A 56,942-nucleotide genomic window follows, 5' to 3' on the forward strand; every position below is an offset into this window, starting at 1 on the left:
TGGGTAATGGCGAGAATCGCCGAGAACACCGTCACCACCACCAGCAACCCCAGTGCCGCCGTGGGGTCGAGCAATGGATGCAGACGCATCGCGGCAAATACCGTGAGGTACAACACCGCAATCCCGGTGCCTTGCAGCATCAAGGCGTAATTGCTGTTGCGCAATCGCAACCACCAGCCCAGAGCGAGCAAGCCCAAGGCCGTCGCCGCGACACCGGCGTAACGCAGCTCGACCGGCACCACCATGCCTTCAGTGGCATAGCGCAACAGGAAGGCCAGGCCGAGGAACAACAGCACCACGCCGACCCGCAGCACGGTATTGCCGCCGAACAACCAGTTGCGCGCGCCGCTGATGGCGCGCTCGATGAAGTTCGGACCGCGAGGCGCCGCCGGTTGCTGTGGTTCGCGGGCGACCGGCTCGGGTTTCCAGGCATCAGCGGGCAACGGACGACTGGCTTCGGCAGCGGCCGTTGTGATGGGTTCGAGTTCGGGCGGCAGCTCCCAGACCAGCTCCGGCGGTTTGGCAGGGGCTTGCTCGATAATGATTTCAGGGGATGGAACCGGTTCGCTGGCAATCGGTTCGCTGGTTTCAGGTGCCTTGACGCCCGACACCTCCAGCAACGTCAATCGTTGCTCGACCGCATTCAGCGCAACCCGGGCCTGATCGAGCAAGCGCCGCTGCTCGGCCGTTTGAGTACTCAAGCGGCCGATGCGAATGGCCTGGCCAATACCCAGGCCGAGCAAGCCGCCCAACAGCGCGTCGCTGAACGACTCGTCAAGCATCCAGCCCAGCAGCAGCCCAATCAGCATCAACATCCATTGCATGGTCGATATCCCTAAGCGGCCCCGCGGCGGGGCGAATCCGGGCGATACAGCGTCACGCTCAGTCTAGTGAGCAGACACCCGGAGTCCAGTGTGAGAGCAGATTGCATCTGCAGCACAAATCCAATGTGGGAGCGGGCTTGCTCGCGAAAGAGGCCTGACATTCGGCATTGATGTTGAATGTCAGGCCTCTTTCGCGAGCAAGCCCGCTCCCACAAGGGTCAAGTTGGTGCTTAGTATATCGATCAGGCCCAACAGACGTTGGGCCTTGCGCACATTTGTCGCTAAAAATTACTCCAACGCCTTCCAGATATCCGTGGCGTACTCACGAATGGTCCGGTCGGACGAGAACCAGCCCATCCGCGCGCTGCTCAATACCGCTGAGCGCCACCACTCTTTCGAGTCGTGCCAGTGGGCCTCGACCCGCATCTGCGCGTTCCAGTAAGCATCGAAATCGGCGCAGACCAGGAAGCGGTCGTAGTCCACCAGCGAATCGATCAGAGCGGTGTAACGGGACGGATCGTCTGGCGAGAACACCCCGCCGCGAATCGCTTGCAGCACGTCGTTGAGTCGATGGGAGGCGGCAATGTCCGGCGCCGCGCTGAATTCATGGTTGCGCTTGCGCGCTTCCACTTGCTCGGCGCTGAGACCGAAGATGAACATGTGCTCTGCGCCGATGCGCTCGCACATTTCCACGTTGGCGCCGTCCAGGGTGCCAATGGTCAGCGCGCCGTTGAGGCCGAATTTCATGTTGCTGGTGCCCGAAGCTTCAAAGCCTGCGGTGGAAATCTGCTCCGACAAATCCGCCGCCGGAATGATGCTTTCGGCCAGGCTCACGTTGTAGTTGGGCAGGAACACCACTTTGAGCAAACCACGCACAGTCGGGTCGTTGTTGACCACCCGGGCGATGTCGTTGGTCAGTTTGATGATCAGCTTGGCCTGGTGATAACTGGCCGCCGCCTTGCCGGCGAAGATTTTCACCCGTGGTACCCAGTCGATTTCCGGTTCGGCACGAATCGCCTGATACAGCGCGACGGTGTGCAGCAGGTTGAGCAACTGACGTTTGTATTCGTGGATCCGCTTGACCTGCACGTCGAACATCGCCGCCGGGTTGATCGCGATCCCCAGCCGCTCATGAATCAGGTACGCCAGGGCTTTCTTGCTGTGCAGCCGCTGTTCGGCGAACTGTTTGTGGAATGCAGTCTTCTCGGCAAACGGCTCCAGAGCCAGCAAACGCTCCTCGGGGTTGTCCAGCACACCCTGGCCGAGGGCATCGACCAGCATGGAGGTCAGCTCGGGGTTGGCCTGGTAGAGCCAGCGGCGGAAGGTAATGCCGTTGGTCTTGTTGTTGATCCGCTCCGGGTAGAGCTTGTGCAGTTCGGAGAACACCGTGCTGCGCATCAGTTGCGTGTGCAGACCGGACACACCATTGACGCTATGGGAGCCAAGGAATGCCAGGTTGCCCATACGCACACGACGCCCGTTGTCTTCCTCGATCAGCGACACCGCACGCAGCACGTCAAAATCGTGAATGCCCTTGGCCCGCAGCGAGTCGATGTGCTGGGCGTTGATCAAATAAATGATCTGCATGTGCCGTGGCAGCATCCGCTCCATCAAACCGACCGGCCAGGTCTCCAGCGCTTCCGGCAACAGCGTGTGGTTGGTGTACGACAGCGTGTCGACGGTGACCTGCCACGCCGCATCCCACGCCACGTCATAGACGTCGACCAACTGACGCATCAGCTCGGCCACGGCAATCGAGGGATGGGTGTCGTTCAGTTGAATGGCCGCGTGATCACCCAGGGTCAGCACCGAGGTGTGCATGTTGCGATGGCGACGCAGCAAATCCTGCAGGGACGCGGCGACGAAGAAGTATTCCTGGCGCAAACGCAGTTCCTGGCCGGCCTCGGTGCTGTCCGCCGGGTAGAGCACCCGGGAGATACTTTCGGCCCGGGCCACTTCAGCTACCGCGCCCAGGTGGTCGCCAGCGTTGAAGCGTTCCAGGTGCAACTCTTCCATGGCCCGGGCACGCCACAGTCGCAGCGTGTTGACACTCGCACCTTTCCAACCGACCACCGGGGTGTCATAGGCAATGGCCCGCACGGTTTCCGCCGGGGACCAGACTTGCCTGGACTTGCCGCTTTCATCGGTCACGGTTTCAACACTGCCGCCGAAGCCGATCGGGTAGGCGACCTCCGGCCGTTCGAACTCCCAGGGGTTGCCGAAATCCAGCCAGTGTTCGGTCTGCTCCTGCTGCCAACCATCGACGATGGCCTGGCGGAACAAACCGTGTTCGTAACGAATGCCGTAACCATGGCCGGCGATGCCCAGGGTCGACATGCTTTCCATGAAGCACGCCGCCAGACGCCCGAGGCCTCCGTTACCCAGTGCCGCATCGGGTTCCAGCAGACGGATGCGTTCCATGTCGACGCCAAGTTCGGTCATGGCCTCGCGGGCCACATCGAGCAGGCCGAGGTTGCTCAGGCTGTCGTAGAGCAAGCGGCCGATGAGGAATTCAAGGGAGAGGTAATAGACCCGTTTCTGGCCTTTGCGGTAAATCTGCCGGGTGTGGTCCATCCAGTGCTCGACCATGTGATCGCGCGCCGCCAGGGCAATGGCTTCGAACCAGTCGTGGTCGAAGGCGTGATCCGGGTCTTTGCCCACCGCGTAGGTGAGCTTGGTCAAGACGGCGTCGCGGAATGCGGCCACCTCTGCTTCGCGAACAAGTGGTTCTTGAGTCATCGATAGGACCTCGAGCGAGCGTGAAGTTGTCTGAGCCTAGTCGGTCTGACAGACCTTAGAGACTCTGGTTCGGCAGTTTTCCCTGTTAGTGCGAGATAGATCGACATTAGGTTATCGCGTGCCTGAAACGATGCAGGGGCCGTGCCGGACACAGTGCCTATTTTGCGACAAGCAAAAAAATCTGGCGAAAGGTTGTTCAAAAATCCACCAGTCCCGGTATGATCGCGCGCCCTGATGCACACGCTGGTAACAACCGATGATGAAGCCCAACCTGATTGCCGCCGCGGAGATCGATCGCCTCGATACCTGGGCCAAGTACTCTGCCCCGATGTGCGGCGCCTGCGTGTCCAGCTGCTGCACCTTGCCGGTCGAGGTCAAGATCAAGGATCTGATCCGTATCGGCATCGTCGACGAATTCGAGCGTGGCGACCCGCCGAAGAACATCGCCAAGCGTTTGCAAAAGGAAGGGATCGTCGAGCGCTATAACCAGAAGTCCGAGATCTTCACCCTCCAGCGCATGAGCAACAACGATTGCCTCTACCTGGATCGTAAAAGCCGTCTGTGCACTATTTATGATAAGCGCCCGGACACCTGCCGCAACCACCCGAAGATCGGACCGCGACCGGGGTATTGCGCGTACAAGCCCAAAGAAGTGGTGCGCGAGAACAATCCGCGGACGCTGGACAAGTTCTGATCCAGAATCCCGCTGTCTGACAAGTCCAATCGCGAGCAAGCTCGCTCCCACAGAGGATTTGTGGCGGACAATTAATCTATGTTCAACACCAATCCAATGTGGGAGCGAGCCTGCTCGCGATGAGGCCGGCACAAACCCCGCAAAAAACCCAGACAAAGAAAAACGCCCCCGACCTTGCGGTCGGGGGCGTTTTTTTAGCTGCTAACTAAGTCGAAACTCAGTTACCGCTTTTCTTGGCAGCGCGGGTACGCTCGCTTTCGCCCAGGATCTTCTTGCGAAGACGGATGGACTTAGGAGTGACTTCACACAGCTCGTCTTCCTGTACGAACTCCAGAGCTTGCTCCAGAGTGAACTTGACAGGCGGAACCAGAGCGATGGTTTCGTCTTTACCCGAAGCACGCATGTTGTCGAGCTTCTTGCCTTTAGTCGGGTTAACACCCAGGTCGTTGTCGCGGCTGTTCAGACCAACGATTTGACCTTCATAGATGTCCTGGCCGTGTTCTACGAACAGCTTGCCACGCGCCTGCAGGGTTTCCAGCGAGTAAGTCAGTGCCTTACCGGTCGCTACCGACACCAGTACACCGTTCTGACGGCCGGACATGTCGCCGGACTTCATCACGTCGTAACGGTCGAAGATCGAGGTCAGGATGCCGCCACCGGAAGTGAGGGTCAGGAACTCGTTACGGAAACCGATCAGGCCACGTGCCGGGATGTTGTACTCAAGGCGCACACGGCCCTTGCCATCCGGAACCATGTTGGTCAGGTCGCCTTTACGCAGGCCCATTTGCTCCATGATCGCGCCCTGGGATTCTTCCGGCAGGTCGATGGTCACGTTTTCGTACGGTTCGTGCTTGACGCCGTCAACCATGCGGATGATCACTTCCGGACGACCAACACCCATTTCGAAGCCTTCGCGACGCATGGTTTCGATCAGTACCGAGAGGTGCAGCTCACCACGGCCGGAGACTTTGAACTTGTCAGCCGAGTCGCCTTCTTCAACACGCAGAGCAACGTTGTACAGCAGCTCTTTGTCCAGACGTTCCTTGATGTTACGGCTGGTCACGAACTTGCCTTCTTTACCGCAGAAAGGCGAGTCGTTTACCTGGAAGGTCATGGAAACGGTTGGCTCGTCGACGGTCAACGGCTTCATCGCTTCAACGTTCAGTGGGTCGCACAGCGTGTCGGAGATGAACAGTTGCTCGAAGCCGCTGATGCAGACGATGTCGCCGGCAGCTGCTTCTTCAACGTCGATACGGTGCAGACCGTGGTGACCCATCAGCTTCAGGATACGACCGTTGCGTTTTTTGCCGTCGGCGTCGATAGCGACAACCGGAGTGTTCGGCTTGATGCGGCCACGAGCGATACGGCCAACACCGATAACACCCAGGAAGCTGTTGTAGTCCAGAGCGGAGATCTGCATCTGGAACGGACCGTCACGGTCAACAGCCGGAGCTGGAACGTTGTCGACGATCGACTGGTACAGCGGGGTCATGTCTTCAGCCATGTCGGTGTGGTCCAGACCGGCAATACCGTTCAGGGCCGAGGCGTAGACGACTTTGAAGTCCAGCTGTTCTTCGGTGGCACCCAGGTTGTCGAACAGGTCGAAGATCTGGTCCAGAACCCAGTCCGGACGCGCGCCTGGACGGTCAACCTTGTTGATCACCACGATTGGACGCAGGCCGGCTTCGAAAGCCTTCTTGGTCACGAAACGGGTTTGCGGCATAGGGCCGTCTTGAGCGTCAACCAGCAGCAGAACGGAGTCGACCATCGACATAACGCGTTCAACTTCGCCGCCGAAGTCGGCGTGGCCCGGGGTGTCCACGATGTTGATGTGGTAGCCGTTCCAGTTGATGGCGGTGTTTTTCGCCAGAATGGTAATACCGCGCTCTTTCTCCTGGTCGTTGGAGTCCATCACGCGCTCGTCGTTGAGCTCGTTGCGCTCCAGGGTGCCGGATTGACGCAAGAGTTTGTCTACCAGGGTGGTTTTACCATGGTCAACGTGAGCAATGATGGCGATGTTGCGTAGATTTTCGATCACTTGTGTATCTCGATCAGAGGATTCGGTGTGCTGACAAGTCTTGGCAGCGATTTACAGTAGAGTCAGGCCTTGCCGTTACAGCTTGACGGCAGAGTCGGGGGGCCGGTGACGCAGGCCACAGGCAAACAGCCCCGGGCTCTTAGCTCGGTCGATAAACGCGCACATTGGCATGCCCCTCACTGAGCAAATGGTGAGCATGCAGGCGACTCATCACGCCTTTGTCGCAATACAGCAGGTACTGGCGAGTAGGGTCCAGTTCCTTGAAACGAGCGTTCAGTGCATAAAACGGCATCGCTTGTACCTCGATGCCAGCAAGCACCAGCGGGTCGTCTTCGGCGGCATCCGGGTGACGGATGTCAATGATGATCTGGCCCGCCAGCGCTTCGCTGACTTCTTCAATCTGCAAGTCCTGGCCCAATTCGTCGATCACGCGATCGATCGGCACCAGCTTGGCGTTCTCGAGCGCACGCTCGAGCACCGCCATGTCGAATTCTTTCTCTTCATGCTCCACGCGCGGACGCTTGGCGTGGGTCTTGGGGTTCACCGAGATGACCCCGCAGTATTCCGGCATGTGCTTGGCAAAGTCGGCGGTGCCGATTTCGTTGGCCAGGTCGATGATGTCCTGCTTGTGACTGGCGATCAGCGGACGCAACACCAGCTTGTCGGTCACACAGTCGATCACGGACAGGTTCGGCAGTGTCTGGCTCGACACCTGGGAAATCGCTTCGCCGGTGACCAGCGCTTCGATGTCCAGCCGATCGGCAATACGGGAAGCAGCGCGCAACATCATACGCTTCAAAACCACACCCATATGACTGTTATCGACTTTCCCGAGAATTTCTCCCAGTACTTCCTCGAACGGCACACTGACAAATAACACGCGTTGGGAGCTGCCGTACTTCTTCCAGATGAAGTGCGCGACTTCCATCACGCCCAGTTCGTGGGCACGTCCGCCCAGATTGAAGAAGCAGAAATGGCTCATCAGCCCGCGGCGCATGATCTGGTAGGCGGCGACGGTGGAATCGAAGCCGCCGGACATCAGCACAAGTGTCTGCTCCAGGGCACCCAGCGGATAACCACCGATGCTGTTGTGCTGGCTGTGGATCACGAACAACCGTTTGTCGCGAATTTCGATGCGAACTTCGATTTCAGGCTCTTTCAGGGAGATTCCGGCGGCGCCGCACTGACGACGCAACTGGCTGCCGACGTATTTCTCCACGTCCATGGAGCTGAATTCGTGCTTGCCGGCGCGCTTGCAGCGCACCGAAAAAATCTTCCCGGCCAGCGCATCGCCGAAGTGCAGCTTGCACTTCTCGACGATGTCGTCGAAGTCGCCCAACGGGTATTCATCCACCTGCAGGAAATGCGCGATGCCCGGCATGCAGCTCAGGCGCTCGGTCATCTCCTTCAGGGCTTTCGGGTCGCTGACGCGGGTTTCCAGCTCGAGATTGTCCCACACACCGTTCACCACCACGGCCGGGTCCAGATCGCGGAGCACGGTGCGGATGTTTTTGGCCAACTGGCGGATGAAACGCATCCGTACCGGGCGGCTCTTGATGGTGATCTCGGGGAAGACTTTTACGATTAGTTTCATGAAAACAGCGCGCGCCGGGCCAGCCGAAAAAGGGGGGCGCGGATTATAGCGGAAATTGCTCAAGGTTTAACCAGTTAATGTGCAGAAGGTTTTGCGCGCACCAAAACAGGTCATTTACGGAGTTAGACGCTACATTACAGGGCGATATTTTGCGCTTTCTGGCGCCTTGCACCGTTATAAGCGCGATATAGGGGCAAAAAACCCATGGTGGGGCACTGGCATGCAATTTGCTCCCTTGTGAGGCAGGTTGCCATGGCAGAGTATTCGCGCCGGCATCACCCACATTCTAAGGGCATCCATTACTAAGCCCGAAGCCACCCGGAGGACACTATGTCGAAGTCGGTTCAACTCATCAAAGATCATGACGTCAAGTGGATTGATCTGCGCTTCACGGACACCAAAGGCACTCAGCACCACGTGACCATGCCGGCTCGCGATGCGCTGGATGAAGCTTTCTTCGAAGAAGGCAAAATGTTCGACGGTTCCTCCATCGCAGGCTGGAAAGGCATCGAAGCTTCCGACATGATCCTGATGCCGGACGACAGCACTGCCGTTCTCGACCCGTTCACCGAAGAGCCGACCCTGATCCTGGTTTGCGACGTGATCGAACCTTCGACCATGCAAGGCTACGACCGTGACCCACGTGCGATCGCCAAGCGTGCCGAGGAATACCTGAAGTCGACCGGTATTGGCGACACCGTATTTGTGGGCCCGGAGCCTGAGTTCTTCATCTTCGACGAAGTGAAGTTCAAGTCCGACATCTCCGGCTCGATGTTCAAAATCTACTCCGAACAAGGTTCGTGGATGTCCGACCAGGACGTGGAAGGCGGCAACAAAGGCCACCGTCCAGGCGTCAAAGGCGGCTACTTCCCTGTTCCGCCGTTCGATCACGACCACGAAATCCGTACCTCCATGTGCAACGCCATGGAAGAAATGGGCCTGACCATCGAAGTTCACCACCACGAAGTGGCGACTGCCGGTCAGAACGAAATCGGCGTGAAGTTCAACACTCTGGTTGCCAAGGCTGACGAAGTTCAGACCCTCAAGTACTGCGTACACAACGTTGCTGACGCCTACGGCCGCACCGCGACCTTCATGCCCAAGCCTCTGTACGGCGACAACGGCTCGGGTATGCACGTTCACCTGTCCATCGCCAAAGATGGCAAGAACACCTTCGCTGGCGAAGGCTATGCCGGCCTGTCCGACACCGCTCTGTACTTCATCGGCGGCATCATCAAGCACGGTAAGGCCCTGAACGGCTTCACCAACCCGTCGACCAACTCCTACAAGCGTCTGGTCCCAGGTTTCGAAGCGCCAGTGATGCTGGCCTACTCGGCTCGCAACCGTTCCGCTTCGATCCGTATTCCTTACGTGTCCAGCCCTCGCGCTCGCCGTATCGAAGCCCGCTTCCCGGATCCGGCAGCCAACCCGTACCTGGGCTTCGCTGCACTGCTGATGGCTGGCCTGGACGGCATCCAGAACAAGATCCACCCAGGCGACGCGGCTGACAAAAACCTGTACGACCTGCCGCCTGAAGAGGCGAAAGAGATCCCACAAGTTTGCGGCAGCCTGAAAGAAGCCCTGGAAGAGCTGGATAAAGGTCGTGCGTTCCTGACCAAAGGCGGCGTTTTCAGCGACGACTTCATCGACGCTTACATCGCCCTGAAAAGCGAAGAAGAAATCAAGGTTCGCACCTTCGTACACCCACTGGAATATGAGCTGTACTACAGCTGCTGATCCGGTAGCGCCGCGGTACGCGGCGTGACAAAAGAGAGGCCTCCTTCGGGAGGCCTTTTTTGTGGGCGAACGTCTGTCATCGGATACCCGGTTGCGTGCATCATGCCCTTCATCCGATAAAGCCGAGATCCCCCATGCGCCTACGCCCATGCCTTGCCTTGCTCACTGCCTTACTGACCAACAGCGCTTTTGCCGGCCCGGCACCTGCCGCCCTCGCCCCATTACTTGGCACCATCGAGGAGCGCCTGGCGATTGCCGATCAGGTCGCGTTGAGCAAATGGGACAGCGGCAAACCGGTCGAAGACCGTCAGCGCGAGCGCGAGGTAATTGCCGGTGCCGTCACCCTGGCACCTGCCTATAAATTGAGCAACGAAGCTGTCGAACAATTTTTCTCGGCGCAGATCGAGGCCAATAAACTGGTGCAGTACGCGCACCTGTCTGACTGGCATGCCCAAGGCAAGGCACCCGACGCCCCTCGCCCCGATCTCGTCGGGCAGATTCGCCCACAACTTGATCGGTTACAAAAACGCCTGCTGCAACAACTGGCCGACTTCAGCCCTTATCGCAACGACCCGCAGTGCCCCTCCTGGCTGGCCAAGGCCAACAAAACCGGCGCCCAAGTGTCGCTGCGCGAACTCGCCAAGGTGCGCGCCACCGCTGAGTTGTGCAGCACCAGCCGCTGAGCCGGCCTGCCGACATGCGCTGATGTGCTCTATGCTCAGCGCTTAGTCGCCATGAACGGAACAGGGCCGGACACTTGCCCAACGGCCAATGGAAGCCTGCAATGCGCTCATTGTTGTTATGCCTGCTCGTACTGATCGCCCTGCCCGCCGCCGCGCAGATCTATAAGTACACCGATGCCAACGGCAACACTGCCTACAGCAATCAACCGCCCGATGGCGTTAAAGCTCAACCGGTCGAATTGCCACCGCTCAACAGTGTCGAGCGTCAGTCGCCAAGCGAGCCGGTAGCGCCTGTACAAGCCAGTAGCCGCGACCAGCCCCACAGCGCCTATCAAGTGTTGGAGCTGACTGGCCTGCCCACCGAGGAAGCCTTGCGCGCCAACAACGGCACGTTCACCGTCAGCGTATTGATCAATCCGCGCCTGCAAGGCTCTCACCGATTGAGGCTGTTACTGGACGATCAACCCTACGGCCAGCCGAGCAACGTACCGATTCTGCAATTGGTGAACATCGACCGTGGCGAACACCGCTTTGCGGTTCAGGTGATCGATGGGCAAAACGTCGTACAGCAGAGCCCCACCGTGACTCTCACCGTACAACGGGTGCATAAGCCTTGAGGGCCTGGTTGTTGGCCGCGTGCCTGATCAGCCTGCCGGCAATAGCCGACGTCTTCACCTACATCGACGCCCAGGGCAATCGGGTCTTCACCGATCAACCGGGCACCCGTAACGCCAAGCGTGTGCCACTGGCAACGAGCAATCGAATGTCGGCCAACCCGAGCGGCGCGGCGCCCATGACCGCCGCGAAACAGAACCCGGCCAAACCACTATTTCATTACGACATGCTCCGTGTGCTGGTGCCGGAGCCGGATGCCACGATCCGTAGCAATGCCGGTGAACTGATCGCCAGCGTTACCAGCGAACCCGCCCTGCAACGGGGCCATCGTTACCGTTTGCTGCTGGACGGCCAGCCCACCGCCGAACCCGGCCCGAGCCCGGTGTTCGCCCTGAGCAACATCGACCGTGGCACCCATAACCTGTCGGTGGAAATCCTCGACGAACAGGGCCGTATCGTCGAACGCACGGCCAATCAACCGTTCCACATGCTACGCATTTCCCTGGCACAGAAACGCCAGGCCAAACCCTGCGTGCTCACCGACTACGGCCAACGGCCGGAATGCCCTCTCAAAGACAAACCCGAAGAAGAAAAGAGCTTCTTTTAACTTCATTCAGGTTCACGCACTATATTGGTGCAACTATCCGCGCCGCACTCATGCCTTCAACCCATTTTGGTTCGAAAGCACGTGCAAAAACTGGCAGAGCGCCACGCAAACGAGCGTAAAACGCCTATTTCAGGCTCTAAACGCTTCTTTTCGGAGCCTTGGTTTGGTTTTTGCATTTTCCTCGTATCAGCGCGTTATCCACGCGCATGCCCTGCTCCAAAAGAGGTCCTGATGACCATTAGCGACGCACTACACCGCTTGCTACTCGACAACCTGACCACCGCAACCATTTTGCTCGACGCCGAACTGCGCCTCGAGTACATGAACCCCGCGGCGGAGATGCTCTTAGCCATCAGCGGCCAGCGCAGCCATGGGCAGTTCATCAGTGAGTTGTTCACCGAATCCACAGAAGCGCTGAACTCCCTGCGCCAGGCGGTCGAGCAGGCGCATCCGTTCACCAAGCGCGAAGCGATGCTCACCGCCCTCACCGGCCAGACCCTGACCGTCGATTACGCGGTGACGCCGATCCTGAGCAATGGCGACACGATGCTGCTGCTGGAGGTTCACCCTCGCGACCGCTTGCTGCGAATCACCAAGGAAGAGGCGCAGCTGTCGAAGCAGGAAACCAGCAAGATGCTGGTGCGCGGCCTCGCTCACGAGATCAAGAACCCTCTCGGCGGGATTCGCGGCGCAGCTCAGTTGCTCGCCCGTGAATTGCCGGAAGAAAGCCTGCGCGATTACACCAACGTCATCATTGAAGAGGCCGACCGCCTGCGCAATCTGGTGGATCGCATGCTCGGCTCCAACAAACTGCCGTCGCTGGCCATGTGCAACGTCCACGAAGTGCTGGAGCGCGTCTGTCAGCTGGTGGAGGCCGAAAGCCAGGGCTGCATCACTTTGGTGCGCGACTACGACCCAAGCATTCCGGATGTCTTGATCGATCGCGAACAGATGATTCAAGCCGTGCTGAACATTGTGCGCAACGCGATGCAGGCCATCAGCAGCCAGAACGAGCTGCGCCTTGGCCGCATCAGCCTGCGCACCCGCGCCATGCGCCAGTTCACCATCGGCCATGTGCGCCATCGCCTGGTGACCAAGATCGAAATCATCGACAACGGCCCGGGGATCCCCGCCGAGCTGCAGGAAACCATCTTCTTCCCCATGGTCAGCGGCCGCCCGGACGGTACCGGGCTGGGCCTGGCCATTACCCAGAACATCATCAGCCAGCACCAGGGCCTGATCGAATGTGACAGCCATCCAGGCCACACCACGTTCTCGATCTTTCTGCCACTGGAACAAGGAGCCACATCGACATGAGCCGTAGTGAAACCGTGTGGATCGTCGATGACGACCGTTCTATCCGTTGGGTCCTGGAGAAAGCCTTGCAGCAGGAAGGCATGACCACGCAAAGCTTCGACAGCGCCGATGGCGTGATGAGCCGCCTGGCGCGCCAGCAGCCGGACGTGATCATCTCCGACATCCGCATGCCGGGTGCCAGCGGTCTGGACCTTCTGGCGCGGATTCGCGAACAACACCCACGGCTGCCGGTCATCATCATGACTGCCCACTCTGACCTGGATAGCGCTGTCGCGTCCTATCAGGGCGGCGCATTCGAATACCTGCCCAAGCCGTTCGATGTCGACGAGGCTGTGTCGCTGGTCAAGCGCGCCAACCAGCACGCTCAGGAACAGCAAGGCCTGGAAGTCGTCCCGACGCTGACCCGCACCCCGGAAATCATCGGCGAAGCGCCGGCGATGCAGGAAGTGTTTCGCGCTATCGGGCGTTTGAGTCACTCCAACATCACCGTGCTGATCAACGGCGAATCCGGTACCGGTAAAGAACTGGTAGCCCACGCCCTGCACCGCCACAGCCCACGGGCGGCGTCGCCGTTCATTGCGTTGAACATGGCAGCGATCCCCAAGGATCTGATGGAGTCCGAGCTGTTCGGCCATGAGAAAGGCGCGTTCACCGGCGCGGCCAACCTGCGTCGCGGGCGTTTTGAACAGGCCGACGGCGGCACGCTGTTCCTCGATGAAATCGGCGACATGCCGGCGGATACTCAGACGCGCTTGCTGCGGGTACTGGCGGACGGTGAGTTTTACCGCGTCGGCGGTCATACGCCGGTGAAAGTCGATGTGCGAATCATTGCCGCGACTCACCAGAACCTGGAAACCCTGGTCCACGCCGGAAAATTCCGTGAGGACTTGTTCCACCGCCTCAACGTGATCCGCATCCACATTCCACGGATGTCTGACCGTCGCGAAGACATCCCGACCCTGGCCAAGCACTTCCTCAGCCGCGCCGCGCAAGAACTGGCGGTGGAACCGAAGCTGCTGAAAAGCGAAACCGAGGAATACCTGAAAAACCTGCCGTGGCCGGGCAACGTGCGTCAGTTGGAGAACACCTGCCGCTGGATCACCGTAATGGCTTCGGGTCGCGAAGTGCACATCAGCGACCTGCCACCCGAGCTGCTGAGCCTGCCGCAGGATTCGGCACCGGTGACCAACTGGGAGCAAGCGCTACGTCAGTGGGCCGATCAGGCGTTGGCGCGCGGTCAGTCGAGCCTGCTCGACAGCGCCGTGCCGGCTTTCGAGCGGATCATGATCGAAACCGCCCTCAAACACACCGCCGGCCGCCGCCGCGACGCCGCCGTGTTGCTGGGCTGGGGCCGTAATACCTTGACGCGCAAGATCAAGGAATTGGGGATGAAGGTAGATGGTGGGGATGATGATGAGGGGGATGAGGGCTAAGCAGCCTTAAGTTCTTCGCTGATCGTTAGATCCAATCGCGAGCAGGCTCGCTCCCACAGGGTTCAATGGTGTTCACACATTGGTGAAACACTGAAAAACCACTGTGGGAGCGAGCCTGCTCGCGATGCTTTTGGGGGCCTTGTGCACCGCAGCAATGCACCATGAACCGCAATCGCGCACGACAACCGGTCCGAAACCCCGCCTTCATCTGCAAAGAGATCCATTTCGAAAAAACACAAAAGCCCCGAATTACGGGGCTTTCAGCGCTGCTCGACGGCTTTCTGTTGCAACTTGTTAAAAACTGGCACGCCCCCTGCAATAGTCCAATCAGTGATTCGATTCACTACCCAGTTTCGGGGACCTTGGTACAGGCAGGCCGGGGATTCCCCTCTTTACACCGGGCTCATACCGCAACAGCGACGAGCCCATCCCGTTTTGGGGTCCTTGGTACAGGCAGGCCGGGGATTCCCTCTTTACACCGGGCTCACGACGCAATGCGCGAGCCCTCCCGTTTCGGGAACCTTGGTACAGGCAGGCCGGGGATTCCCTCTTTTATTGCTCTCGGAGATGGATCTCCAGCCGCCAGCGGTCATCGACCTCGCTACCGGCCCACTCGCCCTGCAGTGGCCGGGCTGCCACTACCGTCAGCAACAACCCCCCATCACTCAAACGCACTCGCCAGTTCACGTCTCTGCCGTTGAGCTTGAGCTGACCTTTCTGCGCACGGCCCTCAGCCTCGAACAGCAGCGCCAGGCTACCGTCGACGAACTCGCCGTGGGCCTTGGGTTCGTTGTTGAACCACACCACCAGCCCGTCATTCGTGACCTCGACCTGCTGCAATTCGCTGGGGTCGGGGGTGGTCAGGCGACCGATCATCAGGCCCACCATCACCCCGACGATCGCCAACGAAGCCATCACCCGCGGGAATAGTTTCGAACGGGGGTCCGCTTGCGGCGTAGAATGCCCGTCATCTTTACCTTCGGAGCCGTGCATGTTTCACGTCATCCTTTTCCAACCAGAAATTCCGCCGAATACCGGCAACGTTATCAGGCTGTGCGCCAACAGTGGCTGCCACCTGCATTTGATCGAACCGCTGGGCTTCGAGATGGACGACAAGCGCCTGCGCCGGGCCGGCCTCGATTACCATGAGTATGCCACCCTGCAACGCCACGCAGACCTCGCCAGCTGTCTGGAAAGCCTCGGCCATCCTCGGCTGTTCGCCTTTACCACCAAGGGCTCGCGGCCATTTCACGAGGCCAGCTTCGCCGAAGGCGATGCGTTCCTGTTCGGCCCGGAAAGCCGTGGCTTGCCGGCCGAAGTGCTCGAGGCCCTGCCCGGCGAACAACGCCTGCGCCTGCCCATGCGCGAAGGTTGCCGCAGCCTGAACCTGTCCAACACCGTGGCCATCGCCGTGTACGAAGCCTGGCGTCAGCTCGGGTTCAAGTAATCTCGAGACCTGATCGTTCCCACGCTCTGCGTGGGAATGCAGCCCGTGACGCTCCGCGTCACTGGACGCGGAGCGTCCCTTGAGGCATTCCCACGCAGAGCGTGGGAACGATCACCCAAGAAAAAAGCGCCTGTTACGGCGCTTTTTTCGTTACTGCATCGAACACTTACTGAACAGTTGGAGTCTCGCCAGCCGCCTGCATGCGTTGCAGCTCTTGTGCGTACAGCGCGTCGAAGTTCACCGGGGCCAGCATCAGAGCCGGGAACGAACCGCGGGTGACCAGGCTGTCCAGGGTTTCGCGAGCGTACGGGAACAGGATGTTCGGGCAGAACGCGCCCAGGGTGTGGCTCATCGAAGCGTCATCCAGGTTCTTGATCAGGAAGATCCCGGCCTGTTGCACTTCAGCAATGAACGCCACTTCTTCACCGTTTTTCACGGTAACCGACAGGGTCAGCACGACTTCGTGGAAGTCGCCTTCCAGAGCCTTCTGGCGGGTGTTCAGATCCAGACCGACGCTCGGCTCCCACTGCTGGCGGAAGATCGCCGGGCTTTTCGGGGCCTCGAAGGACAAGTCACGTACGTAGATGCGCTGCAAGGAGAATTGCGGTGCGGTTTCTTCTTCGCTAGCTGCAGTGTTCTGTTGGTCAGTCATCTCAGATCCTTTCTGATCTCGGGTCTTGTAGGGTATGGCTATTTTCAAGTAAGGCAGTCAGGCCTTGAGCATGGCGTCGAGCTTACCGGCGCGCTCCAGGGCAAACAAATCATCACAGCCGCCAACGTGGGTGCTGCCGATCCAGATCTGCGGCACGGACGTACGCCCGGCCTTCTGAGCCATCGCGGCACGCACCTGCGGCTTGCCATCGACCTTGATCTCTTCGAAGGCTACGCCTTTGTTCTCGAGCAGGTACTTGGCTCGCGAGCAATAAGGGCAGTAATCGCTGGAATAGACGACGACGTTGTTCATGTCACTTCACCAGCGGCAGATTGTCGGCCTTCCAGCTGGAAATACCGCCGGACAGCTTGGCGGCGGTGAAACCGGATTTCATCAGTTCGCGGGCATGAGTGCCGGCAGTCTGGCCCATGGCGTCGACCAGGATAATGGTCTTGGCCTTGTGCTTTTCCAGTTCGCCGACGCGAGCGGTCAGTTTGTCCTGAGGAATGTTCAACGCGCCAACGATGTGACCGGCGGCAAAATCCTTGGTCGGACGAATGTCGACCACCACGCCTGCGTCCTTGTTGACCAGCCCGGTCAGTTCACCGGTGCTCAGGCTGCGGCCGCCGCCTTGCATCTGATAGGCCAATAGCAGGGCCGCCAGTACAACGAAGATACCCACGAGAATGTAGTGGTTGGTGGCGAATTGAATCAGGTGATCAACCATCGAAGGAGGTTCCAGGGCGTTAAAATGTCGGCCAGTATACACAGCCACTATGGTGGGCCAAACCCCGTCCGGCGGTGACGCGGTCGGAACTTCGCTTTAAACTGCCACTCCCTTTTCCATCGCCCTCTTTTTAACTCAGCCACGAGTGGAATCTATGACTACCACGCCTAAACCTTTGGTCCTGATGATTCTCGACGGCTTCGGTCACAGTGACAGCCAGGAATCCAACGCCATCTATGCGGCGAAGAAGCCCGTACTGGACCGCCTGTGGGCCACCGTGCCGAACGGCCTGATCTCGGGCAGCGGCATGGACGTCGGCTTGCCGGACGGCCAGATGGGTAACTCCGAAGTCGGCCACATGAACCTCGGCGCCGGCCGGGTGGTGTATCAGGACTTCACCCGCGTGACCAAAGCGATCCGCGACGGCGAGTTCTTCGAGAACCCGACCATCTGCGCCGCGGTGGATAAAGCCGTTGCTGCCGGCAAAGCCGTGCACTTCATGGGTTTGCTGTCCGATGGCGGCGTTCACAGCCACCAGGACCACCTGATCGCCATGGCTGAACTGGCCTACAAGCGCGGCGCCGAAAAAATCTACCTGCACGCCTTCCTCGACGGCCGCGACACGCCGCCGAAAAGCGCCCAGTCGTCGATCGAACTGCTGGACGCGACCTTCGAGGCCCTCGGCAAAGGCCGGATCGCCAGCATCATTGGCCGTTACTACGCCATGGACCGCGATAACCGTTGGGATCGCGTGTCCCAGGCCTACAACCTGATTGTCGATGGCGCTAGCGAATTCAACGCCGCCACTGCCCAGGAAGGCCTGCAAGCCGCGTACGAGCGTGGCGAGAGCGACGAATTCGTCAAAGCCACCAGCATCGGTGAGCCAGTCAAGGTCGAAGACGGCGACGCCGTGGTCTTCATGAACTTCCGCGCCGACCGGGCTCGCGAACTGACCCGCGTATTCGTCGAGGACGATTTCAAGGAATTCGAACGCGCTCGCCAGCCAAAACTGGCCGGCTTCGTCATGCTGACCCAATACGCCGCCAGCATCCCCGCGCCGTCGGCCTTCGCCGCGGGCAGCCTGGACAACGTGCTGGGCGATTACCTGGCGAAAAACGGCAAGACGCAGCTGCGCATCGCCGAAACCGAGAAATACGCCCACGTGACTTTCTTCTTCTCCGGCGGTCGCGAAGAACCGTTCCCGGGCGAAGAACGCATCCTGATCCCGTCGCCGAAAGTCGCCACCTATGACTTGCAGCCCGAGATGAGTGCCCCGGAAGTCACCGACCGCATCGTCGACGCCATTGCAAACCAGCGTTACGACGTGATTGTGGTCAACTACGCCAACGGCGACATGGTCGGCCACAGCGGTGTGTTCGAGGCAGCAGTCAAAGCGGTCGAGTGCCTGGACCTGTGCGTCGGCCGCATCGTCGATGCGCTGGAAAAAGTCGGCGGCGAAGCCCTGATTACCGCCGACCACGGCAATGTAGAGCAGATGTCCGACGCATCGACCGGCCAGGCCCACACCGCCCATACCACCGAGCCGGTGCCGTTCATCTATGTCGGCAAGCGTGACTTCAAGGTCCGCGACGGCGGCGTGCTGGCGGATGTCGCGCCGACCATGCTGATGTTGCTGGGGCTGGAAAAGCCTGTGGAAATGACCGGGACATCGATTCTGGTGTAATCCGCCTATTCAAACACCGCCAAACCCTATGGGAGCGAGCCTGCTCGCGATAGCAATCTGACAGCCAACATCTTTGTTGAATGTACTGATGCCATCGCGAGCAGGCTCGCTCCCACATTGGTTTGCGGTGTTTTTCAGTCCAGTTATCACACAGCCCCAATTGGGCATTTTTTTTGCTGCGCATGGCGGGCATACTAGGCCGTCCCTTTCCCTGGTGTCGCCCGCCTCTATGCTTCGCGTCCTGATAGCCCTTGCCCTGACTTGCCTGCTCCAACCGGCCTTTGCCGACGAGCGCACGCAAACCCAACAACAGTTGGACGCCACGCGTCAGGACATTGCCGAGCTGAAAAAACTGCTGGGCAAGCTCCAGGAAGAAAAGTCCGGGGTGCAGAAAGACCTCAAAGGCACCGAAACCGAGATGGGCAAGCTCGAGAAGCAGGTCGACGCGCTGCAAAAAGAGCTGAAGAAAAGCGAATCCGAGCTGCAGCGACTCGATGGTGAGAAAAAAAAACTCCAGAGCGCGCGCATTGAACAGCAACGACTGATCGCCATCCAGGCCCGCGCGGCCTATCAGAATGGCCGCCAGGAGTACCTGAAACTGCTGCTCAACCAGCAGAACCCGGAAAAATTCGCCCGCACCCTTACCTATTACGACTACCTGAGCCAGGCCCGCCTGGAGCAACTGAAGAATTTCAACGAAACCCTGCGCCAACTGGCCAATGTCGAAAAAGACATCGGCCTGCAGCAAGCGCAATTGCTGGTGCAGAAAAGCAGCCTCGACAGCCAGCGCGACGAACTCGACAAGGTCCGCAAAGAGCGTCAGCAAGTCCTGGCCAAGCTCAACGACGACGTAAAGGCTCGCGATCAGAAACTGGCGACCCGCGAGCAGGATCAGGCAGACCTGTCTAAAGTCCTTAAAACCATTGAAGAAACCCTGGCCCGTCAGGCCCGAGAGGCAGAAGAAGCGCGGCAAAAAGCGCTGATCGCCCAGCAGGAAGCCGAAAAAAAGCGGTTACGTGAGGCTCAGGCTGAAGCAGATGCCACCGACGCCCCACGCAAACCCGCCAAATCGACACCCGGCGTACTGGTTTCAAGTTCAGGCGAGACCTTTGGCGGCCCCTTCGCTTCCACCCGCGGCAGACTTCCGTGGCCGGTTGATGGTCGACTGCTGGCGCGCTTCGGTGAAACCCGTGGCGACGATGCCCGAACCAAGTGGGATGGCGTGATGATCAGCGCCTCCGCCGGCAGCCAGGTGCATGCCGTGCACGGCGGCCGGGTAGTGTTTGCCGACTGGCTGCGTGGCGCCGGGTTGCTGGTGATTCTCGACCACGGCAACGGTTTTTTGAGCCTTTACGGTCACAACCAGACGCTGCTCAAGTCTGCGGGTGACGTGGTAAAAGCCGGTGAGTCCATCTCCACTGTCGGTAACAGTGGCGGGCAGGACACACCAGCGCTGTATTTCGCTATTCGTCAGCAGGGTCACCCGAGTGATCCAGCGCAATGGTGTCGTGCGCAAGGATAAGTACGCCATCTACTTCAGGAGTTCGTTCGACATGCTGTATTTGTCCCGCCTTACCTCGCTGGCCCTGACGATTGCCCTGGTGATCGGCGCGCCGCTGGCGTTTGCTGCTCAACCGACCCCGGCGGTCGCACCTGCCGGCACCGCCGCGACCACCAAGGCGCCATTGCCGCTGGACGAGTTGCGCACCTTTGCCGAGGTCATGGACCGGATCAAGGCAGCCTATGTAGAGCCGGTGGACGACAAGACCCTGCTGGAAAACGCTATCAAAGGCATGCTCAGCAACCTCGACCCGCACTCCGCGTATCTGGGCCCGGAAGACTTCGCTGAATTGCAGGAAAGCACCAGCGGCGAATTCGGCGGCCTGGGCATCGAAGTCGGCGCCGAAGACGGTTTCATCAAAGTGGTTTCGCCCATCGATGACACCCCGGCCTCCAAGGCTGGCATTCAGGCCGGCGACTTCATCGTCAAGATCAACGGCCAGCCGACTCGCGGCCAGAGCATGACCGAAGCCGTGGACAAGATGCGCGGCAAGATCGGCCAGAAAATCACCCTGACCCTGGTGCGCGACGGCGGCGCGCCGTTCGACGTGACCCTGGTCCGCGCCATCATTCAGGTGAAGAGCGTGAAGAGCCAACTGCTGGAGTCCGGCTACGGCTACATCCGCATCACCCAGTTCCAGGTCAAGACCGGCGAAGAAGTCTCCAAGGCCCTGGCCAAGTTGCGCAAGGACAACGGCAAGAAGCTCAGCGGCATCGTTCTCGACCTGCGTAACAACCCAGGCGGCGTGCTGCAATCGGCAGTGGAAGTGGTCGACCACTTCATCACCAGAGGCCTGATCGTCTACACCAAGGGCCGCATCGCCAACTCCGAACTGCGCTTCTCCGCCACCGGCAAGGACGAAAGCGAAGCCGTGCCAATGGTCGTGCTGATCAACGGTGGCAGCGCCTCGGCCTCGGAAATTGTCGCCGGCGCCCTGCAGGATCAGAAACGCGCGGTCGTCATGGGCACCACCAGTTTCGGCAAAGGCTCGGTCCAGACCGTGTTGCCACTGAACAACGAGCGCGCACTGAAAATCACCACGGCGCTGTACTACACGCCGAATGGCCGCTCGATTCAGGCTCAAGGCATCGTCCCGGACATCGAAGTGCGCAAGGCCAAGATCACCAACGAGCAGGACGGCGAGTACTTCAAGGAAGCCGACCTGCAAGGTCACCTGGGCAATGGCAACGGCGGCGCCGACAAACCGACTGGTTCTGCTGGCAAAGCCAAAGCCATGCCGCAGGATGACGATTACCAGTTGGCCCAGGCCCTGAGCCTGCTCAAAGGACTGAGCATTACCCGCGGCCACTGAGATGCGCCTGCGGTTGCTCCTCGGTCTGTTGTGCAGCCTGGCGGGTGTTGCTCACGCGGCACCCGTCACGACAGCGACCACACCTCACAAGGCTTACCTGAGCCTGATCATCGATGACTTGGGGCAGAACCTGCCCCGGGATCGACGCGTACTGGCCCTGCCCGGCCCGGTCACCACGGCCATCATGCCGGATACGCCCCACGCCACCGAATTCGCCCGCGAAGCCCATCGTGCCGGCAAGACCGTCATCCTGCACATGCCCATGGACCCGGCCACCGGGCCGTTCGCCTGGCATCCCGAGTTGCCCATCGAAGAACTCGAAAAGCGCCTGAACGCGGCGTTCCAGGCTGTGCCGTATACCGCGGGCATCAACAACCACATGGGCAGCCGCATGACCGTTCAGCAACCGGCCATGGCCTGGCTGATGGCGGACTTGCAGCGGCGGCACAAGTTCTTTGTCGACAGTCGTACCAGCGCGCAAACCGTGGCAGCTGCCGAGGCGCAGAAAATTGGTCTGGCGAGCGTTTCGCGGGATGTGTTCCTGGATGACGAGCCCACTGAAACCGCGATCTTCGCTCAGCTACAAACGGCTATCAGCCTGGCGCGCAAGCAGGGCTCGGCGGTGATGATCGGCCACCCTTATCCACAAACCCTGGCGGTGCTTGAGCGTGAATTGCCCAGGCTCAAGGCTCAAGGCATTGACTGGATCGATATCAGACAAATGATCAGCGTGCGCGGCAATCGTGCAACGGCAGCGCACGGCAAGGATGGCCAGTACCGCCTCCCGCCCGCCCGGTAATTCCTCGTAGCCAATTCCCTTTCGCGATAACTATTTATACCTGCCGGTACACCGACCCGTGCCACGATAGCGCTCACCCTGAATTTCATCACCAAGGAATGGATATGAAATACCTCAGCTTCTTTTGCTTCGCAGGCCTGATTGGCCTGCTGGCTATTTCCACAGTGCAGGCCCGCGACCTGGGCGAAGGCGCCGTCAACGACTCCCCTTCAAGAGCCCTGCAAAACAGTGAGCATCTTTATGAAATCTGGAGCGGTGTGGGACGACTCAGTCTCCAATCGGGCGAGACCTGCAGCGCCGTTCTACTGAATACGCGAAACAGGCAAGGCCGAGCCACTGGCCCTGCTTACCTGCTCACCAGCGGGCATTGCGTGTTCTTTCAGTACGGTTCGGCGCGGACCAATCTGCCTTTGAACGCCAGCGTCACCTTCCACTACTTTCATGACATGCCACAGCGTAAGCGCCGATACGCCATCCGCACTGCCCGATGGAGCAGCCTGGTCGGAACCGATCTTGCAGTACTGGAGGTCGACGCAACATTGGCGTCGCTGATACAGGCCGGGGTCAACCCGCTCAAGCTGGCGTCCCATCAAACCAACGAAAGTCATGATGCGCTTAACATTAGCGCGCCGAACGGCTTTACCGAACAAGGGCTTCGATTGAGCGCCTGCGCTGAACAAACCGCCGGAACGTTCATCGATCATCCCGGGGTGTTCCCTTTGGCCATGAAAAACAGCTGCGACCTTCACGCTGGCGGCTCCGGTAGCCCGATGCTGAACCGCCGCACCAATGAAATCACCGGCATCGTCAGTAAAATCGCGGTCTCGCGCAATACACCAGCGCCGCCCGACTGTGAGCACTCGACGTCTTGCAAGGCCGCCCGTTTCAACTACAGCTACTCAGCCAACTTTCTGCACAAGTGCTTTATAGACGGTGTATTCACCAGCAATGGATCGGACTGTTCGTTGGAGCCAGTCGAGCTGACTGTCACAGAGCCCTGGAAGCTCAAGTCATACGTTCATAGAACGCAAAACGCGGATGGACAAATCGTATTGCCTACGTGGGACTTCAGGTTCTCCCTCGAGGCGCCCTTCTATCGCTACAAAACGGTCCATAACGCCAGGGACTGCAAGGCTCCAAACAATTACAGTACCGCCATCAGCACTGAAGGTGCTTACATCAATACTGAAGTCGGGCCACAAAGCGGCGCACATGCGCTCTGTATTATCGGTGTCGCCTCAGGGGAACAGCACCTGACAAGGGCGGAATTGAATAACGTATTTACAAGTGCCGTGTACTTGAGCGCGACACCGGACGCTACGCGTCAGACAACATTGAGGTAATTGCTACAAATAGCGCCCCATGATGTCGTCAACGACGCCTTCCTTGCGCAGTTGATCCAGCGCGGCTTGCAACTTGGCGACGGTTTCATCCGAAACGTCTTTATTCAACGCCAGGTACAACTCGGCGCTATTAAAGCGCAACACGGTCTTGAGCCCGTTCACGCCTTCCTGACGCGCCAGATAGCGACCTGCCGGGTCACCGGTGGCCCACAGGTCGATCTGGCCGTTAACCAGTTTTTTGGCGTTGTCCTGATCTCGCAGCACTACAATCGGTTTCAGCCCTTGCTTGGCCAGTGTCTCGGCAATTGCGTCGCCCTTGTAGGCACCAATCTTGTATTTGCGCGCCTGCGACAGCGACTCGAGGGTGATCTTGCTATCGGCCCTGGCCAGCATGATCCAGTCGTCTGGACCGATCGGACCGACCCACTTGAAGAGTTTCTCGCGGTCCGGCAACCGCGCCATCACGAACACGCCATAACCGGGGTTTTCCAGGGCGAGTTTGTAGATTCGCTCCCAAGGGAAGCGCAGCGTCAGGCTGTAAGTGATGTCGGCGCGCTTGAACATCTCGCGGACGATGTCCGCGGCAATGCCGTTGATGTTCTCGTCCTGAGCGAAGTTCTTGCCGTTTTTCGCCATGTTGTACGGCGGAAAATTTTCCGTCAGCAACACCAGGTCGGTGGCGGGACTTTCTTCGGCGCGGGCTCCATTGATGAGCAACAGAGAAGCGCTGGCGAGGACAAGAAGAAGACGTTTAAGCATGTCGGGCTACCGGAATCCGTGGCGTGCTCAAGAGTGCCTTGAGCACGCCATACTGTCCACTGGCCCGTACTGTTTAACGCATCACGATGCCGCGATGAGCCATGTAAGCCTTGGCTTCCTGCACGGTGTATTCGCCGAAGTGGAAAATACTCGCCGCCAGCACCGCGCTGGCGTGGCCTTCGAGAATGCCGTCGGCCAAGTGCTGCAAGTTGCCGACACCGCCGGAAGCAATCACCGGAATCCCCAGCGCATCACTGATGGCGCGGGTGACGCCCAGGTCGAAGCCGTTTTTCATGCCGTCCTGGTCCATGCTGGTCAGCAGGATTTCACCGGCACCGAGGCCTTCCATCTTCTTTGCCCATTCAACAGCGTCGAGACCGGTAGGCTTGCGACCGCCATGGGTGAAGATTTCCCAGCGCGGTGGTTCGCCCGGACCAGAGACCTTCTTCGCGTCGATGGCGACGACGATGCACTGCGAGCCAAAATGCTGAGCCGCTTCGCCGACGAATTCCGGATTGAACACCGCAGCGGTGTTGATCGAGACCTTGTCCGCACCGGCATTGAGCAAGTTGCGAATATCCTGCACGGTACGCACGCCACCGCCCACGGTCAGCGGAATGAATACCTGGCTGGCCATGCGTTCGACGGTATGCAGCGTGGTGTCGCGGCCGTCGACGCTGGCGGTGATGTCGAGAAAGGTAATTTCGTCGGCACCCTGCTCGTCGTAACGACGGGCGATTTCCACCGGGTCGCCGGCGTCGCGAATGTTCTCGAACTTGACGCCCTTGACCACCCGGCCGTTATCCACGTCCAGGCAAGGGATGATGCGTTTGGCCAGCGCCATGGTCAGTCCTCAGCCTTTGTACGAATCGCAGAAAGCTTGCGCTTGCGCAACATCGAGGGTGCCTTCGTAAATCGCCCGCCCGGTGATCGCGCCGATGATGCCTGGCGCCTTGGCGTCGAGCAGCGACTTGATGTCACCCAGATTGTGGATACCGCCGGAAGCGATCACCGGGATCTTCGTCGCAGCGGCCAGGGCGGCGGTGTACGAAACGTTGCAGCCCTGCATCATGCCGTCTTTGGCGATGTCGGTATAAACGATCGCGGACACGCCGTCAGCTTCGAATTGCCTGGCCAGGTCGATCACCTGAACGGTGCTGATTTCAGCCCAGCCGTCGGTGGCGACAAAACCGTCTTTGGCGTCCAGACCGACAATAACCTTGCCCGGAAACGCACGGCAGGCTTCAGCCACGAAGGCCGGATCTTTCACGGCTTTGGTGCCGATGATCACGTAGCTCACGCCCGCTTTTACGTAGTGTTCAATGGTTTCCAGCGAGCGGATACCGCCGCCGATCTGAATCGGCAGGTTCGGGTAGCGTTTGGCGATGGCGGTGACCACTTCGCCGTTGACCGGCTGGCCTTCGAAGGCACCGTTCAGGTCGACCAGATGCAGACGGCGGCAACCGCCCTCCACCCACTTGGCAGCCATGCTCACCGGGTCATCGGAGAACACCGTGGAATCTTCCATGCGGCCCTGGCGCAGACGAACACAGGCACCGTCTTTGAGATCGATAGCGGGAATAATCAGCATCTGGCAAACCTTCAAATTCGAGTGTTCAGCTTCGCTCGGAAATCAGTTTTTCTCGAGCGCCCACAAGTCGCTTTCGATGCTTTCGAACCTCTCTTTGAGGTGCGTCTGCACATCGAAAATCGCCCTGTTGTAATAATGCGGAGCAATTTCGCGGGTAAACAGCTCAAGGATTTCAGCCGCTTCGAACGAACCCAGGTCCAGTTCGAAGCGGTCTTCCATGAAGCGTTTGATCTTGTGATTGGCCTCGCTCTCCTGTTCGGGAGTGAGGGTCAGGATCGGCGGCTTGCCCTTCTTGACGGCCATTTACCAGCGACCATCCCACGCGGCGAAGTTCTGCAGCAATTGCAGGCCATGGGTGTGGCTCTTCTCCGGGTGGAACTGCACGGCGAAACGCGAACCGTCGGCCAGCGCGGCGGCGAAATCGACCCCGTAGTGACCACTACCCACCACCTGCCGCGCATTGCCGGCAGCGATGTAGTAGCTGTGCACGAAGTAGAAACGCGCCAGGTCCGGAATGTTGTGCCACAGCGGGTGAGCCACCGTCTGCTTCACTTCGTTCCAGCCCATGTGCGGCACTTTCAGGTGCTCGCCGTCTTCGTGCAGATCCTTGCCAAAGAACTTCACCTGGCCTGGAAACAGGCCGATGCAATCGACGCCGTCGTTTTCTTCGCTGCTGTCGAGCAAGGCTTGCATGCCCACGCAAATGCCGAGGAACGGACGGTCCTGGCTGACTTCACGCACCAGCGAGTCGAAGCCCAGGCGACGGATCTCCGCCATGCAATCGCGAATCGCGCCGACGCCGGGGAATACCACCCGGTCGGCTTCGCGAATCACATCGGCATCGCTTGTGATCAGCACCTTGCCGGCACCGACGTGCTCGAGGGCCTTGGCCACCGAGTGCAGGTTGCCCATGCCGTAATCGATAACCGCGACCGTCTGCATTACAGAACGCCTTTGGTCGACGGCATCTGACCGGCCATGCGGTCATCCAGCTCTACCGCCATGCGCAGTGCGCGGCCGAAAGCCTTGAACACGGTTTCGATCTGGTGGTGAGTGTTGGTGCCGCGCAGGTTGTCGATGTGCAGGCTGACGAGCGCGTGGTTGACGAAGCCCTGGAAGAATTCCTGGAACAGGTCAACGTCGAAGCCGCCAACGGTGGCACGGGTGTAGGGGACGTGCATCTGCAGGCCAGGACGGCCGGAGAAGTCAATCACCACACGCGACAGCGCTTCATCGAGCGGCACGTAGGCGTGGCCGTAGCGACGGATGCCTTTCTTGTCGCCGATTGCTTTGGCGAAGGCTTGACCCAGGGTGATACCGACGTCTTCCACCGTGTGGTGGTCGTCGATATGCAGGTCGCCCTTGCTGACAATATCCAGGTCGATCAGCCCGTGACGGGCGATCTGGTCCAGCATGTGCTCAAGAAAAGGTACGCCGATATCAAATCGGGCCTTTCCGGTGCCATCCAGGTTGATCGAGGCTTTGATCTGGGTTTCCAGAGTGTCGCGCTCGACAGACGCCATACGTTCGGCCATCACCAGCTCCGCAAAATCATTGGGGCGAAAAAGGCAGCCATTATAGGGGCGCGGGCGCTAAACAGAAACACGAGAGGTGATATCACTGACGGAGTGAACCCCTGCTGTTGGGGATATACATGTCAGTACAAGCGTGCGAATCAAATTCTGCGGTCGCGGAAAACAAATGTGGGAGCGAGCCTGCTCGCGATAGGGCCATCACATTCAACATCTATGTCGACTGTCAGACCGCTATCGCGAGCAGGCTCGCTCCCACAGGGATGATGCGTTTACTTAATGAAACAACACCGCTGTTTTCTGCAGGGTCACCCAAACACCCCACGCCAACGGAATACCCACCACCAGCCATGCCGCCACTGCCAAAGGCTTGGTGCCTGCATCCGCTTTCCACTCCAGCACGGTGCTGGCGTCAGCACCTTTGTCGTGGCCCAGCGCCTGTTCGGCAGCCAGTTCAGCGTCGGTCATGAAGTACTTGTCGGCCACCGGACGCACCAGCAGGTTGCAGATGAAACCCAGCACCAGCAGGCCCGCGAGGATGTACAAGGTGATGTCGTAAGCCGCTGCGCGTTCAACACCGATGCTCAGCTGATATTCTCGCAGGTAGGTCACCAACACCGGACCCAATACACCCGCCGCCGCCCAGGCCGTCAGCAGACGACCGTGGATCGCGCCGACCATTTGCGTACCGAACAGGTCCGCCAGATAAGCCGGCACCGTCGCAAAACCACCGCCGTACATCGACAGGATGATGCAGAACGCCGCCACGAACAGCGCAACGCTGCCCAAGTGACCGAGGTTCGGAATCAGCGCGTACAAGGCGAAACCCAGGGCGAAGAACACAAAGTAGGTATTTTTGCGGCCCAGGTAGTCCGAGAACGAAGCCCAGAAGAACCGGCCACCGATGTTGAACAGGCTCAGCAAACCGGTGAAGCCGGCAGCGATTGCAGCGATCGAAGCCAGTTGCGAAGCGTCCAATTGACCGAACTTCAGGTCGTTGCCGAGCAGTTTACCGGCGAACACTTCCTGCAACAGCGGCGAAGCCATGCCGAGGATGCCGATACCTGCCGAAACATTCAGGCACAGCACCAGCCACACCAGACGGAATTGCGGGGTCTTCCACGCCACATTCACATGGACGTGACGGTGAGTGATCATCGCGTTCGAGGCTTTTTTCGCCGGCGCCGTCCAGCCTTCAGGCTTCCAGCCGGTTGGCGGGACGCGGTAGGACAGCGCGCCACCGATCATGAACACGAAGTAGATCGCGGCCATCACCAGGAAGCTCTGCCATACGCCCACGCTGGTTGGCGAAGCGAAGTGGCCCATCAGTGCAGCAGCCAGCGGAGCACCGACCATCGCGCCACCACCGAAACCCATGATTGCCATGCCGGTTGCCATGCCGCGCTTGTCCGGGAACCACTTGATCAGGGTCGAGACCGGCGAGATGTAACCCAGGCCCAGGCCGATACCGCCAATGACCCCGGAGCCGATCCACATCAGCCAGATCTGGTGGGTATAAACCCCCAGCGCTGAAATCAACAGACCGCCACACCAGCACAGAGCCGATACAACACCGGCCTTGCGAGGACCTGCGTGCTCCAGCCAGCCGCCCCAGATCGCTGCCGAGCAGCCGAGGAAGATGAAGAACAGAGTGTAGATCCAGCCGAGCATCGAGATCGGCCAGTCGCATTGAGACGAAAATACCTGAGCGATAAAGCTCATGTCCGGCGCGCAAGTCACGGCTTTGGTGACACCCAGGGCTTTGGACAGCGGCAACCAGAACACCGAAAATCCGTAGGCCATGCCGATGCACAGGTGGATGGCCAGAGCGGCCGGTGGAACCAGCCAACGGTTAAAACCGGGCTTGGCGATGATGCGCTCCTTGGACAGGAACGCGGGCTGGCCGGCAAAGCCGTCCGCCGTGATGCTCGTAGTCATGGTGTATCCCCCAATTTTTAGTATGGTTCGCCAGCCGCTCTTCGCCCCCAGCCTTTATGCATGCAGGCATGACTGTTTTTTAGGTGAAGCTCCATTTTGGTGCGACATCACGTCGCAGTAAGGACGGACGAACGGGCAGAGGTTACCATTTGCACGTGACAGAAAAACCAAAGTGATATCACCTTTTTGTAAGTCGTCTGTTCTCGTACAACCGCAACAATTTGTTTTCACGCGATTACTTTCAAGGGAGACACCATGCCGATCATTGTCGAGCTGCTGAACCAGGCCACTTATCAGGATCAGCAAGATCTTCAGAAGATCTACCGCGACGCCCCGGACTGGCTGTTCGCGCCCTTCACAGGGGATACCGAGCTGATCGAAAGCTGCCTGCGGGACGGTTCGCTGATCGCCGGACGCTTCAACGATCGGTTGCTGGGCGCGGCACGTTTGCAACGGCACCACGACGTCTGGCATTTGTCCCAATTATGCGTACGAAAAATCACCCGTCGTCGTGGTGTTGCCGAGCGCCTGGTGAACGAAGCGCAAAAAATGGCGTCGCAATCGGGCGCGACGTTGCATCTGCTGGCTCCCGCCGGGCACCTGGAAGCCCAAGCGCTGGCGGCTAAGCTGAACGTGCCGCTGGATGTGCTCCCAACGTGATCGCTGACCGGTCAGCCACTTCGGAGCGCTATACTCCCCGGCTAAATTTCGAATTCGACTAATACAAGGACTCGCCCATGAAAGCGTTCGGCAAAATCCTGGGTCTGGTACTTCTCGGGCTGTTGCTGATCATTGTGGCGCTGGGCTTTGCCCTGACCCACCTCTTCGATCCCAACGACTATAAAGACGAGATTCGCCAGATTGCCCGCGACAAGGCCCACATCGAGCTGACGCTCAATGGCGATATCGGCTGGAGCCTGTTTCCGTGGCTGGGCCTGGAATTGCACGAAGCCAGTGTGGCGACCCTCGCCAAGCCCACCGAACCGTTCGCAGACTTGCAGATGCTCGGCCTGTCGGTTCGCGTGATTCCGCTGCTGCGCCGTGAAGTGCAGATGAGCGATGTACGCGTCGAAGGCCTTAACCTGCGCCTGAACCGTGACAAGGACGGCCACGGTAACTGGGAAGACATCGGCAAGGTTCCGGCACCTGCCACTGCGACGACCTCAGCCACGCCAGCCGCCACTACCGGCGAACCTGCGCCAACGACTACCGCACAGGCAGAAAAGCCGGCTCAGCCGATCCGCCTGGACATCGACAGCCTGACCGTCAACAACGCCCGCGTTGAATACAGTGACGAGAAAACCGGCAAGCAGTTCAGCGCCGAAAGTATCCAGCTGAGTACTGGCCCGGTACATGACTCGACCAACATCCCGATCAAACTCACCGCGTTCCTGGGCACCAACCAACCGGTTCTGCGGGTGCGGACCGAGCTGGCCGGCGAGTTGCGTTTCGAGCGCGCGCTGCAGCGCTACAAATTCGAAGACATGAAACTCTCCGGTGAAGTCTCCGGCGATCCGCTGCAGGGCAAAACCATGACCTTCGCCGCTCAAGGTCAGCTGCTGCTGGACAAGGCCGCCAACGTCGCCGAATGGACCGGCATCAAGATCTCCGCCAACCAGCTGCGCGCCTTGGGTGAACTGAAGGCCAACGACCTCGACAAGACTCCGCAAATCAGCGGTGGCCTGTCGATTGCCCAATTCGATCTGGCGAAATTCGTCGACAGCATCGGCCAGAAACTCCCGGCGATGGCCGAGGGCAGCCTGAGCAAAGTCGAGCTGTCCAGCCATGTCGCTGCCACGCCGACCAGTTTGTCGCTCGATAACATCAACCTGAAACTCGACGACAGCAACTTCAGCGGCCGTATCGCGGTTGAAGACTTTTCCAAGCAATCGCTGCGGGCAAACCTCAAGGCTGACACCTTCAATGTCGACCGTTACCTGCCGCCAAAATCCGCCGAAGCCAACAGCGCGACGCAGGTGCGCAAGGCCGAAGTGGCCAGCACCGAGGCCGATGCCCTGGCCGGCGCCGGCAGCACACCGCTGCCGCCATCACCGACCAAAGGCCCGTGGAGCACCGAACGCCTGTTGCCGGTTGAGCGCCTGAGCAAACTCGACGTGGACGTCGACCTGACCTTCGGCCAACTGACCCTCGACAAATTGCCGATCCAGAACGCAGTGCTGAAGGCTACTGGCCAGGACGGCCTGCTGACCCTGAAGAACCTGCGCGGCGATCTGTACGACGGCAACTTCGAAGCCAAGGGCACCCTGGACGTGCGCCAGCCAGTGCCGGCACTGAACATGCAGACACGCATCAGCAAAGTCCCCTTGGAAAAAATCCTCGAAAGTCAGGGGAAAAATCCACCGGTCAAAGGCCTGGTTACGCTCGACAGCGCCCTGACAGGCAGCGGCAATAGCCAGAGCGCGCTGGTCGACAGCCTCAACGGCAACGCCAGTTTCGTCATCAGTAACGGCGTGTTGCTCAATGCCAACCTCGAACAGCAACTGTGCAAGGGTATCGCCACCCTGAATCGCAAAACCCTCAGCGGCGAACCGCGGGGCAAGGACACACCGTTCGAGGAGCTCAAGGGCAACCTGACGTTCCGCAACGGCGTGGCCAGCAACCCGGACCTGAAAGTGCGCATCCCGGGCATGACCGTCAACGGCAACGGCGACATCGACCTGCGGGTGCTGGGCATGGATTACCGCGTCGGCATCATCGTCGAAGGCGACAAGAGCGATATGCCGGACCCGGCCTGCCAGGTCGGCGAGCGCTACGTCGGCATCGAGTGGCCGCTGCGCTGCCGTGGCCCGCTGGAACTGGGCGCCAAGGCTTGCCGCCTCGACAACGAACGCATGGGACAAGTCGCCAGCAAACTGGCCGGCGAGCGGATCAGCGAAAAAATCGACGAGAAGCTTGGCGATAAAGTCAGCCCGGAACTGAAAAACGCGCTCAAGGGGCTGTTCAAGCGATGAGAACCGAGCAGTTTTCAACGGCGGTGCTGGATTGGTACGACCGCCACGGTCGCCATGACTTACCGTGGCAACAGGGCATCACTCCCTACCGGGTGTGGGTCTCGGAAATCATGTTGCAGCAGACCCAGGTCAGCACTGTGCTGAACTACTTCGACCGCTTCATGGCCTCGCTGCCAACCGTCGAAGCCTTGGCCGCCGCGCCGGAAGACGAAGTGCTGCACTTGTGGACCGGCCTCGGTTACTACACCCGCGCGCGCAATTTGCAGAAGACCGCGAAGATTGTCGTCGCTGAATATGGCGGCGAGTTTCCCCGTGATGTGGAAAAGCTCACCGATCTGCCGGGTATTGGCCTGTCCACGGCCGGCGCGATTGCCAGCCTGAGCATGGGCATCCGCGCACCGATCCTCGACGGCAACGTCAAACGGGTGCTGGCGCGCTTTACCGCACAAGAGGGTTATCCAGGCGAGCCCAAGGTTGCCAAACAGCTGTGGGCCAACGCTGAGCGCTTTACACCGTACGATCGGGTCAACGCCTACACCCAGGCGATGATGGACCTGGGCGCCACGCTCTGCACCCGCAGCAAACCGAGCTGCCTGCTCTGCCCACTGGAAAAGGGCTGCGAAGCGCACATGCTCGGCCTGGAAACCCGCTACCCGGTCCCCAAGCCTCGCAAAGCCGTGCCACAGAAGCGCACGCTGATGCCGATGCTCGCCAATGGCGAAGGCGCGATTCTGCTTTACCGTCGCCCTTCCACGGGCCTGTGGGGCGGTCTCTGGAGCCTGCCGGAACTCGATGACCTCGACGACCTGCAACACCTGGCTTCGCAGCACTCGCTGGAACTGGGCAGCCAACAGGCGTTGCCGAGCCTGGTGCATACCTTCAGCCACTTTCAGTTATCCATCGAACCCTGGCTGGTCCAGGTCCAGGAGGCCGGCCATCACGTGGCCGAGGCCGACTGGCTCTGGTATAACCTCGCCACCCCGCCGCGCCTGGGCCTTGCCGCCCCGGTCAAAACCTTGCTCGAACGCGCGGCCGCCGTATTGAACGCAGGAGAGTCGTCATGACCCGCACCATCATGTGCCGCAAGTACAAAGAAGAATTGCCCGCCCTGGAGCGCGCTCCATTTCCGGGAGCAAAAGGTCAGGACATTTTTGACCACGTTTCGGCCAAGGCCTGGGCCGACTGGCAAAAACACCAGACCCTGCTGATCAACGAAAAACGCCTGAACATGATGAACGCCGAAGACCGCAAATATCTTCAGGGCGAGATGGACAAGTTCTTTTCCGGCGAGGAATACGCCAAGGCCGAAGGTTACGTTCCACCTGCTCAATAATTGATCAAAATCCGGGGTCGGCACGTAAGCGACGGTAATAATTAAATATTTTTTGAAAACTTGCTTGACGACCCCCTGAAAAACCCGTTTAATGCGCCCCGTTGCCCAGATAGCTCAGTCGGTAGAGCAGGGGATTGAAAATCCCCGTGTCGGCGGTTCGATTCCGTCTCTGGGCACCAAATACCGAAAACCCTGAATCGCAAGATTCAGGGTTTTTTTATGCCTGCGATTTGATCAGACATCGCGCGAGCCACCTCTCCTGACTAGTTTTCGCCGCCCCAGTGGAAAACCAGGTTGCGAGCAGCACCACTGCCTACATCCGCTGTATCACGCCGCACCTCACCCTTGTGCGTGGCGACGACAGTGTACTTGCCGGCAGGCAGCTGAACGTATACCAACGGCCCAGCCCCACTCAGTGTCAGCACTGTTTGCCCTGCGGCTTTCTGGATGACCACTTCCACATCCGGGATGTATTCATCCTGAGGCCCGGTGGAGAAGGTCATGTGCAGGTTGTAGCCCTTGGTTTGCTGAATGGCTTTAGCCTCGTCCTCTCCGATCCCACCGGACACGTAGGTAATCCCGTTTTGCTGTTGCTGCTGGACTTGCACGGCTGAGCTGTCGATCGGTTCAAGACTGGCGGCGTTAAGCACGGCTGGAAACATCAGTACGCCGACAGCGGCGATGGGCAGCATGAATGAATGGACGTACTTCATGGTGGCGACTCCCGGGTTGCACAGAACCCAATCGTTACTCCTTTTAGATTTGTTGCTCAATGCTCAAGTTTTAGATCGATTCGAACTTGGGTTCACTGCGAATCGGACTACACGATGTACTCCTCAAGCATGGGCAGCGGTCGGCCCGGTCCTGCAAGATGAATCCGATATTTCCTTCCGGTTTACCAGCAGCGCCCGGCATCGCCGACTAATGCTCTCTTGCCATCCTCTTGCACCTGTTTCCTTCAGCCGCGGAAGATGTCATGAACCCTCTCAAACCCGATAACACCCAAGATCCACAAATAACTTCACTGCTCGGCAATCTTGGCGAATTGACCCGTGAGGCACGTCAGAAGGTGCTGCGGGCGGTCGATACCGTTCAGGTGCAAACCTGCTGGCAGATCGGGCGGCATATTGTGGAGTTCGAGCAGGAAGGTGCTCGGCGGGCAGCTTATGGCAAGCAGCTGCTATCGACGCTGGCCAAAGTCCTTACTTCCGAATTTGGAAAAGGTTTTGATGAACGCAACCTGCGATACATGCGGGACTTTTATCAGACCTTTCCAATTTGGAACGCAGTGCGTTCCGAATTGAGCTGGACCCACTACCGCAGACTGCTGCGAGTCGACAACGAAAACGCTCGTCACTGGTACATGAACGAATCAGCTATCCAGAACTGGTCAAGCCGCGCCCTTGAGCGTCAGATCAACACCCTCTACTACGAACGCTTGCTGGCGAGTCGCGACCGGGCTGCCGTCAAGCAGGAAGCCGCCACCAACATCCAGCAAATGAACGCCAACCCTCGGGATTTCATCCGGGACCCCGTGCTACTGGAGTTTCTCGGCCTGCCCAATGCAGGCCTGGTTCAGGAAAGCGAACTCGAACAAGCGCTGATTGATCAGCTTCAGGGCTTCCTGCTCGAACTGGGCAAAGGCTTCGCCTTCATCGCTCGCCAGCAACGCATCAGTACCGAGAGCAAAGACTTCTACATCGATCTGGTGTTCTACAACTACCTGCTCAAATGCTTCGTCATCTTCGACCTCAAACGCGGCGTACTGACCCACCAGGATGTCGGCCAGATGGACATGTACGTGCGCATGTACGACGACCTCAAGCGCGGACCGGAGGATGGCCCCACCGTCGGCCTCATTCTCTGCGCGCAAAAAGATGAATCGGTGGTGCGCTATTCAGTGCTGCAAGGCAACGAACAACTGTTCGCCAGTACCTACAGACTGGTGCTGCCGAGCGAGGAGGAGCTTCGCACAGAGCTGGATCGGGAATGGGCGGTGCTTGAGGAGCGGTTACTCAAGCAGAGGCCTCGATAAGCACGGGTGGATTGTTCATGAACGGCGTGAAGACTATGGTGGTTGGCTAGTCGCAAAGGTTCAAAACCGATGAATTTGCAGGACATGCCCTCACTGGCCCCGACTCAACTTGAGTTGCCGTTACCCACCCGCACACCCGGTGAATCTTTCAAGGAGCCCGCCGCCGACGGCTTCCTCCTCGGCGGCTTCACCTGGCGGCATGTCCATCAAGACCCAACCCGTGCGGTGGTGATCATCAACGCCGCTACCTCAGTCCGCTGCCGGCATTACTCGCGCTTCGCCGATTACCTGTTCGCCAACGGCTTCGACGTGATCACTTATGACTACCGCGGCATCGGCGAGTCGCGCCCCGCATCGCTGAAAGGGCTTGAAGCCTCATGGTCCGACTGGGGTGCGCTGGATTTCGAGGCGATGCTGCAAAGGGCGCAACGCGAGTTTGCGGAACAACCCATCAATGTTGTCGGCCACAGCTTCGGCGGTTGCGCGGCCGGGCTGGGAGCCTCTGGGCATGTGATCCGACGCCTGGTGACGGTGGGCGCGCAGTTCGCTTACTGGCGAGACTATGCCCCCGCCCATCGTTGGCGGATGTTTGCCAAGTGGCACGTGGCGATGCCGTTGATGACCATGATTTACGGCTACTTCCCCGGCAAACGTCTGGGCTGGCTCGAAGACACGCCAGCAGGTGTCGTCCGCGACTGGAGCATGCCCGCCGCCCGATATGAGAAACGCCCCAGCGGTCGCGTCATCCACGCCAGAAGCGGCCAGCTGCCGTTCGGGAATGTCACTGCACAAATCCTGGCCATCAGCCTCAGCGACGATCCCTACGGCACGATTGCGGCCATCGAACGCCTGCTCGACTACTTCACCGGCAGTACAAACACCCACCTGCGAATCGCCCCCGAAGACATCAGCGAAGAAGAAGTCGGACATTTCGCCTTTTTTCGCAGCTCATACCAAGCCACACTATGGCCCATTGCATTGTCCTGGCTGCAGACCGGCGAGCTGGCCCCCGATACCCCCGGGCGGCGAGTGCCCCACGCAGTTGATTGATGCGCCCTCCCAACGAATTACGGAACGACGCCCATGGCCTCCGCCAACAAGCAGAACAAACGCGCCTCCCGCGCCAAAGCCAAGGCCAAGCAGAACCGCACCCAGCGGGCCGCCGCACCGGTCGAGCTGGACCCGAACGACGATCGCATCGACTTCGAATCGGTGGACCTGACCGAGCTGTTCAAAAAAATGATCGACGCCGAAAAAACCAGCCAGCAAGCGATGTGCGCAGCCTTCCTCGAAGACCCGCTGCTGGAACTGGTGTACGAGCAGGAAGGCGAAGAAGGCGCAATGGACTTCATCCTCGCAGCACTGATCGAATACCGCCAATGGTCCACCGAGACCGACGAAGCCGGCGCCCTGGCGTGGATCGAATCGCCGGCCTTCCAGGCTGATTACGTGGCGGCGTCCGACGCCATCGCGGCCCAAACCCAACAGAAAACCAACTGAGCTCCCATGGCATCCCTGAACAAGCAACAGAAACGCGCCAAACGCGCAAAGGCCAAAGCCAAGCAAATCAATATCCACGGCAGAAAACCCGCCGCACTGGACGATGATCTGGGCGAACCCGGCGAGCCGATCCCGGAATACACCCTGGCGATGTTCAGCAAAATGCGGGACGCCGAAGCCACCAGCCGCAACGACATGCTGCTGACCCTCCTGTCGAACCTTGCCGGGATCATCAGCGACCACCCAGAACTGCTGGACATGGAAAACGCCGACAACGAAGCCATGGCCGCCACGCACCTGGCCGCCGACATGCTGATCGACTACCGCATGTGGGCCGATGGCATGGACCGCGACGCCGCCCAGGCCTGGCTGACCGATCCGCAATTCATCACCGACTTTGGCGATGCGCTGGACAGCTATCGTCAGTCGCTGGATGCGCAGGAAGAAAAGGGCGAGTAAACACCCCCTTCAGAAACAAAAACGGCCGCTTGTCATCACTGACAGCGGCCGTTTTGCGTCACGCGGTATGAATCAGTTCAGCACCACCGCGCCCACTTTCTGCAGCTTGCGACGGCGAGCCACAAACAACCCGGCAGCCACCACCAACACACTCAGCAAGCCAGTTGCGAGAATTTCCACGCGATGGGCGTCCTGGAACAGCATGATGGTCAGGGCCGCGACGATGAATACGATCACCGCATAGGTCAGGCCCGGGAACAGCCACATGTTGAAGGCGATTTTTTCACCGCGAGCCATACGCTGTTTGCGCATACGCAGCTGCGAAATCGCGATCACCAGGTACACCAGCAACGCGATGGCGCCGGAGCTGGCCAGCAGGAATTCGAATACAGCGGCCGGGGCCACGTAGTTGGCGAACACTGCAAGGAACGCAGCTGCGGTCGACAGCATCACGGCCCAGTAAGGTGTGCCGCTGCTGTTGGTGCGCTGGGAAACAGCCGGCGCATCGCCGCGCTTGCCCAGCGAGAACATCATGCGCGAAGCGGTGTAGAGCGCCGAGTTCAAGCAGCTGGTTACCGCAACCAGAACCACGATATCGACGATCAGCTTGGCATTCGGGATGCCCATGCGCTCCAGCACAGTCTGGTAGGAACCGACGCTGGCAAGAATCGGGTCATTCCATGGCACCAAGGCCACAACGATGAAGATGGACACGAGGTAGAACAAGCCAATCCGCCAGATGACCGAGTTGGTAGCCTTGGAAATCTGCTGGCCAGGGTTCTTCGATTCCGCGGCCGCGATGGTCACGATCTCGGTGCCCATGAAGGAAAACATGGTGGTCAGGATGGCACCCAACACCGCGCCCATGCCGTTTGGCAGGAAGCCTTGAGTGTCAAACAGGTGCGACACGCCGCTGACCTGGCTGGTTGGCAGCAAGCCAAAGATCGCCAGAATGCCAAGACCGATAAAGCCGATGATCGCGACGACTTTGACCAGGGCGAACCAGAACTCGAACTCTCCATAGTTCTTCACGCTGAACAGGTTGGTCACCGTTAGCAGCAACGTGATGACCAAGGTGAAAGCCCAGATCGCCACATTCGGGAACCAGGCATGCAGAATGGTCGCGGCGGCGTTAGCCTCCAGCGGAATGACCAAAACCCAGAACCACCAGTAAAGCCAGCCGATGGTGAAACCGGCCCAGTGACCGATCGCGCGATCGGCGTACGTCGAGAAGGAGCCGGTGTCTGGCGATGCAACAGCCATCTCGCCGAGCATTCGCATGACCAGAACCACCAAAGCACCGGCGGCCGCGTAGGCCAACAGCACAGCCGGGCCTGCAGCAGCGATGGCATGGCCGGAGCCAACGAACAGCCCGGCGCCGATAACCCCGGCGATCGACAGCATGGTCACATGACGCGGTTTGAGCCCCTGTTCGAGGCCATTGGAGGAGCTTTGGCTACTACTCATTAAGACTACCTTTGCAAGGAAAGCGATGACGTCGACCCGGTCTGACATCCCTTCTCGTAAAAAGAATCCAACAGGGCGTTTCTTATTCTGCACGCAATAATTGCGCCAAAATGTTTCATGCGCCCGGAAAACGGGGCCTGCGCACTGATCGAGCAGCCTTCGCAAGTCATTGAGATTAATGGCATTTCGCCAGATCGTTACCCTGCCACCCACCTTAAGAACGAATCAGCACACCGGAAACACACCAAAAAATGCAGACACGCACAATAAAAGTGCAGATCTGGAACGTTTGGCCGGTTAGCGCTTCCAACACCCCGCCAAAGCTGGCAACATCGCGCCTTTTTTTACGCGACAGTCGCGCCAAAGCTTGTTCAAACGGCTGTTCGGTTGTTGATGGGGCGACAGTCTGCTGTACCGATGCGACAACCTGCCACAGGCCATCCGTTTACTGTCCTTAGCGCTGTTGGCTGCCATCCGAACGCTATGCTAGCTTGGCCGCCTCGCCAGGAAGGCCGCCAACAGCAGGAGCGCAACACACTATGAGGAACGCACATGGCCGAGGCCACGCCCGCGCTTGAAATCCGCAACTTGCACAAACGCTACGGACAGCTTGAGGTGCTCAAAGGCATCTCGTTGACCGCCCGCGACGGCGACGTGATCTCGATCCTGGGTTCCTCCGGTTCCGGCAAGTCCACGTTCCTGCGTTGCATCAACCTGTTGGAAAACCCGCATCAAGGTCAGATCCTGGTGGCCGGCGAAGAACTCAAGCTCAAAGCCGCCAAGAATGGCGAATTGGTCGCTGCCGACGGCAAGCAGATCAATCGTCTGCGCAGCGAGATCGGTTTTGTATTTCAAAACTTTAATCTCTGGCCGCACATGAGCGTGCTCGACAACATCATCGAAGCTCCGCGCCGCGTGCTCGGCCAGAGCAAGGCCGAAGCCATTGAAGTTGCCGAAGCCCTGCTGGCCAAGGTCGGCATCGCTGACAAGCGCCACGCCTATCCCGCGCAACTCTCCGGCGGCCAACAGCAGCGCGCGGCCATCGCCCGCACCCTGGCGATGCAGCCCAAGGTGATCCTGTTCGACGAGCCCACCTCCGCCCTTGACCCGGAAATGGTTCAGGAAGTACTTAATGTCATCCGCGCATTGGCCGAAGAAGGCCGCACCATGCTGCTCGTGACCCATGAAATGGGCTTCGCCCGTCAGGTTTCCAGCGAAGTGGTGTTCCTCCACCAGGGCTTGGTAGAAGAACAAGGATCGCCACAGCAGGTGTTCGAAAACCCGCTTTCGGCGCGCTGCAAACAATTCATGTCCAGCAACCGCTAACGGAGCTACCCACATGCAGAACTACAAAAAAATCTTCCTGGCCGCTGCCGTCACCCTGGCCTTCAGCGCCGGTGCCGCCGCCGAGACCTTGAAGATGGGCATCGAAGCGGCCTACCCGCCGTTCAACAACAAAGATGCCAGTGGCAATGTCGTCGGCTTCGACAAAGATATCGGCGATGCCCTGTGCGCCAAGATGAAAGTCGAGTGCAGCGTGGTTACGTCCGACTGGGACGGCATCATCCCGGCGCTGAACGCCAAGAAGTTCGACTTCCTGATCTCCTCGATGTCGATCACCGATGAGCGCAAGCAAGCGGTGGACTTCACCGCACCGTACTACTCCAACAAGCTGCAGTTCATCGCGCCGAAAAACGTCGACTTCAAAACCGACAAGGCTTCGTTGCAAGGCAAGGTGATCGGCGCCCAACGCGCGACCCTGGCCGGCACCTGGCTGGAAGACAACATGGAAGGCGTTGAAGTCAAACTCTACGACACCCAGGAAAACGCCTACCTGGACCTGACTTCAGGCCGTCTGGACGGCATCCTGGCCGACAAGTACGTCAACTATGAGTGGCTGAAAAGCGACGCCGGCCGGGCTTACGAATTCAAGGGCGACCCGGTGGAAGAAAGCGACAAGATCGGTATCGCCGTTCGCAAGAACGACCCTATCCGCGAGAAGCTGGACGCTGCGCTAAAAGAAATCGTCGCTGACGGCACCTACAAAAAGATCAACGACAAGTACTTCCCGTTCAGCATCTATTGATTCTGACCTGCCTGACCGGCGCCGTTCGCTGACGGCGCCAGTCCTTGGCATTGCCTGCCGCGATTTGAAAAGAAATCCATGATTATCGATCTCTACGGATTCGGCCCGGCGCTCGCCGCTGGTGCGCTGATGACTGTGAAACTGGCACTCTCGGCCTTGTGCCTGGGGCTGGTGCTCGGTCTGCTCGGCGCCTTGGCCAAGACTTCCCCGTACAAGCCGCTGCAATGGCTTGGCGGCACTTATTCAACGCTGGTTCGCGGTATCCCGGAATTGCTCTGGGTGCTGTTGATCTACTTCGGCACAGTCAACCTGATGCGCGCCCTGGGTGAGTTCTTCGGCAACCCCGACCTCGAACTCAACGCCTTCGCCGCCGGCGTGATTGCGCTGGGGCTGTGCTTCGGCGCCTACGCCACAGAAGTGTTTCGCGGTGCGATTCTGGCGATCCCCAAAGGTCATCGTGAAGCCGGCGTGGCCTTGGGTCTGTCGAAATTTCGCATCTTCACCCGGTTGATCATGCCGCAGATGTGGCGCATCGCCCTGCCCGGCTTGGGCAACCTGTTCATGATTCTGATGAAAGACACCGCGCTGGTGTCGGTCATCGGCCTGGAAGAAATCATGCGTCACGCGCAAATCGGCGTGACCGTGTCCAAGCAACCGTTCACCTTCTATATGGTGGCCGCCTTCATGTACCTGGGCCTGACCATTCTGGCCATGACCGGCATGCACTTTATGGAGCGACGCGCCGCTCGCGGCTTCGCAAGGAGCACCCAATGAACTGGGAAGTCATCATCAAGTGGCTGCCGAAACTGGCTCAGGGCGCGACACTGACCCTGGAGTTGGTAGCCATCGCCGTGATTGCCGGGTTGCTGCTGGCAATTCCGCTGGGCATCGCTCGCTCGTCGCGACTCTGGTACGTGCGAGCATTCCCCTACGGCTACATCTTCTTTTTCCGTGGCACGCCGTTGCTGGTTCAGCTGTTCCTGGTCTATTACGGCCTGGCGCAGTTCGACGCGGTGCGAAACAGCTCGATGTGGCCGTACCTGCGCGATCCGTTCTGGTGCGCCACCGCGACCATGACCCTGCACACCGCGGCCTACATCGCCGAGATCCTGCGCGGCGCGATCCAGGCGATTCCACCGGGCGAGATCGAAGCGGCCCGAGCGCTGGGCATGTCCAGGGCTAAAGCGCTGTTCTACATCATGCTGCCCCGTGCTGCGCGCATCGGCCTGCCGGCGTACAGCAACGAAGTGATCCTGATGCTCAAGGCCAGCGCCCTGGCCAGCACCGTGACCCTGCTGGAACTGACCGGCATGGCCCGCACCATCATTGCCCGCACCTACCTGCCGGTGGAGATTTTCTTCGCCGCGGGCATGTTCTATCTGTTGATGGCTTACGTGCTGGTACGCGGCTTCAAGCTGCTGGAGCGCTGGCTGCGCGTCGATGCCTGCCAAGGGCGTTGATTCCTGCGTGCTGACGGGCGAGGCCCTGCTCGCCCGTTTCACTGCGCTGGATGCTTTTCTGACCGAGCATCAGGCGCTGTGGAAACCCCGACCGTTTACTCATCTGCAATTGCCCTGGGAAGCGTCCTACCCGGAATTGGCTCAATGGCTACGCGGGCGGTCGCTGGAGGATGCGGAAAACAGTCATAACCAACCGTGTTTGCTCGATGCGCCGGAGCCGTTTGCTTCATTGGCGGCGATGTCTCTTGAGCTGAGCGCAGTGGCTGAATTGCCGGCTCATGCACTCGAAGCGGCGGGCCATCGGTTGAATGTCGATGTACCAGGGCGCAAATGGCAGCAAATTGAAGCGTTTTCCGCTTGTTTGCAGTTTGCTCACGCGCCGACACATTGGCTGGATTGGTGTTCGGGCAAAGGCCATTTGGGGCGACGCCTGCTGCAAGCCGGGCAACAACTGACCTGCCTGGAATACGACCCGGCGCTGGTCACCAGCGGCCAGGCACTCAGCCAGCGTCATCAGTTGCATGCACTGCATGTCGAGCAGGATGTACTCGCGCCCGGCGCAGCCTCTTTATTGAACGCCAATCACACGCCGGTCGCGCTGCACGCCTGCGGTGATCTGCATGTGCGGCTGATCCAGCTCGCCAGCGCCGTCGGTTGCAAACAACTGGCCATCGCACCGTGCTGCTACAACCGGATCAGTCTGAACACCTATCAGCCGCTTTCCGGTGCGGCTGAGCGCTCCGACCTACACCTTTCCCTCGATGATCTTGCGCTGCCAATGAGCGAAACCGTCACCGCCGGCGCTCGTGTCCGACGCCAGCGCGACACCTCCATGGCCCGGCGCCTGGCGTTCGACCTGCTGCAACGGCAACTGCGCGGCGTCGACGAATACCTGCCGACCCCTTCCCTGCCCAGCGCCTGGCTGGACAAACCTTTCGCCGATTACTGCCGCGATCTGGCCGCACTCAAAGACTTATCCACAGTCGGCACGCCAGATTGGGCCTCGCTGGAAGCCGCCGGGTGGCAGCGATTGGCCGAAGTACGCAATCTGGAGCTGCTGCGAGGCCTTTTCCGACGGCCGCTGGAGCTGTGGCTGGTACTTGATCGAGCACTTTTCCTCATTCAGCAGGGTTACACCGTTCGTCTCGGCACCTTCTGTGAAACTCCACTCACGCCGCGCAATTTCCTACTCCTTGCAGAACGTCCTTAAACAGCCACGACCTGTGGATAACTCTGTTGATGGAATTATCATGGATCCAATATCCACGCTGTTTTATGCCCTAAACACTGCTGGTCATTTTTTGTTCACACAAATAAAAAACCCGCAAAACAGGCATTTGCGGACAAATGAGAACGAGTCTACAAAATCGTAATGAACAGGTAGTCGCCCCTAGTCCATTGTGCATAAGCATTTCATCAAAACGACATAACCGCCGGATAGCGGACACCCATAGCGGAAAATTGCGCCTTCCAATACCCCTCGCTATACCGGAAACCCTCGTCACCGGTGCCGGCTACCAGTCCATCCTGTTCGACGGCATCAACACCTACTACCTCGCCGAAGAACACCTGGCCCTCAAACCCGCCTTCGACATCCCGCCGTGCAACCTGGACGACTTCCAGTTCTGCCGCGGCCACAACTTCAGCCACCCCATTACCGACGCCGAAAACCACCTCGCCGCCGCCCTGCAACGCGCCGAACACGCCGAAGCGCAACTGCGAGCCATGCAAAACAGCCGAGCCTGGCGCACCCTTCAGAAACCCAAGAAAGTACTGGTTCGCGCCTGACCAAACGTCTGCGCAAAAATAGTCTGAATTCAGGGGTTTACAGAACCAATCCAATCGCTATAATCGTCGCCCTAACACGCCGGTATAGCTCAGTTGGTAGAGCAACTGACTTGTAATCAGTAGGTCCCGGGTTCGACTCCTGGTGCCGGCACCATACAAGGTTCCAGAGAAGGCTTTCAAAATCTCTGAAACCCCCGAAAAACCCGCCTTCTGGCGGGTTTTTTCGTTTTGGCGTTCCATCGGTTTCCGTCAGAAACCGGTGGATTCCAACCGTTTTAAGGGTAGAGTTTGGGATACAGGTCACTTCGATAAAAGGGAGTACCCTTATGTCGCGCACCACAGCTCCGCTCTCCGACGCAGCTTGCCGCTTGGCAAAACCTACAGACCGCGCCTACAAGCTTTTCGACGGCGATGGCCTCTACCTCCTAGTCCAACCCAATGGCCGCAAAGGCTGGCGGCTCCGTTACCTCAAACCTGACGGACGGGAAGGACTGACCTCGTTCGGCAACTACCCCGTCATCGGCCTCGCCGATGCGCGCCGCAAGCGCTTGGAGGTCAAGCGAATGCTGGCGGATGGCATTGATCCCATAGAGACCAAGCACCAAGCCAAGGCGGAAGCCGTGATCAAAGGCAGAACCTTTGAAAGCGTTGCGCTGGACTGGCACACGGAAATGTCGGCCAAGTGGGCACCAGGCCACTCCAAGACTGTGATGAGCCGCCTCAAAACCCACGTATTCCCGCTGATTGGCGCACGCGCCATTGTTGATCTCGACACCCATGACCTTATGCAGCCCTTGGAAGCGATCAAGAAGCGCGGAACGATCGACGTTGCTTTAAGGGTACAAAACTACCTGCAGAGCATCATGCGCGAGGCAAAGCGCCTCCGGCTTATCACCATAAACCCTGCTTACGATCTCGAAGGCTCGATCAAAGCCCCGCGGGTGGTACATCGCCCCGCTCTACCCTTATCGCGACTGCCGGAACTGCAGGAGCGGATCGACACCTATAAAGGCCGGGCACTTACCCGTCTGACGGTGATGCTGTCGCTGCATGTGTTTGTCCGCTCCAGTGAGCTGCGCTTCGCCCGCTGGAGCGAGTTCGACCTTAAGCGCGGCACCTGGGAGATACCCGACACTCGGCCAGCGTTGGAGGGAGTACCCTTTTCCACAAGGGGTACGAAGATGGCAGGGGATATCCATTTAGTACCCTTATCGCCGCAAGCCGTGGAGCTACTCGAAAAAATCCATGCACTCACAGGTAAATTCGCATTGGTCTTCGCAGGTGATGCCAAACCCTGGAAGCCCATGTCCGAAAATACTGTGAACAACGCGCTTCGGACGATGGGATACGACACCAAAACCGATATCTGCGGGCATGGGTTTCGTTCGATGGCCTGCAGCGCACTGATCGAGTCAGGATTGTGGTCGGAGACCGCCATTGAACGGCAGATGAGCCACAAGGAGCGCAACAACGTCCGCGCCGCTTACATCCACAAGGCCGAGTTCATCGAGGAGCGCAGGCTGATCATGAACTGGTGGAGCCGGTACCTGGAGGCCAACCGGCAGGAGCATGTCACTCCACACGAATTCGCGAACCAGACCGGAGCGAACGTCACTCGCCTAAAAGCAAAACGTGGCGCAACTGAGTAAGCACTCGGTCTTCATATTTGAGTGATCAGCTTGTTCACGCGGGTCCATCCAAACAGGGCTGCAAAGCCGCCCTGTTTGGATGGACCTCACTTAAAAAATCTAAAGCCCGCGCAACTGTCTGTGGAAAACCACTGATTTCCACCGGTGGATAATTTCATCCACAGCCGCAGAACTCCCGAAAATTCGAGTCTTGCCCCGAATTATCCACAGGCGTAGAAAAGATCTGGCAAAGCGCTGTCGTTGACAGCACCCCAGGTAGCCAGAACCTTTAAGGCTACGCCACACCGTGGTGGTTCTCCCAAAGTGCGATTAGCGTCCGGCGGCTCGCACGGTCACAGCGATGTGATGGATGCCTACTTTTATCAGTGTGCCCACTGCGGCAACTCATTCCCTTTCATAGCTGCGCTGCAGCAACCTATCCGCTTGGCCATTTCCTTGCGCCAACCTGCGCCCGTCTCTTTCTTCCGGAAAGAGACGGGCGCTCCTACCGCTGCTGCAGCCCAACTCGTACAGGGCTTTGCGGCATTCCCCCTCGTGACAATCGGCGTGACAAACACCGAAGTCACTAGCAACAGCGATGCAGATGATGGTGCCGCAGCCGACGGAATGGACTGCACCTGACTGACAGTCAGGCATGCCCCGGTCATCGCATCACTGCCTTCACCCGACTCAGGATCTCGCGGCGTTGGTTTCGTCAGCCGATGCAGCCCCCACCCGCCCACTTCCTCGGAAATGTTCAGGAGGCCAGATCATGAGATGCCCAAGCTCCCGGTCGTAAAGAGCCGCCAGTCCCGCGCTAGTGGACAACCCTCACAGGTCGCAGGGGCCTTGATCCCTGATAACACTCAACATTCTTGGCGGGATGACGTGAGGAAAAAGCTTCAACGTTTGGACTTCAAGAGGAGTTTGATCATGGCGTTGGTAGGTAAACGAGATGGGCGGAATTTTGGCTATGGGCGGCAGCTAAGTTATGCCGGGCCGCAGGCATTGCGAGATCTATTTGGCGGCGGGCATTACGGCACGGTCAAAGCACACAGTGATCGCTGGCAGGCGTTTGTGCGATGGTGCCGATCAGAGGATGGACCTGGATTCAACGATGCTCGACAGATAGATCGGCAGACGCTGATGAACTACGCCAGCCATCTCCGAAACCAAGTTGAACTTGGCGCGCTCGCCATCGCGACCGCGCAAAACCGATTGTCTAGCGTCAACCGAACACTAGAAGCGCTTCGCGGTGATCAGGTTGTGAGGGTTCCGAGTCCAAGCAAAGCGCTAGGCGAACGTCGCACCAGTGTTCGCACCAAAATACCTCAAGGCCAAGACCGCGATCAGGTAAAGCAAATCGTGACCGTTCTTTGCAAAGCAGGACAGCTACGCGCGGCAGCTATAACCAAGCTGGCTAGAGCTACTGGTATGCGGTTGCGTGAGGCGATTTTGGCGGACATACCACGCCTGACACGTGAAGCTAGACATATTGGTAGAATCAACATCCAGGACGGAACAAAAGGTGGGCGCTCAGGTGCATCGGCCCCACGCTGGGTCGCGGTAGATGATTCCATCCTCAACGCACTCACCTTTGCCCAAAGTGTTTCGCCTCAAGGCAGCAAAAACCTTTTATTTCCCGATGAAAATTACCGAGACTTTCTGCAGGGTTGTGTTCGACCCGCCCGAAAACTTCTTAAATATCATGGTTTGAAAGGCTTCCACGAATTACGCGCGGCTTATGCATGCGAACGCTACAAGCAAATTACGCTTCGTCCAGCTCCAATTAATTCCGAAAATAGCTTTCATCTGGACAAAAACCAGGATCGTGAAGCTCGAAAAATAATCAGTTACGAACTTGGCCACAGCCGTACGGATGTAGTTTCGTCATATATTGGAGGCGCAGCATGAACGCCCCATATAATATGGAAATATTCCTCGCCGGGGTTCTAAAGGGGTCACAAGCCACACGCAAACGGCACATAAGCCAAGCAAAAATAATTCAAATCGCAATATCCACACGCTGGCATAAAAACAATCCATGGACATGGAAGCTAAAACATCTGGATTGGTTTATTGACACACAATTAAAAAGCAAAGCGACCTCAACAGCTTATTACTACCAATTAACAATAAACTTAATTATTAAAAGACGCAAACAACCCCCGACTCCAGCCCGGAATAAAGAACAACACACACCTCCAAATATTCGAACAAAGACAGAATTCGAAACATAAGATAATCCAATCGACAACTTCAAAACTTAAAATGCATGCAATACTTTTAATCAAGCAACAAAGCAAAAATTACAATTGTCTGCAATGCCAACAAAATGTATAATCCCCGCAAGGTTGCGTTTATAGAATTCAGAGGCAATACATTGGGCACATTACATTCAGTCTTGGCCATAGAGGAGGGTCTAAATTCTTCAATATCTACGTCCGGGGAAGCGCCGCTAGACTCTTCAGGGATCTATATGTCCCTAAAAGACGATTTCCAACTAACCGGGACTCCTCTCGAAGTAGATTTTAGGTCTCTCGTCGATTGGGTAAAGCTGGGCGATCAGTTTACACATCAAATACATCCATACCCAGCGAAGCTAATCCCGCATATCGCTAACTTTTTTATTCGGTCGTCTGTTTTTTTTCAGCAAGAAAAAGTGGTATTAGATCCATTCTGCGGTTCTGGAACCGTTGCATTGGAGGCTTCGCTAGCAGGATGTTTACCTTATGTAGCAGATGCAAATCCACTTGCATTGCTCATCACAAAAGTCAAAACTAAAAACTACGACAGCGCATATTTGACAGACGTCATGCAGCAAATCGCGCGCAAGTGCAAACGATATAAGTCCGCACCTGAAATCGCCATAGTAAATAGCCATCTCTGGTATTCTTCAGAGAGAAAGAAAGCGCTAGAGTTAATACTACGGGCCGTAATGGATATCGAAGAAGTCGAAATTAGAGACTTTTTTAGAATTTGCTTCTCGGTAACTGCTAGACGTTTTAGTAATGCTGATCCAGCCATTTCAGTACCGGTACGTTTGAAAACTAGGCCAACATTTAGCGATGTGACGAACGCTAGAATAAACTCTCGACTTACTTGGATAGAAGAAGCGTCGCCTCTGGGAGAGTTTGTAAAAGTATCGCTTTCAAACATTGACCGTGTAACCGCGGCAAATTATGCGCTTCCAAGTCGACAATCAGCACAGATAATAAGTAACGACGCGAGAAATCTCTCTAGCAATGACTTCCTGCAAAACAGCAGTTCCCAGGTCCCGCTTATAGTCACATCGCCACCCTATGGTAGCGCGCAAAAATATATCCGCGCGTCAAGTATTTCATTGAATTGGCTTGGTTTTGTCGAGCCAGCAAAGCTTACTACATTGGAAGATAAATCCATCGGTCGAGAGCACGCGCCTGCTATCAGAAAAAAGTTGTACGAGGGTGAACTTCCGGACACATTCGAGGATCTTTTGATAAAGATCAACGCTCGAAATGAACTACGTTCATTTATTACTCGGCAATATCTTTTCGAAATGAAGCAGGCTCTGACAGAGATGGCAAGAGTCACCCAAAAAGGTGGACATATCGTCCTAGTAACTGGAAACAACCAAGTATGTGAAGAGGTCCTGAGGAATGATGAGTTCACAATCCAAACCCTATCTTCCTTGGGATTAAAATTAGAGCTAAGCTTAATCGATCATATAAAATCTCGCGGATTGATGACAAAGCGAAATAAAACCGCATCTGTCATCTCAAGAGAAAGTGTTCTGGTCTTCTCAAAGTGAGAGCCTTTCAATCATGGAAAAGATTTTACTAGAGTCAAAAATTCGCACCTTAATCAATCACGCTTGGGATAGCGAGGTGACCTGGGCTGAAATCGAAGCTTGGCTCAATAATTTTGATGGAAGCTTTCTCGAAAAATCAGAGGAACAGCTTTACGCGATCTTTGCAATCTCCAGATATATGTACTTTGGAAAACGGCTAGTGAGGGAAATGTTAAAGTCTCTTTACCGAGACCACTTTTACTCTCCTATGCGGCAAAGAATTCGCCGAAATTTTAACGGCACGCTTGATCACCGGATTATTGATAATGCTTACACACTCGAGTTGAATAGCACTCGATTCATCGGTGTAGGCAATCCGTCAGAGAGCGGCGCTCATTTGCTTTATTACTTCAGACAAGTCAATTACTTATCCAAAGACTTATTTGTAGATCTTGCTGCCGCTTTAACTTATCAAGTGAGCCGAGACAGAAGCGAGATTCTCTATGATATACGCGAAAAGAAAATAACCCGCCTCGTCTTTTTTGATGACATCGTTGGGTCTGGGACACAAGCTAGCGAATATCTAACGCCGTATCTCAGTGGTATAAAAGCCACTAACCCATCGATCGACATACGATTTATGTCGCTGTTCGCTACTTCTGCAGGTTTATCCAAGTTAAATGAGTCGAAGCTATTTGATGGAAAAGCGATGTGTCTTTTCGAGCTCGACGACTCGTTTAAGGCTTTCGACGCCGACTCGCGCTATTTTTCGACAAGTCCTCCCTGGTTTGATAGACAAAAAATGTTCGACCTTACTGAAGATTATGGAAAAAAACTGTGGCCGAATCATCCGTTCGGTTATAAAAATGGGCAGTTATTAATAAGTTTCTCACACAATACACCTGATAACGTTCCACCGATATTCTGGGCAGTAAGTGGACAAATACCATGGGCACCTGCATTCGTGCGCTACCATAAACAGTAACGTTAAGGGCGGACTCAAATGGCCACAGAAAATCCTTTTACTCTGGCTCGTGCGTCAGACTTCACTGACAAGCAGATAAATTCCCTTTGGACGGAGTTGGGCACACCTGAGATAATTAATACCATTATCGAGCCCAAGTCTAGAGTTTCCAAGTTCATACTCGGTGGGAAAGGCACGGGGAAAACTCATCTTTTAAGATACTATTCCTACCCCGTGATTCGATTGCGCTCACCGAATGAGAGCGGAATATCGATATTAAAAAGACAGAAATTTCTTGCAGTATTCTTAAGAGCAACAGGTGTTGATGCTACCAGATTTGAAGCTAGCTCTGGCATCTCTATAAACTGGCAGCAACTCTTCGGCGTATATTTAGAACTAAGACTCGCAGAGGGTGTTCTAGAGGCTCTGTGCGATATAAAGCTGACATCCACAGCGTCAGAGTTCAATGACGATTTATTTCTCAACGAAATAAAATCAACTCTATTCGGAACCGGACTTGACGAATGCCGAACTATTCACGAGTTTCGCAACTGGGTAATATTGCAGCGCCGAAATATTGACGAAGCGGTAAATAATGCGGCGTTTAGTGGGAATCTTGAACTGAGGGCGCCCTTTTCTATCGGCTCTCTCTGCCTTCCTATAAGTAAGGCAATGCACAAATGGCACCCCCAGCTTGCGGAAATACCTTTATTATACTTGATAGATGAAATAGAGAATTTTTCACTTCACCAACAACAAGTAGTAAACTCACTCATTCGGTATGGTGAATCTCTAGCGACCTTTCGAGTAACAGGCCGGCGATACGCAATCAAGACGTTAAAGACTCTGGCCGATGGCGAGGAAAATCGCGAAGGCGCTGAGTTCAAGACGACCTTTCTTGACGATATTCTGTTAAGTGAAGATATAAAATTTCAGGACTTCGCAAAAAGATTTGTAATCAAGAGACTACAATCTGCCAACATTGCGTTGAAACCAAATTCGTCTACTACAACTGGACAAGTATTTAATCCAGCGCTTTGTTTCGAGGATATTCCGAATAGCAATTTTTATGCGGAGGTCATCGAAAAGCTAAAATCACCCTCACCAGAGCGTTCATTCGTACACTCATTCGTTTCTGCACTCTACAACGCTACCAGCGACAAGCCAGGGGCTCAACAAAGCGCCGAACAAATAGCCGAGTTACTAACTCAAGACTTCCCCTTAATAATACAAAAGCTAAATGTATTGTTATTTATGAAGAAATGTAAGAAAGGTGCCCAGCCGCTAGCTTTAGCTGAAAGTATTCAAGCTGACGCTCGCTCATATATAAACCCTGAAACTCGGTCAAAGAATTATTACTCGAATGCATATGGCCATTATGCTTCCGATCTATTTGCTCAAATCTGTAAAGAGGCGCCCTCTGGTAGAGGAGTGTTGTACGCGGGATTTGAAAACTTCGTAAAAATGTCTTCAGGCAATCCTAGAAACCTGCTAATTATTCTAGGCAAAGCGTATGACATAGCTACATTCCGGGGCGTGGACTTTGTATCCGGCCAGAAACTATCTTTGGAACTGCAAACCGAGGCTGCGTCCGATTCCGCCCGTTTCATGTATGAGTCAGACACCAATTTTGGTCAAGACTCAGATATAGCTTTAGCGGCAATTAGTCGCTTAGCTTCTATTCTTCGAACCGCACGTTTTTCGATAAATATACCTGAAGTTTCGCCTCTTGCTTTTAGCTTCTCAGACGATGACTTAACAGCTAGAGCAAAAAAAGTACTGCAAAACGCGTTGAACTACTCGCTTGTTTTTGAGATGACGGATGGGCGTCCAGATAGAAACAGCCAGAAGCTTAATCGAAAAATTCAGCTTAATCCTCTCCTATCTCCTAAATGGTCGCTCCCCATTTCGAGAAGAGGAGATATAAGCCTAAATAAAGAACTTCTTTCGGCGGTTTTTGATGCCCAAGGCTCTGAGGACTTTGACATACTCTTAAAACGCCTAGAGCAAAAGTGGAATACTATTTCCAAAGCAGCCGTGGATGACACTCCTCAGGGAGCTTTATTCTAAATGATTGACTATTCACTATTTTACAGGCGTCCGATTCGTACCGATAGAATCCCGGAAGAACTTCAAAAATTCGACATATTTGTTTCTGCATACAATTCGAGCTATCGAGTTGGAAAGGTCTTCGCTGAAGTGCGGTCAGAGAAAAAAATCTGGCTGATACATCCAGAGTATCAGTACCTACCGTTGGAGTATCCAGACGAAAATCCAAAGGTGTGCCCTGATGATCATAATGAAATTGCTCAAGTAAATGCAATTCTAGAGGAAATCGGTGACGTCACGGATAAGCAGATTTGTATCGATACTACGGGGTTCATGCGCCATGTATTGATATTTTTAACTGCAAAACTGGCCTTTATGGGTGTGAAAGAATTCACAGCCCTATACTCCGAGCCTATGTACTATACCAAACAAGAGGACACATCTTTTAGCACGGCCACCACTGGAGTGCCCCGTCCGGTGAGAGGAATGTATGGAAACAAAAGTGGTCAAGATCACTTAATAATTAACGTAGGGTATGATCACAAGTTAATTGGTGAAGTTGCCGACAACAAAGAAGGGGCGGTAATTTATCCAATTTTTTCATTTCCGTCTCTTAGCCCGGATATGTATCAACAAAGTGCACTGAGAGCATCGGATGGCGGTGGTTCAGCGCTCGATAGTGCTTGGATAAACAATCGTCATTTCGCCCCCGCAAATGATCCGTTCACAACAGCTGGTATCATTTCGAAAATCGTAAATGGCATTGACAGCAATGTTGCAGAAGCGAACATATACTTATCACCTCTCTCAACAAAAATCCAAACTCTAGGATTTTCCCTTTATTGGCTTTATGAAGGGAGACCTCGTCAAGGTGTGACGTTGCTGTTGCCCGAGTGCATAACTTACAGCAGGGAAACTAGCAGTGGATTAAAGCGCTTATGGACTTACACCATCGAGTTTTAGTTAATATTTCACATTGTTCCGCGCTTAGCCTGAGCCTATGAATTCCATTTAGGGACAATGGTTCAGGATACTTTTAGAGATAGAGAGTAAGGTCAATATTTTTTAACGCCATGATTTTTCTGACATATTTTTTCAGATTCGACTCCTGGTGCCGCACCATACAAAACGAAGCCCTCGCAGGAATGCGAGGGCTTTGTTGTTTCTGGGGCTTTGATTTTTTGCAGCAAGAGCGGTAATCAGTCGAACGCCGTCGACACCGAAAGGTGCTCCCAGTCGTCGATTTCCGCCTGAAGTTGCGCATTCTTTTCGTGCACCAGCCTTACCGCATCCTTGCCTAGCAATAGATGAACCGGCGGCTTTTCGGCGGCGACCAGGGTCAACAATGCCTGCGCCGCCTTGTGCGGATCACCAGCCTGCTTGCCACTCTTCTCTTTACGCCCCTTGCGGAGCGGATCGAACACCGGGTCATAGTCACTCAAAGTGCGACCGGAACGGATCATCGAGCGCCCCGCCCATTCGGTACAGAACGACCCAGGTGCCATAGCGGTCACGTGGATACCCAGACTTTCTACTTCTTTAGCCAGCGCTTCGCTGACACCTTCCAGGGCGAATTTACTGCTGCTGTAGTAGGCGATTCCCGGCAAGGTGATGAAGCCGGCCATGGAGGTGATGTTGATGATGTGCCCACTGCGCCGCTCACGCATACCGGGCAGAACCGCTTTGATCATGGCCACCGCGCCAAACACATTGACATCGAACTGGCGCTGCATTTCAGTCAGTGGCGATTCCTCGAGAATGCCTTCATGACCATAGCCAGCGTTATTCACCAACACGTCGATCCGGCCCACCTCGCGCAGGACATCGGCTACCAGCGGCTCGATTGCCGGGTAATCGGTGACGTCGAGCACGAACGCTTTGGCTCGATGGGCGTCCAGTGCCTCGAACGCGGCACACTCGGATTCGCGCCGCACCGTACCCACCACCGTATGCCCTGCCGCCAATGCGGCTTGCGAAAACGCCAGGCCGAAACCTGAACTGACACCGGTGATCAGAAAAACCTTGTGTACTTGAGTGCTCATAGTGCGCGCTCCAATGACAGCGCCGTCGGCATTGATCGACGGCGCTGTGGACGGCTCTTAGTGACCCGCACTCTGCCCACCATCGACATGCAAGATCTCGCCGGTGACAAAGTTGGCGCTGTCCAGATAGACGACGGCCTGCGCAATATCGCCGATCTCACCCATGTGCCCAACCGGATGCAGATTCCCCAGTGCTTCGTGAGTTTCCTCACCATGCATCGGCGTTTTGATGATGCCTGGGCTGACCGCGTTCACCCGAATCCCGCGCTTGGCGTACTCAATGGCCAGGGATTTGGTCGCCGCGTTCAAACCACCCTTGGTCAACGACGCCAGTACCGACGGTACCCCGTCGATGGCGTGGTCCGTCAGGCTGGTGGTGATGTTGACGACGTGGCCGCTACCTTGTTTTTCCATCTCGGTGATCGCGAGTTGGGTGATGTAGAAGAAGCCATTCAGGTTCACCGACAGCACAGCGGCGTAGTCTTCTTGGGTGTAGGCGGTGAACGGTTTGGCGACGAAGATTCCGGCGTTGTTGACCAGGGTGTCGATGCGGCCGAAACGTGCGATCGCTTCACGGACGACTCGCTGGGCGATCGCCGGGTCGCCGATGTCGCCGGCAACGGTGAGGATGTCCGGATCGGTGGATGGCTGGATCGAACGCGAAGTGGCGACTACCCGGTAATCGAGATCACGGAAAGCCTTGACCATGCCTGCGCCGAGACCTTGGGAGGCGCCAGTAATAACGATGACTTTTTTCGAATTGCTCATGATGAACCTCAACTGATAAATGATGGTTTGAAAAGGTGATTAATCAGGCTTCAACAGGCGCCTGCGCCATTTGTCTCAACATCTGTTCGTAGTACTCGACCGATTGCGAACCGGACACCAGGTGACGACCGTTGAGCACCATGGCCGGAACCGAATTGATGCCGCGCTCGCGATAAAACGCCTCAAGCTCACGCACTTCCCTGGCAAATGCTCCGGACACCAACACCTCACGCGCGCTCGCTGCATCCAACCCCACTTCCGCCGACAGTCGAACCAGCGTCTCGCGATCGTTCGGGTTCTGGCCGTCGGTGAAATAAGCACGCAGCAAGGCTTTCTAAAGTGCGACCTGCCGCCCTTCCTGCAATGCCCACAACAGCAACCGGTGAGCATCGAAGGTGTTATGGAAGTGGCTGCGCTTCTCCAGATCGAACTTGAACCCGATGGCCTCGCCTTGAGCGATTTGCATCGCTTTGCCGGCGGCAACTTCCTCGGCGCTGCGCCCGTATTTGCGCATCAAGTGCTCGATCGCGTTCTCGCCTTCCACCGGCATATCCGGGTTCAGCTCGAAAGGCTTGAAGGTCAGCTCGACCGAGACTTCACCCGCCACGTTCTCGATCGCTTGCTCCAGCGCCGTCGCGCCCAAGGCGCACCATGGGCACACCACGTCGGAGATGAAATCGATGGTGACGGACGCGGTCATGACTGCCCCTGCTCCTCAGCCAGTTGTTTTCGGTACTGGGTAGTGGTGATCCCGGCATAGCCCCAGTTATCGGTATCGACTTCTTCGATCACGATGTGTGTCAGGTCCGGGCGTTTGTTGAGGACGCGTTCCAGGGTTTCAGTGATTTCAGCGATCACCTGAGCTTTCTGCTCTGAGGTAACGCCATCGCGGGTAATGCGTACGCTGACAAAAGGCATGATGAGTCTCCAGTGACCTTCTCATCGGAATGATGGGGAGGCGTTGGAGAGGAATGTATGAGGTTGGGTCAGGGGGAT

At 57.3% G+C, this 56,942-nt stretch carries 53 protein-coding genes, 2 tRNA genes and 2 pseudogenes (1 of these 57 running past the window's edge); 36 read left to right on the forward strand and 21 right to left on the reverse strand.

The window, feature by feature from the left end; all coding sequences use genetic code 11:
* Positions 1-824 carry the beginning of a DUF2339 domain-containing protein gene (locus tag QMK51_RS26590; RefSeq protein ID WP_320392525.1) on the reverse strand. 2,764 nt of this gene lie to the left of the window's left edge, so only the first 824 of its 3,588 coding nucleotides appear in the window; the start codon lies at positions 822-824; its stop codon lies off the left edge, out of view.
* A 288-nt stretch (positions 825-1,112) separates the two neighbouring features.
* The gene (locus QMK51_RS26595) at positions 1,113-3,563 is read right to left on the reverse strand and encodes a glycogen/starch/alpha-glucan phosphorylase (protein ID WP_258697979.1); all 2,451 of its coding nucleotides are present in this window, start codon (positions 3,561-3,563) and stop codon (positions 1,113-1,115) included.
* A 256-nt stretch (positions 3,564-3,819) separates the two neighbouring features.
* Between QMK51_RS26595 and QMK51_RS26600 the strand changes: the two genes are divergently transcribed.
* Positions 3,820-4,257 (forward strand): YkgJ family cysteine cluster protein, encoded by a 438-nt coding sequence (locus QMK51_RS26600; RefSeq protein ID WP_258697980.1) that lies wholly within the window; start codon positions 3,820-3,822, stop codon positions 4,255-4,257.
* Positions 4,258-4,474: 217 nt separating this feature from the next.
* Here QMK51_RS26600 and typA read toward each other — a convergent pair whose 3' ends face one another.
* On the reverse strand, positions 4,475-6,295 hold the full coding sequence (gene typA / locus QMK51_RS26605; RefSeq protein WP_258697981.1) for a translational GTPase TypA: 1,821 nt from the start codon (positions 6,293-6,295) through the stop codon (positions 4,475-4,477).
* Between the two features lie 139 nt (positions 6,296-6,434).
* Positions 6,435-7,889 (reverse strand): tRNA uracil 4-sulfurtransferase ThiI, encoded by a 1,455-nt coding sequence (gene thiI / locus QMK51_RS26610; RefSeq protein ID WP_258697982.1) that lies wholly within the window; start codon positions 7,887-7,889, stop codon positions 6,435-6,437.
* Positions 7,890-8,219: 330 nt separating this feature from the next.
* Here thiI and glnA point away from each other — a divergent pair, with 330 nt between their 5' ends.
* The 6 genes from glnA (at position 8,220) to ntrC (ending at position 14,281) form a co-directional block, all read left to right on the forward strand.
* Positions 8,220-9,626 carry a glutamate--ammonia ligase gene (glnA, locus tag QMK51_RS26615; protein WP_258697983.1) on the forward strand — a complete coding sequence of 469 codons (1,407 nt, stop codon included), beginning with the start codon at positions 8,220-8,222 and terminating at the stop codon, positions 9,624-9,626.
* A 134-nt stretch (positions 9,627-9,760) separates the two neighbouring features.
* Positions 9,761-10,309 (forward strand): chorismate mutase, encoded by a 549-nt coding sequence (locus QMK51_RS26620; RefSeq protein WP_320392526.1) that lies wholly within the window; start codon positions 9,761-9,763, stop codon positions 10,307-10,309.
* A 101-nt stretch (positions 10,310-10,410) separates the two neighbouring features.
* Positions 10,411-10,926 (forward strand): DUF4124 domain-containing protein, encoded by a 516-nt coding sequence (locus QMK51_RS26625; RefSeq protein WP_258697985.1) that lies wholly within the window; start codon positions 10,411-10,413, stop codon positions 10,924-10,926.
* Complete coding sequence (locus QMK51_RS26630; RefSeq protein WP_320392527.1) at positions 10,923-11,531, forward strand: DUF4124 domain-containing protein; 609 nt, start codon at positions 10,923-10,925, stop codon at positions 11,529-11,531. The genes QMK51_RS26625 and QMK51_RS26630 overlap by 4 nt, the downstream gene beginning before the upstream one ends.
* Before the next feature lie 231 nt (positions 11,532-11,762).
* Positions 11,763-12,848: a nitrogen regulation protein NR(II) gene (glnL, locus tag QMK51_RS26635; RefSeq protein ID WP_018929201.1), complete on the forward strand. Its 1,086-nt coding sequence runs from the start codon at positions 11,763-11,765 to the stop codon at positions 12,846-12,848.
* The gene (gene ntrC, locus QMK51_RS26640) at positions 12,845-14,281 is read left to right on the forward strand and encodes a nitrogen regulation protein NR(I) (protein ID WP_258697987.1); all 1,437 of its coding nucleotides are present in this window, start codon (positions 12,845-12,847) and stop codon (positions 14,279-14,281) included. The genes glnL and ntrC overlap by 4 nt, the downstream gene beginning before the upstream one ends.
* A 552-nt stretch (positions 14,282-14,833) precedes the next feature.
* Here the strand turns inward: ntrC and QMK51_RS26645 are convergent.
* Positions 14,834-15,274 carry a hypothetical protein gene (locus QMK51_RS26645; RefSeq protein ID WP_320392528.1) on the reverse strand — a complete coding sequence of 147 codons (441 nt, stop codon included), beginning with the start codon at positions 15,272-15,274 and terminating at the stop codon, positions 14,834-14,836.
* Here QMK51_RS26645 and trmL point away from each other — a divergent pair.
* A complete protein-coding gene (gene trmL, locus QMK51_RS26650) occupies positions 15,273-15,728 on the forward strand; it encodes a tRNA (uridine(34)/cytosine(34)/5-carboxymethylaminomethyluridine(34)-2'-O)-methyltransferase TrmL (protein ID WP_258697989.1) in 456 nt (151 codons plus the stop codon). The two genes, QMK51_RS26645 and trmL, sit on opposite strands and share 2 nt — an antisense overlap.
* Before the next feature lie 166 nt (positions 15,729-15,894).
* Here trmL and secB read toward each other — a convergent pair whose 3' ends face one another.
* Genes secB through QMK51_RS26665 form a run of 3 tightly spaced genes read right to left on the reverse strand, consistent with a single transcriptional unit; the run spans position 15,895 to position 17,107 of the window.
* Entirely contained in the window at positions 15,895-16,380 is a 486-nt protein-coding gene (gene secB, locus QMK51_RS26655; RefSeq protein ID WP_007897410.1) for a protein-export chaperone SecB, read from the reverse strand.
* 57 nt (positions 16,381-16,437) lie between these two features.
* Entirely contained in the window at positions 16,438-16,692 is a 255-nt protein-coding gene (gene grxC, locus QMK51_RS26660) for a glutaredoxin 3 (protein WP_007939440.1), read from the reverse strand.
* Position 16,693: 1 nt separating this feature from the next.
* The gene (locus QMK51_RS26665; protein WP_223488518.1) at positions 16,694-17,107 is read right to left on the reverse strand and encodes a rhodanese-like domain-containing protein; all 414 of its coding nucleotides are present in this window, start codon (positions 17,105-17,107) and stop codon (positions 16,694-16,696) included.
* 154 nt (positions 17,108-17,261) lie between these two features.
* Between QMK51_RS26665 and gpmI the strand changes: the two genes are divergently transcribed.
* The 5 genes from gpmI (at position 17,262) to QMK51_RS26690 (ending at position 23,806) form a co-directional block, all read left to right on the forward strand.
* Positions 17,262-18,791 carry a 2,3-bisphosphoglycerate-independent phosphoglycerate mutase gene (gpmI, locus tag QMK51_RS26670; protein ID WP_320392529.1) on the forward strand — a complete coding sequence of 510 codons (1,530 nt, stop codon included), beginning with the start codon at positions 17,262-17,264 and terminating at the stop codon, positions 18,789-18,791.
* Positions 18,792-19,020: 229 nt separating this feature from the next.
* Positions 19,021-20,313, forward strand: coding sequence for a murein hydrolase activator EnvC (locus tag QMK51_RS26675; protein WP_320392530.1), 1,293 nt, complete (start codon positions 19,021-19,023; stop codon positions 20,311-20,313).
* 31 nt (positions 20,314-20,344) lie between these two features.
* Complete coding sequence (locus tag QMK51_RS26680; RefSeq protein WP_320394569.1) at positions 20,345-21,664, forward strand: S41 family peptidase; 1,320 nt, start codon at positions 20,345-20,347, stop codon at positions 21,662-21,664.
* Position 21,665: 1 nt separating this feature from the next.
* Positions 21,666-22,463 (forward strand): divergent polysaccharide deacetylase family protein, encoded by a 798-nt coding sequence (locus QMK51_RS26685; protein WP_320392531.1) that lies wholly within the window; start codon positions 21,666-21,668, stop codon positions 22,461-22,463.
* A 104-nt stretch (positions 22,464-22,567) separates the two neighbouring features.
* On the forward strand, positions 22,568-23,806 hold the full coding sequence (locus tag QMK51_RS26690) for a trypsin-like serine peptidase (RefSeq protein ID WP_320392532.1): 1,239 nt from the start codon (positions 22,568-22,570) through the stop codon (positions 23,804-23,806).
* A 3-nt stretch (positions 23,807-23,809) separates the two neighbouring features.
* On the opposite strand, the gene QMK51_RS26695 is transcribed toward QMK51_RS26690, so the two are convergent.
* The 7 genes from QMK51_RS26695 to QMK51_RS26725 form a co-directional block, all read right to left on the reverse strand.
* Positions 23,810-24,565 carry an ABC transporter substrate-binding protein gene (locus QMK51_RS26695; protein ID WP_320392533.1) on the reverse strand — a complete coding sequence of 252 codons (756 nt, stop codon included), beginning with the start codon at positions 24,563-24,565 and terminating at the stop codon, positions 23,810-23,812.
* A 73-nt stretch (positions 24,566-24,638) separates the two neighbouring features.
* Complete coding sequence (gene hisF, locus QMK51_RS26700; protein WP_018929212.1) at positions 24,639-25,409, reverse strand: imidazole glycerol phosphate synthase subunit HisF; 771 nt, start codon at positions 25,407-25,409, stop codon at positions 24,639-24,641.
* Between the two features lie 9 nt (positions 25,410-25,418).
* On the reverse strand, positions 25,419-26,156 hold the full coding sequence (gene hisA / locus QMK51_RS26705) for a 1-(5-phosphoribosyl)-5-[(5-phosphoribosylamino)methylideneamino]imidazole-4-carboxamide isomerase (protein ID WP_223488524.1): 738 nt from the start codon (positions 26,154-26,156) through the stop codon (positions 25,419-25,421).
* Positions 26,157-26,198: 42 nt separating this feature from the next.
* Positions 26,199-26,459: a DUF2164 domain-containing protein gene (locus QMK51_RS26710; protein ID WP_223488525.1), complete on the reverse strand. Its 261-nt coding sequence runs from the start codon at positions 26,457-26,459 to the stop codon at positions 26,199-26,201.
* Positions 26,460-27,098, reverse strand: a complete 639-nt coding sequence (hisH, locus tag QMK51_RS26715) for an imidazole glycerol phosphate synthase subunit HisH (protein WP_258697995.1) — start codon at positions 27,096-27,098, stop codon at positions 26,460-26,462. It lies immediately after the preceding gene.
* Positions 27,098-27,691, reverse strand: a complete 594-nt coding sequence (gene hisB / locus QMK51_RS26720; RefSeq protein WP_007897437.1) for an imidazoleglycerol-phosphate dehydratase HisB — start codon at positions 27,689-27,691, stop codon at positions 27,098-27,100. Before hisB ends, hisH begins: the two co-directional genes overlap by 1 nt.
* Before the next feature lie 273 nt (positions 27,692-27,964).
* Positions 27,965-29,626, reverse strand: coding sequence for an OFA family MFS transporter (locus QMK51_RS26725; protein WP_320392534.1), 1,662 nt, complete (start codon positions 29,624-29,626; stop codon positions 27,965-27,967).
* A gap of 255 nt (positions 29,627-29,881) precedes the next feature.
* Here QMK51_RS26725 and QMK51_RS26730 point away from each other — a divergent pair, with 255 nt between their 5' ends.
* The 5 genes from QMK51_RS26730 (at position 29,882) to QMK51_RS26750 (ending at position 34,110) form a co-directional block, all read left to right on the forward strand.
* Positions 29,882-30,286 carry a PanM family protein gene (locus QMK51_RS26730; RefSeq protein ID WP_258697997.1) on the forward strand — a complete coding sequence of 135 codons (405 nt, stop codon included), beginning with the start codon at positions 29,882-29,884 and terminating at the stop codon, positions 30,284-30,286.
* A gap of 77 nt (positions 30,287-30,363) precedes the next feature.
* Positions 30,364-32,598, forward strand: coding sequence for an AsmA family protein (locus QMK51_RS26735; protein WP_320392535.1), 2,235 nt, complete (start codon positions 30,364-30,366; stop codon positions 32,596-32,598).
* Positions 32,595-33,662, forward strand: coding sequence for an A/G-specific adenine glycosylase (mutY, locus tag QMK51_RS26740; RefSeq protein WP_320392536.1), 1,068 nt, complete (start codon positions 32,595-32,597; stop codon positions 33,660-33,662). The genes QMK51_RS26735 and mutY overlap by 4 nt, the downstream gene beginning before the upstream one ends.
* On the forward strand, positions 33,659-33,931 hold the full coding sequence (locus tag QMK51_RS26745; protein WP_007939458.1) for an oxidative damage protection protein: 273 nt from the start codon (positions 33,659-33,661) through the stop codon (positions 33,929-33,931). Before mutY ends, QMK51_RS26745 begins: the two co-directional genes overlap by 4 nt.
* A 103-nt stretch (positions 33,932-34,034) precedes the next feature.
* Positions 34,035-34,110 (forward strand) — tRNA-Phe (locus QMK51_RS26750).
* Between the two features lie 84 nt (positions 34,111-34,194).
* Here the strand turns inward: QMK51_RS26750 and QMK51_RS26755 are convergent.
* Entirely contained in the window at positions 34,195-34,644 is a 450-nt protein-coding gene (locus QMK51_RS26755; protein ID WP_320392537.1) for a carboxypeptidase regulatory-like domain-containing protein, read from the reverse strand.
* Positions 34,645-34,907: 263 nt separating this feature from the next.
* Between QMK51_RS26755 and QMK51_RS26760 the strand changes: the two genes are divergently transcribed.
* The 4 genes from QMK51_RS26760 (at position 34,908) to QMK51_RS26775 (ending at position 37,925) form a co-directional block, all read left to right on the forward strand.
* Positions 34,908-35,966 (forward strand): PDDEXK nuclease domain-containing protein, encoded by a 1,059-nt coding sequence (locus QMK51_RS26760; RefSeq protein WP_320392538.1) that lies wholly within the window; start codon positions 34,908-34,910, stop codon positions 35,964-35,966.
* Positions 35,967-36,035: 69 nt separating this feature from the next.
* Complete coding sequence (locus QMK51_RS26765) at positions 36,036-37,016, forward strand: alpha/beta fold hydrolase (RefSeq protein ID WP_320392539.1); 981 nt, start codon at positions 36,036-36,038, stop codon at positions 37,014-37,016.
* A 33-nt stretch (positions 37,017-37,049) separates the two neighbouring features.
* A complete protein-coding gene (locus QMK51_RS26770; protein WP_105348826.1) occupies positions 37,050-37,466 on the forward strand; it encodes a hypothetical protein in 417 nt (138 codons plus the stop codon).
* Between the two features lie 6 nt (positions 37,467-37,472).
* Positions 37,473-37,925: a hypothetical protein gene (locus tag QMK51_RS26775; protein ID WP_320392540.1), complete on the forward strand. Its 453-nt coding sequence runs from the start codon at positions 37,473-37,475 to the stop codon at positions 37,923-37,925.
* 72 nt (positions 37,926-37,997) lie between these two features.
* Here QMK51_RS26775 and gabP read toward each other — a convergent pair whose 3' ends face one another.
* Positions 37,998-39,392 carry a GABA permease gene (gene gabP / locus QMK51_RS26780; RefSeq protein ID WP_320392541.1) on the reverse strand — a complete coding sequence of 465 codons (1,395 nt, stop codon included), beginning with the start codon at positions 39,390-39,392 and terminating at the stop codon, positions 37,998-38,000.
* A gap of 552 nt (positions 39,393-39,944) precedes the next feature.
* Between gabP and QMK51_RS26785 the strand changes: the two genes are divergently transcribed.
* The 14 genes and pseudogenes from QMK51_RS26785 (at position 39,945) to QMK51_RS26850 (ending at position 54,099) form a co-directional block, all read left to right on the forward strand.
* Positions 39,945-40,718 carry an ABC transporter ATP-binding protein gene (locus QMK51_RS26785; protein ID WP_007897462.1) on the forward strand — a complete coding sequence of 258 codons (774 nt, stop codon included), beginning with the start codon at positions 39,945-39,947 and terminating at the stop codon, positions 40,716-40,718.
* Positions 40,719-40,731: 13 nt separating this feature from the next.
* Positions 40,732-41,478: an ABC transporter substrate-binding protein gene (locus QMK51_RS26790; RefSeq protein WP_320392542.1), complete on the forward strand. Its 747-nt coding sequence runs from the start codon at positions 40,732-40,734 to the stop codon at positions 41,476-41,478.
* A gap of 78 nt (positions 41,479-41,556) precedes the next feature.
* The gene (locus QMK51_RS26795; RefSeq protein WP_223488539.1) at positions 41,557-42,252 is read left to right on the forward strand and encodes an ABC transporter permease; all 696 of its coding nucleotides are present in this window, start codon (positions 41,557-41,559) and stop codon (positions 42,250-42,252) included.
* Positions 42,249-42,938 (forward strand): ABC transporter permease, encoded by a 690-nt coding sequence (locus tag QMK51_RS26800; RefSeq protein ID WP_007897471.1) that lies wholly within the window; start codon positions 42,249-42,251, stop codon positions 42,936-42,938. The genes QMK51_RS26795 and QMK51_RS26800 overlap by 4 nt, the downstream gene beginning before the upstream one ends.
* Positions 42,919-44,148: a methyltransferase gene (locus QMK51_RS26805; protein ID WP_320392543.1), complete on the forward strand. Its 1,230-nt coding sequence runs from the start codon at positions 42,919-42,921 to the stop codon at positions 44,146-44,148. The genes QMK51_RS26800 and QMK51_RS26805 overlap by 20 nt, the downstream gene beginning before the upstream one ends.
* 281 nt (positions 44,149-44,429) lie before the next feature.
* Positions 44,430-44,726: pseudogene (locus QMK51_RS26810) on the forward strand (FkbM family methyltransferase); the annotation flags it as partial.
* Positions 44,727-44,804: 78 nt separating this feature from the next.
* Positions 44,805-44,880: transfer RNA gene (locus tag QMK51_RS26815), tRNA-Thr, on the forward strand.
* A 172-nt stretch (positions 44,881-45,052) separates the two neighbouring features.
* Positions 45,053-46,375, forward strand: coding sequence for a tyrosine-type recombinase/integrase (locus QMK51_RS26820; RefSeq protein WP_320392544.1), 1,323 nt, complete (start codon positions 45,053-45,055; stop codon positions 46,373-46,375).
* A gap of 912 nt (positions 46,376-47,287) precedes the next feature.
* Positions 47,288-48,268, forward strand: coding sequence for an integrase domain-containing protein (locus QMK51_RS26825; RefSeq protein WP_200659275.1), 981 nt, complete (start codon positions 47,288-47,290; stop codon positions 48,266-48,268).
* A complete protein-coding gene (locus QMK51_RS26830; RefSeq protein WP_320392545.1) occupies positions 48,265-48,594 on the forward strand; it encodes a hypothetical protein in 330 nt (109 codons plus the stop codon). Before QMK51_RS26825 ends, QMK51_RS26830 begins: the two co-directional genes overlap by 4 nt.
* Positions 48,595-48,833: 239 nt before the next feature.
* Positions 48,834-50,144: a hypothetical protein gene (locus tag QMK51_RS26835; protein WP_320392546.1), complete on the forward strand. Its 1,311-nt coding sequence runs from the start codon at positions 48,834-48,836 to the stop codon at positions 50,142-50,144.
* A gap of 13 nt (positions 50,145-50,157) precedes the next feature.
* The gene (locus QMK51_RS26840) at positions 50,158-51,108 is read left to right on the forward strand and encodes a hypothetical protein (RefSeq protein WP_110622836.1); all 951 of its coding nucleotides are present in this window, start codon (positions 50,158-50,160) and stop codon (positions 51,106-51,108) included.
* Between the two features lie 18 nt (positions 51,109-51,126).
* Positions 51,127-53,157, forward strand: coding sequence for a hypothetical protein (locus QMK51_RS26845; RefSeq protein ID WP_320392547.1), 2,031 nt, complete (start codon positions 51,127-51,129; stop codon positions 53,155-53,157).
* Positions 53,158-54,099, forward strand: coding sequence for a hypothetical protein (locus QMK51_RS26850; RefSeq protein WP_320392548.1), 942 nt, complete (start codon positions 53,158-53,160; stop codon positions 54,097-54,099). It begins immediately after the preceding gene.
* Between the two features lie 236 nt (positions 54,100-54,335).
* On the opposite strand, the gene QMK51_RS26855 is transcribed toward QMK51_RS26850, so the two are convergent.
* The 4 genes and pseudogenes from QMK51_RS26855 to QMK51_RS26870 all read right to left on the reverse strand — a co-directional run bounded on the left by QMK51_RS26855 (position 54,336) and on the right by QMK51_RS26870 (position 56,864).
* Positions 54,336-55,178 carry an oxidoreductase gene (locus QMK51_RS26855; protein ID WP_320392549.1) on the reverse strand — a complete coding sequence of 281 codons (843 nt, stop codon included), beginning with the start codon at positions 55,176-55,178 and terminating at the stop codon, positions 54,336-54,338.
* A gap of 57 nt (positions 55,179-55,235) precedes the next feature.
* Positions 55,236-55,946, reverse strand: coding sequence for an SDR family oxidoreductase (locus QMK51_RS26860; RefSeq protein WP_320392550.1), 711 nt, complete (start codon positions 55,944-55,946; stop codon positions 55,236-55,238).
* Between the two features lie 43 nt (positions 55,947-55,989).
* Positions 55,990-56,646: pseudogene (locus tag QMK51_RS26865) on the reverse strand (DsbA family oxidoreductase).
* A complete protein-coding gene (locus QMK51_RS26870; RefSeq protein ID WP_123361089.1) occupies positions 56,643-56,864 on the reverse strand; it encodes a tautomerase family protein in 222 nt (73 codons plus the stop codon). Before QMK51_RS26870 ends, QMK51_RS26865 begins: the two are co-directional and overlap by 4 nt.
* Positions 56,865-56,942 lie beyond the last annotated feature (78 nt).

Origin of the sequence: Pseudomonas sp. P9_31, assembly GCF_034008235.1 — a bacterium.
Taxonomy (GTDB): Bacteria; Pseudomonadota; Gammaproteobacteria; order Pseudomonadales; family Pseudomonadaceae; genus Aquipseudomonas.

Bases quoted from the DNA above. Each gene is read 5' to 3' on its own strand.
- QMK51_RS26775 (WP_320392540.1), top strand. From the start codon at position 37,473: ATGGCATCCCTGAACAAGCAACAGAAACGCGCCAAACGCGCAAAGGCC.
- QMK51_RS26790 (WP_320392542.1), top strand. From the start codon at position 40,732: ATGCAGAACTACAAAAAAATCTTCCTGGCCGCTGCCGTCACCCTGGCC.
- QMK51_RS26755 (WP_320392537.1), bottom strand. From the start codon at position 34,644: ATGAAGTACGTCCATTCATTCATGCTGCCCATCGCCGCTGTCGGCGTA.
- QMK51_RS26785 (WP_007897462.1), top strand. From the start codon at position 39,945: ATGGCCGAGGCCACGCCCGCGCTTGAAATCCGCAACTTGCACAAACGC.
- QMK51_RS26595 (WP_258697979.1), bottom strand. From the start codon at position 3,563: ATGACTCAAGAACCACTTGTTCGCGAAGCAGAGGTGGCCGCATTCCGC.
- glnA (WP_258697983.1), top strand. From the start codon at position 8,220: ATGTCGAAGTCGGTTCAACTCATCAAAGATCATGACGTCAAGTGGATT.
- QMK51_RS26840 (WP_110622836.1), top strand. From the start codon at position 50,158: ATGGAAAAGATTTTACTAGAGTCAAAAATTCGCACCTTAATCAATCAC.
- QMK51_RS26850 (WP_320392548.1), top strand. From the start codon at position 53,158: ATGATTGACTATTCACTATTTTACAGGCGTCCGATTCGTACCGATAGA.
- gabP (WP_320392541.1), bottom strand. From the start codon at position 39,392: ATGAGTAGTAGCCAAAGCTCCTCCAATGGCCTCGAACAGGGGCTCAAA.
- QMK51_RS26760 (WP_320392538.1), top strand. From the start codon at position 34,908: ATGAACCCTCTCAAACCCGATAACACCCAAGATCCACAAATAACTTCA.
- gpmI (WP_320392529.1), top strand. From the start codon at position 17,262: ATGACTACCACGCCTAAACCTTTGGTCCTGATGATTCTCGACGGCTTC.
- QMK51_RS26620 (WP_320392526.1), top strand. From the start codon at position 9,761: ATGCGCCTACGCCCATGCCTTGCCTTGCTCACTGCCTTACTGACCAAC.
- QMK51_RS26795 (WP_223488539.1), top strand. From the start codon at position 41,557: ATGATTATCGATCTCTACGGATTCGGCCCGGCGCTCGCCGCTGGTGCG.
- ntrC (WP_258697987.1), top strand. From the start codon at position 12,845: ATGAGCCGTAGTGAAACCGTGTGGATCGTCGATGACGACCGTTCTATC.
- QMK51_RS26745 (WP_007939458.1), top strand. From the start codon at position 33,659: ATGACCCGCACCATCATGTGCCGCAAGTACAAAGAAGAATTGCCCGCC.
- grxC (WP_007939440.1), bottom strand. From the start codon at position 16,692: ATGAACAACGTCGTCGTCTATTCCAGCGATTACTGCCCTTATTGCTCG.
- QMK51_RS26710 (WP_223488525.1), bottom strand. From the start codon at position 26,459: ATGGCCGTCAAGAAGGGCAAGCCGCCGATCCTGACCCTCACTCCCGAA.
- QMK51_RS26835 (WP_320392546.1), top strand. From the start codon at position 48,834: ATGTCCCTAAAAGACGATTTCCAACTAACCGGGACTCCTCTCGAAGTA.
- QMK51_RS26855 (WP_320392549.1), bottom strand. From the start codon at position 55,178: ATGAGCACTCAAGTACACAAGGTTTTTCTGATCACCGGTGTCAGTTCA.
- QMK51_RS26805 (WP_320392543.1), top strand. From the start codon at position 42,919: ATGCCTGCCAAGGGCGTTGATTCCTGCGTGCTGACGGGCGAGGCCCTG.
- QMK51_RS26845 (WP_320392547.1), top strand. From the start codon at position 51,127: ATGGCCACAGAAAATCCTTTTACTCTGGCTCGTGCGTCAGACTTCACT.
- QMK51_RS26685 (WP_320392531.1), top strand. From the start codon at position 21,666: ATGCGCCTGCGGTTGCTCCTCGGTCTGTTGTGCAGCCTGGCGGGTGTT.
- trmL (WP_258697989.1), top strand. From the start codon at position 15,273: ATGTTTCACGTCATCCTTTTCCAACCAGAAATTCCGCCGAATACCGGC.
- QMK51_RS26800 (WP_007897471.1), top strand. From the start codon at position 42,249: ATGAACTGGGAAGTCATCATCAAGTGGCTGCCGAAACTGGCTCAGGGC.
- thiI (WP_258697982.1), bottom strand. From the start codon at position 7,889: ATGAAACTAATCGTAAAAGTCTTCCCCGAGATCACCATCAAGAGCCGC.
- hisF (WP_018929212.1), bottom strand. From the start codon at position 25,409: ATGGCGCTGGCCAAACGCATCATCCCTTGCCTGGACGTGGATAACGGC.
- QMK51_RS26825 (WP_200659275.1), top strand. From the start codon at position 47,288: ATGGCGTTGGTAGGTAAACGAGATGGGCGGAATTTTGGCTATGGGCGG.
- secB (WP_007897410.1), bottom strand. From the start codon at position 16,380: ATGACTGACCAACAGAACACTGCAGCTAGCGAAGAAGAAACCGCACCG.
- QMK51_RS26675 (WP_320392530.1), top strand. From the start codon at position 19,021: ATGCTTCGCGTCCTGATAGCCCTTGCCCTGACTTGCCTGCTCCAACCG.
- hisH (WP_258697995.1), bottom strand. From the start codon at position 27,098: ATGCAGACGGTCGCGGTTATCGATTACGGCATGGGCAACCTGCACTCG.
- QMK51_RS26600 (WP_258697980.1), top strand. From the start codon at position 3,820: ATGATGAAGCCCAACCTGATTGCCGCCGCGGAGATCGATCGCCTCGAT.
- QMK51_RS26870 (WP_123361089.1), bottom strand. From the start codon at position 56,864: ATGCCTTTTGTCAGCGTACGCATTACCCGCGATGGCGTTACCTCAGAG.
- hisB (WP_007897437.1), bottom strand. From the start codon at position 27,691: ATGGCCGAACGTATGGCGTCTGTCGAGCGCGACACTCTGGAAACCCAG.
- QMK51_RS26735 (WP_320392535.1), top strand. From the start codon at position 30,364: ATGAAAGCGTTCGGCAAAATCCTGGGTCTGGTACTTCTCGGGCTGTTG.
- mutY (WP_320392536.1), top strand. From the start codon at position 32,595: ATGAGAACCGAGCAGTTTTCAACGGCGGTGCTGGATTGGTACGACCGC.
- QMK51_RS26695 (WP_320392533.1), bottom strand. From the start codon at position 24,565: ATGCTTAAACGTCTTCTTCTTGTCCTCGCCAGCGCTTCTCTGTTGCTC.
- QMK51_RS26645 (WP_320392528.1), bottom strand. From the start codon at position 15,274: ATGCACGGCTCCGAAGGTAAAGATGACGGGCATTCTACGCCGCAAGCG.
- QMK51_RS26625 (WP_258697985.1), top strand. From the start codon at position 10,411: ATGCGCTCATTGTTGTTATGCCTGCTCGTACTGATCGCCCTGCCCGCC.
- QMK51_RS26730 (WP_258697997.1), top strand. From the start codon at position 29,882: ATGCCGATCATTGTCGAGCTGCTGAACCAGGCCACTTATCAGGATCAG.
- QMK51_RS26690 (WP_320392532.1), top strand. From the start codon at position 22,568: ATGAAATACCTCAGCTTCTTTTGCTTCGCAGGCCTGATTGGCCTGCTG.
- QMK51_RS26665 (WP_223488518.1), bottom strand. From the start codon at position 17,107: ATGGTTGATCACCTGATTCAATTCGCCACCAACCACTACATTCTCGTG.
- QMK51_RS26770 (WP_105348826.1), top strand. From the start codon at position 37,050: ATGGCCTCCGCCAACAAGCAGAACAAACGCGCCTCCCGCGCCAAAGCC.
- QMK51_RS26765 (WP_320392539.1), top strand. From the start codon at position 36,036: ATGAATTTGCAGGACATGCCCTCACTGGCCCCGACTCAACTTGAGTTG.
- glnL (WP_018929201.1), top strand. From the start codon at position 11,763: ATGACCATTAGCGACGCACTACACCGCTTGCTACTCGACAACCTGACC.
- QMK51_RS26725 (WP_320392534.1), bottom strand. From the start codon at position 29,626: ATGACTACGAGCATCACGGCGGACGGCTTTGCCGGCCAGCCCGCGTTC.
- QMK51_RS26860 (WP_320392550.1), bottom strand. From the start codon at position 55,946: ATGAGCAATTCGAAAAAAGTCATCGTTATTACTGGCGCCTCCCAAGGT.
- QMK51_RS26820 (WP_320392544.1), top strand. From the start codon at position 45,053: ATGTCGCGCACCACAGCTCCGCTCTCCGACGCAGCTTGCCGCTTGGCA.
- QMK51_RS26830 (WP_320392545.1), top strand. From the start codon at position 48,265: ATGAACGCCCCATATAATATGGAAATATTCCTCGCCGGGGTTCTAAAG.
- QMK51_RS26680 (WP_320394569.1), top strand. From the start codon at position 20,345: ATGCTGTATTTGTCCCGCCTTACCTCGCTGGCCCTGACGATTGCCCTG.
- hisA (WP_223488524.1), bottom strand. From the start codon at position 26,156: ATGCTGATTATTCCCGCTATCGATCTCAAAGACGGTGCCTGTGTTCGT.